We start from the raw sequence: 54,069 nt of genomic DNA, 5'->3' as shown, positions 1-54,069 counted from the left end.
ATTTTAATTATTATCCATTTTTTAAAAATTATTCATGGATAATTTAGTGGTTATTCTTTTTTTCTTTTTTTAGGGTCAATTGACCCTAAAAATTGGTTTTCAGAATAGCCTAATTTTAAAGCATAGCCTAATAAAATTATAACATAAAACAATAATTTTAAGTTAATGCAAGAATGTGAAAAAATCCAAAAAACAGTAAAGAAATAATTGTTTAATAAAACTTGAACATATTAGCTATTTCTTTTAATCATAAAATGTATTATTATAAACGTACATTTGACTTTTATTTGAAATTTAGGAAGCTATTCCATTGAGGCTAATGTCTAATATATTGGGAGGTGAGGATATATGAAGAAAACTATTAAATTTACTTTATTTACTATGTTGATTTTTGTATGTTTTATAGGCTTTGTAGGATGTAAGTCTGCAGCCAAAGTGTCAGAAAACAATTCAAATGGATTTAGTCAAGCAGAAGCAATTGATGAATCTGTTAAGAACCATCCTGAATTTCCTACTAATCCGAATGATACAATTACAAAGGAATTACCAACAGGGGGACCGTCTGGTTCAACAGCAAAGGTTAAATATACAACAAAGGTTCAATTATCTAGCAAAGGCTCATATTTAGTTACACTTACAAAAGATTGGGGCATCACTGTAAAAGGGACTTATGTAAAAAGTTTCTGGAAGTATGAAGTTACACCCAATAGCACAAAACTTATAGATTATGTTGATAATGATAAACTCCCTGGCACAATGAAATGATAAAACATTGAAGAAAATATAAATTTGATATATAGAGGGGAAGGGATTATTTTGAGAGCACCTATGCAAGTATTAGTTATACCATATAAAATAATAGACGGAAAACCAGAATACTGCATTTTTATGAGAAGTGACGTTCTTTATTGGCAATTTATTGCAGGAGGTGGAGAGGATAAAGAAACTCCATTTGAGGCTGCCAAACGAGAAGCATTTGAGGAAGCAAACCTTAAACTGACACTTCCTTACTATCAATTAACATCAACCTTTTATGTACCTGCTGACTGCATTTCTGAAAAACATAGGCAGTATTGGTCAGCAGACACATTTGTTTTACCTGAATATTGTTTTGCAGTAAATGTGGATTCAGAATCTATAAAATTGTCCTCAGAGCATACTGAATATAGTTGGGTTACATACGAGAAAGCAAGAGAGCTGTTATATTGGCAAACCAATAAAGTTGCTCTTTTTGAACTTGATAATAGAATAAAATCGAATATGTTTTAACTGAAAGGGCGGAATTCTCCTAGCTTCTATTAAGTGGGAGATGGATAGCCCTTATTATTTTAGATTCGATGCCTTTATCAACATTCTTTTAAAACATAGCCTTGATTATAAATAGAAGGTTTATTATGACATGTCTTGAATTGCTTTTTTTATAGACGTAATATAAAATGAGTAAATAATAGATGATGCGAAGGGATTTATATAAAAATGATGGATAATTTTAAAATAACTTTTGATAATGCCAGAGAAAGCAAAAAAGAGGATTTATATTTTGTATTTTTTAAGGGAAATATATTGGTAAAGAAGCAAGGAGATTCAGTACATGTACCTAACTTCAGTGATATTGAAAAATTGGGTATAAATTATGAGCATAGTTTTTTTATAGGAGAGCTTGATGGTAAGGCTTGTTTTACTTTTAGGATTGAAACTGAGTTTAATCATTCAGAGGAACTTCAGTTAATTCCAATGAGGGACTTTGCCAGACTCATGAGTGAAGAGCTTTTTTTGATTGCAGGAAGGGGCAGCCAGATAATAAACTGGGACAAGACTCACAGCTTCTGCGGAAGATGCGGAGCTAAAACTGAAAACAAAAAAGATGAGATGGCAAAGCTCTGCCCTGAATGCGGAAATGTGATGTATCCTGTGATCTGTCCAGCTATAATAGTTGCGGTTATAAAAGAAGGTAAAATATTGCTTGCCCATAATGGTAATTTTAAAAATGATATGTACGGGTTAGTGGCAGGCTTTGTGGAAGCAGGAGAAGATTTGGAAAGCGCAGTAAAGAGAGAAGTATTTGAGGAAATAGGGATAAATATAAAGAATGTAGAATATTTCAAAAGCTCACCTTGGCCATTCCCTAATTCTTTAATGTTAGGATTTTTCGCGGAATATGCTTCTGGAGAAATAAAGGTGGATGGCAGAGAGATAGTTCATGCAGACTGGTTTTCTAAGAATGAATTTCCTAATATACCTGAAAAATTCAGCCTGGCAAGAAGGTTGATTGATGAATTTGCAAAAGCATAAAAGGAGAATCTATGGAACCGTACAGCATATTAAATAATTTAGTGTTTCTGGATATAGAGACTACAGGCATAGATCCTAATAAGGATAAAATAATTGAGATCGGTGCAGTTAAAATAATAAATAATGAAGTTACCAGGTTCACTTCCTTGGTTAACCCCAATATTCAGGTGCCTTTGAATATATTTGATTTGTGCAGGGGGATCACTCAGGAGGAGCTGGAGGAGGCCCCACAGCTTGGAAAGGTCATGGAGGAGCTTTTGCTTTTCATTGAAGAGCGTCCTTTGGTATGCCATAACTCAGGTTTTGAAAAAAGCTTCCTTAAGGTGAAAAATGAATTTTTAGATTCTCTGGAGCTGGTGGCTATTCTTTATCCAGAGCTTCCGGAATTTAATCTTCAATACTTAATAAAAAGGTTTCTGCCTGCTTATAAGGAAGAGATTCACAGAGGGCTTAGTGATTCTGAAGATACAGTTAAAGTACTCAACTATGTAATAAGCAGCTTCTATGAAGAAAATGGTTATATTCTTCCTATGAGCATAACCGAGCTTTCAGGGTGGAGCTGGTATAAGTATCTTCAAGGCATAAATATGGAGGTAGTAAAGCAATTTGTAGAGGACAGACCCATTACCTTCCAAAGAAAGCTGGAGGAGCCCTATCCTGTATTTGCTCTTAAGCATTATGAAAAACTTTTTGAGCAGCAAGAAATTTGGAAAAGAAACGGCAGAAGTTATACTTTAAGACCCCAGCAGAAGGAGGCTTCCAAGTTCATAAGGCAGGGCTTGGAAAAAGGGAAGATAACCATAATGGAAGCTCCTACCGGCCTTGGCAAAAGCATGGCCTATTTGCTCCCATCAGCAATATACTCTCATTTAAAGCAAGAAAAGATAATAGTATCTACTAATACTAAAAGCCTCCAAAACCAACTGGTGGATAAGGATATACCAAACCTTTTAGAAGCCTTGGATTTAAAAAGTGATGTGAATTATACCTTGATGAAGGGCAAAAATAATTATTTGTGCTTTGACAGGTTTGAAGATATAGAGTATCCCGAAGATATGCAGACTCTAATAGGCTATATATATCTTAAAAGATTGATGACGGAAAAAGGCTTTGGTGATAGTGAGGAAATAAATTATGCTATAAGGGAAAAGCTTAAGCTTAATCCTTTAATAGAGCAGTGTCTCTGCGATGCTGAACTTTGCGATGTAGATGTGTGCAAATACAAGGATAGCTGCTACTATGCTTCTAAGGTAACGGCTTTAGCTGAAGCTCAGCTCATAGTGGTAAATCATTCTCTGCTTCTTAAATGGCCCTATCAAAATATAGTGCCTCTTGAAAATATAATAGTGGATGAAGCTCATAATCTTACCCAGGAGGCCTATGATGCTTTCCAGAGCAGCATAATTTCCTATGAGCTTGAAAAATTTGTATCAGATATATATAACAGCAAAAACCAGAAGGGATACCTGTATTATCTGGCTAAAAGAACACAAAAAGATAAATTGCCCTTAGAGGAAATGGAGGCTGCTATAGCTCAGTGCATAAACCAGGCAAGGAATATAGGAGCTGCCTTTGAAAAATATATAGTTTCTTTCGGGATAAGCAGGGACTATAATATCAAAGAGCATCTTAACAAAGGAAATGCAAAGCTTGCAGGGGTAATAAAGTATGTGGAATATTTGAAAGAAGACTTAAAGGAATTAAATAGGCATTTGGATGCAGCAGTGGCTACTTTAAAGGAGGTTTCCACTCTTGAAAAGGATAAAAGGCTGAAAATATTAATAGAAAAGGTAGAAACCATAAATGCCTATACCAGCTTAATTGAAAATATGCTGCTTCAAAGTGAAGAAGATTGCTGCTTTTATTATGAAGTAGACAAGAATTTTAATTGGTGGAAGCTTTCCATGATACCTCTAGATGTTTCAGGTGCCTTTTATGAAAAAGTTCTTAGCGGCATAAAAAGCTGCTTATTTATATCTGCAACTCTCAGTACGGATAACGGCTATAATAATCTGAAAAATACCCTGGGAATAAATATTGCTAAATCAGAAAATAAAGAAATAATAGATGTACCTCCTATAGAACCTGTTTTTGATTATAAGGGAAAAAGTGCTGTATATGCTGTAGATGGGTTTGATCCTAATGATGCGGAGGGGTTTGCAGGGAATTTAAAGCTATTTCTTTTAGAGCTTTTAAATAATGTGGATGGAAATATCATAATGCTTTTCACCAGCAGAAAAAGACTAGAAGCCTTCCGGGAAGAAGCAGAGATGGAGCTCAATTCCTTAGGCATAAGATTGGTTCAGGGTAAGAAAGATGTAGAGAAACTGAAGTCCAGGAAGGATAGGTATATCCTTTTAGGGTCTAAAGGTTATTTTGAGGGGATAGATATTCCAGGAGATGCCATGACCACAGTTATATTGGATAAAGTGCCTAATATAAATAGCAAGGAACCCTTTTATAAGTCTCTTATAGATAATAGTGTGGAAGGTGGCAAAAATTATTGGAGAGCCTACGCAGAGGTGAATTTTCCAATCGTATCTATAGATTTAAAACAGATTTATGGAAGGCTTATAAGAACCGAATATGACTATGGAGCATTATTTATAATGAGCAAGTTTGATGCTAACAATTCTACAGTAAAAAGACTTGAGAATCAGCTTCATGGAGTACCTGTCATAAGAAAAGGTCTTGAAGGCAATTTTATGGATTTGAGCTTAAGAACTATAAGGTGGAAGCAGATAAATCTATATAAGATAATGAAAGAAGTACAAAAGCCTTTAAAAAGGAATATTTCAGAGAAAAAGAAGAATAAAGAAATAAATTCTCTTAAGGAAACAGAAGAGTTTATAAATGCATATATGGAGCAGGAATATGAAAAAAGGAAGCTGAATTACGATGCTAAGATAATTTTAGGGGAAGAGGCAAGTATATACATAAGAGATAGAAAGCTTAATTTAGGAGCTAATAAAGAGAATATAAACAAGTATTTTAAGGATATAGTCTAGAATTTAAGCTTTAGGAGGACTTAAAATTATGAATAAAACCATCGGATTATTAGCCCATGTTGATGCAGGTAAAACTACCTTTGCAGAGCAGATACTTTACCATACAAACAGCATTAAAAAAAGAGGAAGAGTCGACCACAAGGATGCCTTTCTAGATAGCCACAGCATAGAGAGGGAGAGAGGAATCACGGTATTTGCGGATCAAGCTGTCTTTAACTACAAAGCTTCAAATTATTGCTTAGTGGATACCCCAGGACATATAGATTTTTCTCCAGAAATGGAGAGAGCTATAAGCATAATGGATTATGCGGTATTAATAATAAGCGGTGTAGAAGGGGCGCAGGGACACACAGAGACTGTATGGCAGCTCCTTAGAAAACATTCCATTCCAACCTTTTTTTTCATAAATAAAATGGACAGAGAGACAGCCAGCCTTCAGGCAGTAATAAAAGAAATAGAAGAGAGCCTTACAAGTGAAACTTGCTTCCTTTCAGAACCTGTTTTAGATAATATGGAAGAGGAACTTATAGAATTTATAGCTGAGAGAGATGAGGAAACCTTTCAGCATTATTTAGAAGAAGGCTACAGCAAGGAGCTTTGGATAAATACTCTAAAAAAGCTAATAAAGGAAAACAAAGTATTTCCATGCTTTTCTGGCTCAGCTCTTCAGGATATAGGAATAGAAGAGTTCTTGAATTGCTTGGACATGCTTACCTATACAGAATATTATATGGACAAGGAATTTAGCGGCAGAGTTTATAAGATAAGACACGATGAGCAAGGAAATCAAATAACCTTTATAAAGGCTCTAAGCGGAAGCCTTAAGGTGAGGGATGAAATAAAAATAAATGCTCATGAAAAAGAGAATATAGAGAAGATAAGCCAAATAAGAATTTATAATGGGGATAAGTTTACTGCTAAGGATTTAGTAACGGCTGGAGAGGTATTTGCTGTAGTGGGAGCAAATTCAGCTAGAGTAGGATATGGAATAGGAAATTTAAAAGAGACCCTTAGCTATGAAATGATACCTACATTAAAATCTAAAGTAATATTTGATTCAAAGCTTAATGCAAAAGATGTTCTTTATAAATTTAGGCTTTTGGAAGCAGAAGATCCATCTTTAAATGTAATATGGGAAGAAAAGCTTCAAGAGCTGCAGGTGCATATAATGGGAATAATTCAGCTGGAAGTATTAAAAGAAGTAGTTAAAGAAAGATTCAATCTTCCAATGGATTTTGGTCCCTGTGAAATTCTTTATAAGGAGACTATAGAGAAAGAGGCTGTTGGCTATGGTCACTTCGAGCCATTAAGGCATTATGCAGAGGTTCATTTAAAGCTGGAGCAAGCTCCAAGAAATACAGGAATAACCTTTGAGAACCAATGCCACTCGGATGATATGACAGAAGGGAATCAAAATCTGGTTCGCAGCCATATATTTGAAAGGGAGCATCACGGCATATTAACTGGTTCCTCCATAACCGATATAAAAATCACACTTTTAACAGGAAGAGCTCATAATAAGCATACTTCAGGAGGAGACTTTAGAGAAGCTACCTTTCGAGCTTTAAGGCAGGGCTTGGAAAGCACTAAAAATATTCTGCTGGAGCCTTATTATCGTTTTAAAATAGAGGCTCATATAGATTATATGGGAAGGATATTATCTGATATTCAGAAGTTTAATGGCAGTTTTGAAGCCCCCGAAATTAATGAAAATCATAAGGTTATTATAATAGGAAGAGGGCCGGCAGCCACTTTTATGAATTATGGAGTGGAATTTGTAGCTATTACTAAAGGAAAAGGAAAGCTAACCTTTATATTTGATGGATATGATTTATGCCATAATGAAGAGGAAGTAATTAAAAAAGCAGACTATAATAAAAATGCTGATATAGAATATACTTCTACTTCAATATTCTGCTCAAAAGGGCAGGCTTATTTGGTAGAGGGAAAGGATGCAAAGGCATATATGCATTGTCTAACATAATTAAATCTTTTAATAGATAAATATCGGAATATCGCAATATACAAAAACATGTTATAATGGTTTAGGATGAAAAGAAAAGAGATGAGCTTTAATGACTAAAATTATGGTTGATAGCACTTGTGATCTTCCAGAGGAACTGCTGAAGAAATATGATATCAAGATTTTTCCTCTCAGGGTTCTAATCGAGAACAAGGAATATATTGACAAGGTAGATATACAGGTTGATGAAGTTTACAAAGCTATGAGAAAAGGCATATTACCTAAGACCTCTCAGCCTAATCCAAAGGACATATATAATATGTTTAATGAATATTGCGCAAAGGGAGAAGATTTTATATTTATAGCTTTTTCTTCAGTGATGTCTGGAACTTATCAGCTAGCTGAGGCTATAATGAAAGAATTCAAGGAAAGGTATCCCCATATTAATATGACTGTGATTGATTCCCAGGGAGGATCAACAGCCACAGGACTTATTGCAAGAAATGCAGCAATTTTAGCAGAACAGCCTGGACAAACCTTTGAAAATTTGGTGAAAAACATAGAAGCAATGGTTGAGAGCATAGAGCACGTATTTACCATATCGGATTTAAACTGGATGATTAAAGGCGGGAGAATAAGCAGGGCTCAAGGAATCATAGGAAATATGATGGACATAAAGCCCATACTTGATGTTAATAATGGGTATATGGAAGTAATAAAAAAGGTGCGGGGAAGAAAAAAAGCCTTGAACACAGTGGTAGACATCTTAGAACAAAGAACAGCTGGACTAACGGATCAGATTATTGGAATAAGTCATGCAGATGATTTAGAAACAGCAGAAGAATTGATTAAGCTTATTAAAAGCAGAGTAGGATGTTCAAACTTCATTGTAAATAAGATAGGCAGTGTACTAGGAAGCCATCTGGGTATAGGCGGAGTTGGAATATTCTTTTTTAATGGTAATGTAGATAGAAGTCTTATAAGATAGAACTATGTTTTAAATAAAGATTGTCATAACTTTCCAAGGAGAGTTAAGACAATCTTATTATTTTAATTTGAAAATTTCTTTGGTATAATAGGACTCATTAAAACTTAGTCATTTGAGCATGGCTTTAGGAGATGAAAATAATGGTTAACACGGATAAGATAAAAGAAGCGGTTAAGCTTATAATAGAGGCTATTGGAGAAAATCCAGAGAGAGAAGGTCTTGTTGAAACTCCGGATAGAATTGCAAGGATGTATTCTGAAATATTTTCTGGGCTTGAGGAAAAAGCAGAGACTCATTTATCCAAGACTTTTACGGTAGAAAATGATGATTTGGTTATTGAAAAGGATATTCCTTTTTACTCCATGTGTGAGCATCACTTTCTGCCTTTCTATGGGAAGGTTCATATTGCTTACATACCCTCAGGAAAAGTAACAGGTTTAAGCAAGCTTGCCAGAACTGTAGATGTATTTGCTAAAAGACCTCAGCTTCAGGAAAAAATGACGGCGGATATAGCAGATGCTATATATGATGAATTGCAGGCCCAAGGGGCATTGGTTATCATTGAAGCGGAGCATCTGTGCATGAATATGCGTGGAATCAGAAAGCCAGGCAGCAAAACTAAAACTATAGCGGCCAGAGGAACACTTTTGCAGGATAAAGAACTTAAAAAAGAGGTATTAGCTCTTATAGCAGATTAGTGAGGAAACCAGTTATGAAAGATTCCAAAACTTTAATAAACTCAATACTTTTAAACCAGCTATACAAGGAATGTTTATATAAAAATAAAAGGCAGGAGGAATTAAGAGAATTTTGCCACCATGATTTAGAACACTTTTTAGCTGTAGCTAGAATAGCTTATATAATAAATCTTGAAAGAGGCATGAAGCTGGATAAACACATTATTTATGCAGCAGCTTTGCTCCATGATATAGGGAGATGGAAGCAGTATCAGGAGGGTACTCCTCATGAACTTGCCAGTGCAGAGCTTTCTTTAGAAATACTCAAGGAATGTGAATATGGAGCATCAGAAATTCACATTATAATTAATGCTATAACTTCTCATAGAGAGTATCATGAAGGTATTGAAAATCTTTCAGAACTTATATATTATGCTGATAAAAAATCCAGAAATTGTTTTGATTGCCAAGCATCACAAAATTGTAATTGGTCTGAGGCAAAAAAGAATCATGGTATAGAGTATTAATTTTGAACTGGAGATGTATTATGAGTAAGATTATAAATATAGGAAATAAAGCTTTTGAATTAGATACAAGAACTTATGTAATGGGAATCCTTAATGTTACGCCTGATTCCTTTTCAGATGGGGGAAAATATATTGACATAGATAAAGCAGTTTACCACGCTAAGGAAATGATAAAACAGGGAGCAGACATTATAGATGTAGGAGGAGAATCCACAAGGCCTAATCATACTCCGGTGGGAGTAGAAGAGGAACTTAGCAGGGTTATTCCTGTTGTTAAAGCGTTAAGTAAAGAAATAGATGTGCCAATTTCAGTGGATACTTACAAGGCAAAGGTTGCAGAGATGGCTATGCTTGAAGGAGCGGCTCTAATTAATGATGTATGGGGCTTCAAGAAAGAACCACGAATCGCTGAAGTTGCTGCCAAGTATGATGCTGCCTGCTGCCTGATGCACAATAGGGAAACAAGTAATTATAGCAACCTTATGCAGGATGTTTTAAGAGATCTGCAGGAAAGCATAGACATAGCCTTAAAAGCTGGTGTGAAAAAAGACAAGATAATATTAGACCCAGGTATAGGTTTTGCAAAGAGCTATGAGGAAAATCTTGCAGTGATGAATCAGCTGGAGCTTATTTATTCTTTAGGATATCCAGTACTTTTGGGAACCTCAAGAAAATCTATGATAGGAAATGCTCTTAATCTTCCGTCAGAAGAAAGAGTGGAAGGAACCATCGCAACTACAGTAATAGGAATAATGAAAAAATGTGCTTTTATAAGAGTACATGATGTTAAAGAAAACAAAAGAGCATGTATGATGACAGATGCTATAGTAAGAAGATGATACATTAAGGTAGGTGAACAATATGGATAAGATATGCATAAAGGATCTTGAGGTCTACGGCTTTCATGGAGTGAATCAAGAAGAAAAGAATTTGGGACAAAGATTTTTAATATCAGTTGAATTAGGGCTTAGCCTTAGAGAAGCTGGAATTAGTGATGATTTGAATAAAACAGTAAATTATGCAGAGCTTTGCAATAGTATAGAAAGAGAATTTATAAGAGAAAAATATGATCTTATTGAAAAGGCTGCTGAAGAGCTGGCTAATTACATATTAACAAATTATCAAAGGGTGGAAAGGGTAAAAATACTTCTTAAAAAGCCTTGGGCACCTATTGGAAAACCTGTTGCTTATGCTGCTGTAGAAATTGAAAGATATTGGCATAAAGTATATATAGGTTTAGGCTCAAACCTGGGAGATAAGGAAAAGAATTTAGATGAAGCATTAGCTAAGATCAATAATAGGTCCTGTAAAGTGGAAAAGGTTTCTCCAAAATATTGCACTAAACCTGTAGGATATACTGATCAGGATGATTTCTTAAATTGTGCTGCTGAACTAAAAACTTTGTATACTCCGGAAGAACTTATTAAATTTATGCTGGATATAGAAAAAGAATTGAAGAGGGAAAGAATCATTAGGTGGGGACCTAGAACTATAGATTTGGATGTGCTTTTGTATGATGATATCGTAAGCCATAAGCAAGAGATAATAATACCTCATCCAAGAATGCAGGAGAGGCTTTTTGTACTTAAGCCTCTAAATGATATAGCTGCAGAGGCCTTTCATCCTGTGCTTAGGAAGAGTATTAATGAAATGTATAATGAATTATCTGAATCAGAGCAATAATATACCTAAGGATACAAATATATTTGAAGATAACTGTTTATTAATATATAATAATAACTAATATTGATTAATAATAGTTACGGAGGTAATATTATGCTAAAAGAATTTAAAGAATTTGCAATGAAGGGAAATGTTCTAGATCTAGCTATAGGTGTTATAATTGGAGGAGCTTTCGGTAAGATAGTTACATCCTTGGTGCAGGATATCATAATGCCACTGATGGGTGTAATAACTGGAGGGGTTAACTTTACAAATTTAAGCTTAGTACTTAAAGGTGCTCATGGCAAAACTCCAGCGCTTACTTTAAACTACGGAAGCTTTATTCAGAATATAATAGACTTTTTAATCATTTCCTTCTCTATTTTTATGTTTATAAAGCTGATTAATAATCTTAAGAAAGAGAAAAAGATCGAAGAAGTTGAGGAAGAAAAAGTATCAGAGGAAGTTATGCTGCTGCAGGAAATAAGAGATTTATTAAAGCAGAAGCAAGAATAAATTTATAATAGCTGATTAAAAAGGTGGTTTAAATATGATAGTAAAAAATGTTACTTTTTACATAAAGGCTGAGTATGTTGATGAATTCATTGCTGCAACCATAGAAAATCAAAATAATTCCAGGAAAGAAGAAGGGATAGCTCACTTTGAATTCTTTAAGAGTGAGGAAAATCCCCAAAAGTTTTTGCTATATGAAGTTTATACCACAGAAGAAGCTGTGGAGAAGCACCTTGAAACAGAGCATTTCAAAAAATGGATAGAAACTGTGGAAGGGTATTTTGAAAAGCCTAGAGATAGACAAGTATATGTTCCCATTACAGATATTATATAAAAAAGAAATTAAGGAATATATAGACACATATACTTCAGGGTGTTATAATACTTTAAAAGCTGTGAAGAGAAGAGTAGATAAAAAAGAGATTTAAAGAGAACCCTAGCTGGTGAGAACGGGTAAGAAATTTTTTATTGAAGAAGGTCTCAGAGCTGCGCACCGAGTCTGATTTCAGAGGTAGGCTGCTGCCGGGATAACCCGTTATAGTTATAGAGTATTATTATGTACTTGAAGAGGTTTGTATGGTGACATACAGACAAACTGAGGTGGTACCACGAATTTATAACTTTCGTCCTCAAGATTTATATCTTGGGAGGTGAAGGTTTTTTTATTTGTCAAAAATGGCTGAATTTATATCAGAGTCCAAATAAAATATAGGAGTGGTAACTAACATGTATGAAGAATTTGAAAATGCAGAGAATTTACAAAATATAATGACAGATGCTAATGATTTTACGGCGGAAAGAGTTAAAAAGCTTAATAAACTATACGAATTGGGAGTAAATCCTTATCCTTATAACTACAAGCCTACAGCTCACAGCAAGGATATACAGGATAATTTTGAAAATATAGGAGAAGAAGAGCAGCTCATTTTAGCAGGAAGGGTCATGCTTATAAGAAGAATGGGAAATGCTACCTTCGCCAATATTGTGGATGAAAAAGGAAATATACAAGTGTTCTTCAGTAAAAAAATTATAGGAGCGGAAAGCTATAAAGTTTTGAAATTAGTTGACCCAGGAGATATCTTAGGAGTAGAAGGGAAGGTTTTTAAAACTCAGACGGAAGAGATAACTATAAGGGCTATGAAATTTGAATTGCTATCAAAATCCATTAGAACCCTTCCTGAAAAATATCATGGTATTCAAGATATGGATTTAAGGCAGAGACATAGATCTTTGGATATGATAATGAACGAAGAGGTTAAGGAAAGATTTATTAAACGTTCAAGAGCTATAACAGCTATAAGAGAATATTTAAACAGCATGAATTTTATAGAGGTAGATACTCCTGTACTGGATACTAAATATGGCGGCGGAGAGGCAAAACCTTTCACTACCTTCTTAAATGATTTAGACTGTACTGTCTATATGAATGTATCACCGGAGTTATATTTAAAAAGAATGGTAGTTGGCGGGATTGAAAGAGTTTATACCTTTTCCAGATCCTTTAGAAATGAAGGGATAGATAGAACTCATTACCCTGAATTTACACTTCTTGAGTGCTATGCCTCTTATGCAGACTATAAAGATATGATGCAGCTAATGGAAAATATATATGAATATTCTTTTACAAAAGTCAATGGAAGCACAAAAATTAAATATGGTAATGAAGAGATAGATTTCAAAGCACCTTGGAGAAGAGAAAAAATGTGTGATTTGGTTAAAAAGGATACTGAAATTGATGTAGATAGTCTTACCAAAGAAGAAATAGCCATTTCAATAAAAAGCAAGGGTTTGTTATCAGATATGGAGAAGGAGGGACTAGATATCGATGAATGCTCCAAAGGTGAGCTTATATTAAATTTATTCGAGACTTATTCTGAAAAAAAATTAATACAGCCAACCTTTGTAATAGATTTCCCTAAAGAGTCTTCACCTTTGTGTAAACTTCATAGAGACAATCCAGAACTTATAGAAAGGTTTGAGCCCTATGCATATGGAGTTGAGCTTGGGAATGCCTATTCAGAGCTTAATGATCCTTTAAGGCAGAGAATACTTCTTCATGACCAGGCTTCAAAGCTGAGAGCTGGCCTTGAGACAGCTAGTCCGATGGATGAAGAGTTTGCTGTAGCTATAGATAATGCTATGCCGCCAACTGGAGGACTAGGCGTGGGAATAGATAGATTAATAATGTTTATCACGGAGTCAAATTCCATAAGAGATGTCATAGCCTTTCCAATTATAAAAAGGTAGAAATATGATTTAGAACAGAGGCAAAAAAGAAAATATTGACATTATCCAACATTGGGTATATATTTTAAATATACTCAACGTTGGATATAAAGGAGAAAACTTTTATGATAAGAGCACTAATATTATATTTCTTAAGTGTAAGGCCTACTCACGGCTATAATATACAAAGATTTATTGAAATAAACGGTATGGATAAATGGGCGCGTATACAGTCTGGCTCCATATATTATGCACTGAATAAGCTAGAGAAGGATGGCTTTATCTATACACTTAAGGAAGAAAGAAATGGTGCTAGGATAAGAAAAATATATGCTATAAATGACAAAGGAAGAGAAGAATTAGTAAGAAGCCTAAAGGAAGAGCTGGCTGCACCTATAAATGCTGTGGAGTCAGATAAATTCCTCATATATATAATGTTTAATAGATTAACTAAAGTAGAGATAGTGCCTATAGTAAAAGAGCATATTAAAACCTTAGAAGAGAAAAAAGCATGGTGGGAGCAGGGAAAAAGAATAAAAGTTCTTGAAACCACACTAAAGGCTGAGTCCATGCATTTTGATGTGGTAATAGGGAATTTAGAGTATCAGATAAAGTGGCATGAAGCTCTTATAGAAGAAGTTGAGGAACTAATTAAATTTTCTGATGCTGTGGAAAAATTAATATATAACATAGACTTTGATAATTTAGATGATGTTCAATATGATATGGATAGCAAATGTAAGGCTAAAAAGATTCATAGCTTGGCAGATGATATAATTAGAGATCCAAACAGCACTAATGAAAAGATAGAACAGTTGATAAAACTATTAAAAAGTAAATAAACATACTAGTGGCTAAGGCCACTTTTATAAAATGATAATATCCAATGTTGGATATTATAAATAGAATATATAATATTGAGGAGAGTTTGAAATGAAATATATTTTACAGGTAAAAGAAATTGAAAAGAATTATGGAGAGAGAAAAGCAGTAAAAGGGATAAGCTTCAATGTGAGAGAAGGTGAGATTTTAGGCTTTCTTGGGCCTAATGGAGCAGGAAAAAGCACCAGCATAAATATGATTGCTACTGTGATTGATTATGACAAGGGAAATATGTTTTTTTATGATAGAGAGGTTAAAAAGAATGAAAAATATCTAAAGCAGAACTTAGGAGTTGTACCTCAGGATATGGCGGTTTTCAATGATTTGTCCGCTTATGAAAATGTTAAGTTTTTCTGCAGCTTGTATGGCATAAAAGGAAAGGAGTTAAAGAATAATGTGGAGGAGGCATTAAATTTTGTAGGACTATGGGATAGAAGAAAGGAGCTTCCAACTCAATTTTCAGGAGGTATGAAACGAAGACTTAATATTGCCTGCTCCATAGCTCATAAGCCAAAGCTTTTAATAATGGACGAACCAACAGTAGGAATAGATCCTCAATCTAGAAATAATATTTTGGAGACAGTAAAAGAATTAAACAAAAGGGGAGCCACTATTATCTATACCTCACATTACATGGAAGAGGTGGAGCATATATGTACAAACCTAATCATAATGGACGAAGGAACTATTATCGAAGAAGGTACCAAAGAGAAGCTTAAGAGCAAATACTCAAAGGACAATTTAGAGGATATATTCCTTCAGCTTACAGGAAAAGAATTAAGAGATTAGGGGGAAATTCAAATGAATGGTTTTTTAAATTTAATGAGTTATGGACTTAATAGAAGAAAAAAGGACTTTTTTATTATTGTTTACAATGTGGCAGCACCCATAATTCAAATACTGCTTTTAGCCTATCTTGCCACAAATTTTTTTAAGGGTGATTCCAGCATAAATTCAATGGATTACTATACTATAGTATTGCTTCCATTTTATATTCTTACCAGTATTATTACAGTAGCCTATGTGGCTAAAGATGAGAATTTTCATAAGACCTCTTACAGGTTTGTAATTGCTCCCATAGACCATAGTTCAATAGTTTTATCTAAAATTTTATCCTGTTCAATAGTTATTTTAGTATGCAATTTACTGAACTTATTAATCTTGAGAATTTTATCAGGAGTTAATTTTCAAGCAGGTACTCTGCCAATAATTCTAATGTTTTTTACAGAAGGCTTTATGGCATCAGCTATAGGCATATATTTAGGAATATGCATAAAAAACTTTAGCACCATAAAGGGTATACTCAATATACCTATAAGCATTTTAGGACTTTTAGGAGGAGTGTTTTTCCCAGTAGGCTCCTTGGGAGATACCTTTGAAAAGCTTTCTTATATTTCTCCCTTTACTTGGATAAATAAAGGTATCATATCAGGGATTTATGACAGTAATTATAACATACTTATATATTCGATAATAGTCAGTTTAATACTTGGAACTATATTTTCTGTATTATCCGTAGTTTCATTTAAAAAGGAGGCGTTCTTATAATGAGGGTTATAGGCATAATATTTCTTTCAAATTTTAAAAGGGTGCTCAGTGATAAGAAAAAGTTCTTAATAAGTTTATTGGTACCAGTGGTTACTATAATTTTAGCTATGGTAGTTAACTACTCCAGCAGTCCTTCAATAAATATAGGAGTAGTGAAAAATGTAAATTCTCAGGCTTCAGATAAGCTTGTATCGCTTTTGGAAAATACGAAAGGAGTTAAAGTTAAAATTGCAGAAGATAAATTTATAAAGACGGAAACTATTTTAGGTAAGTATGACGGAGTAATATTTATAAATAGAGATTTTGATAAAAGTGCTATAACAGACATAGGAAAATATTTTAAATTTTATAATGTTAAGGATTCTAGCACAAATGATATGCTTAAGGGTTTAGTAAGCTCTTATTTAGTAAGTGATAAGCCTATAGATATGGAGAGCACTATTGCAAAACTTCAGGGACAGACACTTTCAAAGGCAGAAAGAGTAATATCCTTTCTAGCAACAGTGTTGCTTATAAGTGCAGTAGTAAATGCTGCCATAATGATAAAGGATAGAGAAGAGAATACCTTTAATCGCTTTATGTATTCGCCTAATAAAGGCTTTAAATATATTCTTGGCAATGTTCTATATAATTATGCGTTTACCTATATGCAGCTGCTTATCGCAATTATCTTCACTTTCATACTAGGTATGGATTTTGGAATGTCCTCACTCACCTTGCTAGCCTATGCCTTACTTTTAACTCTTTTAATGACTACCTTTGGAACCTTTATAGCAAGTATATTTAAAAAAGAACTTTATGCCAATATGTTTGCAGGTGCTATAAGCTTAGTATTGTCTTTGGTGGGAGGTACTTTCATAATTTATGATAGGATGCCGAAGGGGCTTCAAGCCTTAAGTAATATAACTCCTAACAGGTGGATAATAGAGTCCGTGAAATATTTAGAAAAAGGTGCAGCAGGTACAGTAAATCCTATGATAATGCTTGCTTTATTTTGTCTCATATTTTCAATAGCAGCTGCAGTTATGAATAAGATGAGGAAGCTTGAATTTAGATAGTAAGGTTTATAGTGCAAAAAGTATTTATGAAAGCGGTTAATTTAAAATATTAGCTGCTTTATTTTTATGTAAAGAAATTAATGAAAATAAAAGAAAATACTGTTAATAATTTAGGATTGCAATTAATAATAATAGTTTTTTTATTGATTATATCCTTTTTTATAATTGATTTGTGACAAATTTACAAATTGCAAATTGATGTATGTCATATAATTGACTCTGGTAAAGTTTGGATTTAAAATAAAGTTTGACAAAACATATAGGCTTAGTTGGAATTAATTATGGCCTTTATGGATATGTTATAAAAAGGGGGAATATCAATGAAAAAGAAAATTATTAATGCAGTAGTTATAGCTTTAAGTTCCATGCTATTGCTATCTGGCTGTAGTGGCAGCACCAAGGATAAAAAGACAAGCAATCCTACAAAGGTGTCCAACATAAAGGATGAATATTATACTGCTAATGACCCAAGCAAAAATCCTGTGAAAGATAGCAACAGACAGAATACCTTTGTAGCAACCATATCAGAACCAGGGGGAGTATTTGTTCCATATTTTTATGACAATGGATGGGATGGAAATGCTATAGATCCTATTTTTGCATCTCTTGTAGCCACTGATGAAAAAGGAAATCCAGTTGCAGATTTAGCAGAGAAGTGGGAGATATCTTCTGATAATCTTACTTATACTTATCACTTAAGAAAAAATTTAAAGTTTAGTGATGGTTCACCACTTACTGCGAATGATGTGGCATTTACCTTAACTATTTTAGATGATCCAGCATACTCGGGATATGTAGATATCTCTCAAGCTGCTATAAAAGGTGCTGAGGACTATAAGAAGGGAAAAGCTGACTCTATTGAAGGAATAAAAGTTGTAGATGATAATACTATAAAGATAACTACTGAAAAGGTTAATCCATTAAGTCTTACTTTGCTTGGCGGCCAAGTACTTTCAAAAGCCTACTATGGAAAAGATTATAAGCGAGGAAAATTAGACTACTTAAAAGACCTATATTCAAAGCCATTGGGTTCAGGACCATATAAATTAGATAAGTATGTTACAGGACAAGAAGTAAGATATGTAGCTAATGAGAATTATTATGGTGGAAAGCCTAATATAGAAAATCTCATTTTTAAAGTTACAAGCAAAGATACAGCTCTCCAGCTATTTCAAACTGGTGAAACAGATATGGATGGTTTCAGCACTGATAAAGACACTATAGATGAATTAAAGGGCTTAGGTTTTGCTAATATTAGAATTCGTACCATACCTGATTATGGGTTTATATATATAAATAATAAAAAATCATACTTAAAAGATAAGGCTGTTAGACAGGCACTTATATATGGATTAGATCGTCAGAAGATCATTGATGTAAAGTATAACGGCTATGGAGAAGTAGCAAATGTACCTACAGCACCAATGATTTGGTCTTACACTGAGGATGGAGTTAACCAATATAAATTTGACCCTAATAAAGCCAAGAAATTATTGGACGATGCAGGCTGGAAGGTGGGTTCAGATGGAATAAGAGAAAAAGATGGAAAGAAACTAAAGCTTTCATATCTAACATCTAAAAACACAGATCAGACTATACCAGTTGCAAAAGAAGATTATAAGGCAATAGGAATAGATTTTGAAGCGGAAGTAATGGATTCAAATACCATGTTTTCCAAATTAAATAGCGGAGACTATGATTTAGTAGGCGTTCGTACATCTGGATTAGTGGATCCTAATGATTCAGTAGCAGAATTCTCTTCTCAAGCACCAGAAGGGCAGAATGTTTCAGGATATTCTAATGCTAAAATAGATGAACTGATAAAAGAAGGGGTAAGCACTACAGATATATCAAAGAGAAAAGAAATATATAAGAAAATTTATCAGGAATTCAGCAATGATCCTCCAGTAATATTATTAGATTATAGAAAAGGCGTATCAGCTTGGAACGGCAGAATCAAGGGGATAGAAAATGATAATTTTGCAGGGATATCTTCCACTAATCTTTCTAAGTTAAAGATTCAAAAATAAAAATTATATATTTAAAGGAAATAAAGATGTCTAGCATATTAAGTTGTGCTAGACATTTCTGGGAGGATATATATGAGAAAATATGTATTGCGTAGATTTTTACAGATGATCCCCATGCTTTTAGCTATATCCATAATCATTTTTTATCTTTTTGCATTAATGCCAGGTGATTATATTTCGTCTAATCGAAAATTGACTCCACAAAGGGCTCAGGAGTTAAGAAATCTTTATGGATTGAATAAACCTATAATAATCAGATATTTTATTTGGCTAAAAAATGTGTTTCATGGAAACTTCGGCTTCTCATTAAAATATTTGCAGTCAGTAACTTCATTAATCAATCAATATATATGGAATTCTTTCATTATTGCTATTGTTACCTTGTTTTTTACATGGACAATTGCATTAGTAATAGGAATTTTCTCTGCTACAAAGCAGTATTCTTTTTTTGATAAAATTGTTACATTTGGAGTATTTGCATCTCTATCTATTCCATCTTTTTTCATAGGACTGCTTTTAATAAAAATTTTTGGCGTAGATTTGAGAATTTTACCAATAGGCGGAATGATTGATACGGGCAGTAATGCCACGGGATTAGCTTATGTGTTAGAGGTGGTAAGGCATATGATACTACCGGTGTTCATACTTACCTTTTTGAGCGTAGGCTCTCTTACTAGGTACTTTAGGACTGGAATGTTAGATGTTCTGAAGATGGATTTCGTACGGACAGCAAGAGCTAAGGGACTTAAGGAAAGAACTGTTATTTTTAAGCATGCCCTAAGAAATGCTATAATTCCGGCTATAACGCTGCTGGCCTTTGAACTTCCAGGACTTTTTTCTGGTGCAATAATAACAGAACAGATATTTAATTGGCCGGGAATTGGAAGAATACAGCTGGAAGCTCTAAACTTTAGAGATTATCCTGTACTGATGACCTTAACCATGCTGCTTTCTTTTTTAACTATTCTTGGAAATTTTATAGCGGATATTTTATATGCGGTAGCAGATCCGAGAATAAGGCTTAGATAAAGGAGGACGGAAGCAAGTGTTTGTAAGAAAAATTAATAATTCGATTTCAGCAACTAAAAAATCAAAATCTATATGGTATGAATCTTTTCATAGATTGACCAAAAATAAAATTGCAATAGTAAGCGCTGCGTTTTTAATATTTATGATATTATTCAGCTTCATAGGTCCCATATTTTCACCATATCTTTCAGATAATGTAGATGTAAGTATGATAAAACAAGCACCTAGTATAAGCCATCTTTTAGGAACAGATGATTATGGAAGAGATGTATTAACAAGGCTGATGCTAGCAGGAAGAATATCTCTTACTGTGGGAATTGTATCCATGATACTTTCTTTGATACTTGGAACTCTTTTAGGGGCTGTATCTGGGTATTATGGCGGAATTGTTGATGGAATAATTATGAGAATTGCAGATATATTGATGTCCATACCAGGGCTTCCGCTGCTTATAATAATTGCAGCATTATTGTCAGAATTAAAGGTTCCCACGGATTATAGATTATATATAGTTATGCTAATGTTAAGCTTTGTTGGATGGCCAGGACTTGCAAGGCTTGTAAGAGGACAAATATTATCACTAAGGGAGCAGAACTACATGAAGGCAGCAGATGTTTTAGGCTTAAGCGATAAGAGAAAAATCTTGAACCATCTTCTTCCTAATGTGTTTCCTCTTTTGATAGTGGTAGCTACCCTTAGTACTGCCAGCGGCATATTAAGTGAATCTTCCTTAAGCTTTCTTGGTTTGGGCGTCATTCCGCCGACTCCATCCTGGGGAAATATGATAAGTGCTGCAAATAACCTAATGGACTTTCAAAAGAGACCTTGGCTCTGGGTTCCACCTGGAGTTGCCATACTTTTAACAGTAATTGCTATAAATATATTAGGAGATGCAGTAAGGGATGCTTTGGATCCTAAGATGAAAGGAAGATAAATATGGAAGAAAGGGTAATTAGTGTTGAAAATTTAAAAACATATTTTTATGCTGATGGAGATATGAGTAAAGCAGTGGATGATGTCAGCTTTTCAGTAAAGAGAGGAGAAATAGTATCCATAGTGGGCGAATCGGGATGTGGTAAAAGTGTCACCTCTCTTTCAATAATGAAGCTTATATCTGAGCCTGGAAGAATAGTGGATGGAAGGATAATTTTCAATGGCAAGGATATATTGAAGATGAATGTAAAAGATATACAGAATCTCAGGGGAAAAGATATAGCCATGATATTTCAGGAACCTATGACTTCTCTAAACCCTGTGTTTACCATTGGAAAGCAGATGATAGAAACTATATTAGAGCACAGCTTGTTAAGCAAAAAAGAGGCCTATGAAAAAGCTGTTAATTTGATTAAAAAGGTAGGACTTCCTAGAGCGGAAGAAATTATGGATTCTTATCCACATCAATTAAGTGGTGGAATGCTTCAAAGAATAATGATAGCTATAGCATTGAGCTGTGAACCTAAGCTTTTAATTGCGGATGAACCTACTACTGCCTTAGACGTAACTATTCAGGCTCAGATTTTAGATATACTGAGGCAGATAAAAAGTGAAGAAGGAATGTCCATATTATTTATTACTCATGATTTAGGCGTGGTAGCTGAGATGGCGGATTACGTTATAGTAATGTATGCGGGAAAGATAATAGAAGAGGCTCCTGTGGTGGAATTATTTCAGAACCCTAAACATCCATACACCAAGGGATTGTTGAAATCTAAGCCAATTATCGGAAAGCGAAAAGAAAGACTTTATTCTATAAAAGGACAGGTGCCAGATCTATCTGAGCTTACGGATTCATGTTATTTCAGCGACAGATGTGAAAGCTGTATGGAAGTATGCAGGCGAAAGCAGCCAGTATATACTTCAGTTTCAGAAAATCATAAGGTAGCTTGCTGGCTTTATGGACAAGGAGGAACAGATGAGTGAAGAACTTTTAAAAGTAACACAGTTAAAGAAATATTTTGCTAATAACAATAGCTTGTTTGGAAAATCGGGGGAATATGTTAAGGCTGTTGATGGAGTAAGCTTTAACATAAGCAGAGGAGAAGCCTTTGGATTAGTAGGGGAATCCGGCAGCGGTAAGACAACGGTAGGACAGACTATCTTAAGGATGAATGAGAAAACCTCAGGAGAAGTTTTGTTTGACAATATTGATATACATGCTTTAAGAAAAAAAGAATTGAAGAGGATTCGCACTAGGATGCAGTATATATTTCAGGATCCATACAGCTCTTTGAATCCGAGAGTAAGAATATGCGATGCCATAGGAGAGCCTCTTTTGGAGCATGGCTTGGCAACTAAAGATACTGTTTATAGGAAGGTGGAGGAGATTGTAACTTTATGTGGACTTTCTACTCGCTATATTGATAGATATCCGCATGAATTTTCAGGGGGGCAGAGACAGCGTATTGTTATAGCAAGAGCTATGGCTTTAAACCCTGAATTTGTAGTAGCTGATGAACCTGTGTCAGCTTTAGATGTATCCATACAAGCTCAAATAATTAATCTTTTTAGTGATTTACAAAAGGAGAGAGGGGCAGCATATTTATTCATTTCTCATGATTTAAGTGTGGTAGAGCACCTGTGTTCTAGAATAGCAATCATGTATTTAGGAGTAATTGTAGAAATGGCCTCTAGGGATGAACTTTTCAAAAATCCACTTCATCCATATACAAAGGCTTTGTTATCTGCAGTACCAATTCCAGACCCCACCTTAAAAAGGAATAGAATAATTCTTCAAGGAGACATTCCCAATCCAGCTAATCCTCCAACGGGATGCAGATTTCATACTAGGTGTCAATATGCTTCTGATAAATGCAGAAATGAAATTCCGGAGTTCAGAAAAATTTCGGAAGAACATCAAGTAGCTTGTCACTTTGCGTAGTATATTTAAAATTACCAATTAATTACTATTTATATGATTGGGGCAAAACTAATATTGATCAGTTTTGCCCAATTTTTATGGAAAAAATAAATATAAGCATATAAAAAACTTAAAAATATTTTTTTGCATATAATAAAGCAGTGATTTGAAATGCATAAATGGGAGGAAAATTATGAAGAACAAAGAGGTGTATTTATGTGATATAAAAAACGGCAGTGATGTTAGCATAGCCTTGATGGTTATGAAGGTATTGTTTAAGGATAATGATAAGATTGTGTGCATATTAGCAGATAGAAGCGGAGATATAAAGGCTACAATCCCAACTAAAGCCGGTGACATTAAAGAAGGAAGAGTATTAAAGATAGAAGGTACAAAAGGCGGAACTTTAGAGGTAAGACACTATAAATTTATATCTGAATATGAGCTTTCGGATTATCTTCCAGCAGTAAAAACTCCTATTTCCGAGATAATGAGGGCTTTGGAAGCATCTACAAATAAATATATTATTTCAAGAGAATGCAGAAGCTTAAACGATTATTTCTTTAAAGATGAGGAGTTTATAGAGAGGTTTCAAAAAGGAATAGGTGGTGTGTCAATGCATCATAATTATTTAGGAGGGCTGGCAGAACATACCTTGAATGTGATGGAATTGACTGCTATGCTTTGTGAAAAATATGAGTGCAGAAGAACGGAATTAGCAGTGCTTGCTGCGAAGCTTCATGATATAGGGAAAATTTATGAATATAGCTATGATGGACCTTTTAAGTACAGCATCAGGGGTGAAATGGAAGGACATATAGTTATAGGCATTGAAATGGTGGATAAAGCCATAAGAGAAAATCCAAGAATTTATACGGATGATTTTGTTCACAGAATAAAGGGATGCATTGCTCAGCATCATGGTAAATATGAGTTCGGTTCGCCAAGGGAAATGAATATGGAGGAATCCTTCATATTAAATTATGCGGATTCCATAGATGCCAATATGAATAAAATTGCTCAAATAAAAGATAAAACAGAGCCAGGCAACTGGTCAGAATATGATAGAAGAATTGAGACTAAATTGTATTTATAGAATTGGCTATGGGTTAAAACAAACCATAAAATAATATCCTCTATAAGATAATATATAATAAAGATGGTTTTTAACTGAGAAAAAACCATCTTTTGTTTGTGATAGTATATGTTAAATAATATTCATTATTAATTATTAATTCTGTATAATTAAAATACAATAGAATTTTAAGCGAAGGATGAGGATTCTATGATAAAGACTACTGATAATATGAATAGTGAATTGAGTAATCAAATAAAAGTAGCAGATACAACAATGGAATCTTTCAGAAATATAATTGGTGCTTTAAATGAAAATGGGCCAAAGATTAAGGCTATAAATAATTCTGCTATAAGCATAAATGCCGAAAAAAATAGCATTCTCCAGAAAATTGAGCAAACATCCGCTGTACCGGAGGAAATATCAGCATCTTCTCAAGAAATTGTTACTTCCTCAGAAAAACTTATGTGCTCCGCAGAAAGAGTTGCTGCTACTTCTCAGCAGCTTGATAATATGGCTAAGGTTATGATGGAGGAAGTTGATAAATTTAAAATAAGCCTATAAAAACTATTAATTAAAATTAAGTAAGTAGGCATACTAATGATGAAGAAAAGCTGCACTTAACAAGGTGATGAAAATATGGATTTAGATGCCAATGATATTAACGGGATAATCAAAAATGTGTTAAATGCAATAGAAAGCAGCAGACAGCAGGTATTTGATATAGTTGAAAATATAAATAGAGAAGTAGAGAACTTAAAGCTTCAAATGCAGAGATTAAAAAATGATATTTCAAAAATTATTGAGGAAGTTGATGAATTAGAACGCCTAGACAAATCCAAAAGGAAGCTATTAGCGGAGATCTCATCAAATTTAAAAAAGTATACAGAAAAAGATATTAAGGAAGCTTATGAGAAGGCCTCTGATATAAGAACTCGCTTTCTAACAAAGCAAAATGAGGAAAGGCTTCTTAGAAAGCAAAGAGACGGCCTTGAAATGAGTCTAAAAAAAGCTATGAATAATGTTGAACGTGGAGAAAAAATAATTAATCAGATAAGCATAGCTATGAATTATCTTCAAGATGGTATACTTTCAGCCTTGGATGAAGCAGAGAAAAATTCAAATATTACTATGGCAATGAAAATATTAGAGGCTCAGGAGAGTGAAAGAGAAAGAATTGCCAGAGATATTCATGATGGTCCTGCTCAGAATATGGCTAATGCAGTCATGAAAGTTGATATATGTAAAATAATAATCAAGAAAGATGTATCTGAAGGAATTAAGGAATTAGATGAGCTAAAAGAAAGCGTGAAGGCGGCTCTTAAGGAAGTTAGAAGAATTATTTTTAATCTTAGGCCTGTTTCATTAGAAGAATTAGGCCCTGTGGAAAGTATAAAACAAATGGTGAATTCTATCACTGAAGAATCACTTATAGCAGTTAAACTTAATTTAAACCCTGCAGAGATAGATATAGACCATATAATCCAAGTGGCATTATATAGAATAATTCAAGAAATATTGAATAATATAATTAAGCACTCTAAAGCTGATAATGCAGAAATTAAATTATACTTTGGAAATCAATATTTGATGCTTATAATAAGTGATAATGGTCAAGGCTTTGACGTGAATAAAACTTTAAGACAGGTAAAGGAAAAGGGAACATCTTATGGATTGATAGGAATCATTGACAGGGTAAAGCAGCTTCAGGGAGATATAAAAATTCGCTCCCAGGAAGGCAAAGGCACCACCTATATAATTAAGCTCCCTGTTAACAGAGAGGTGATTAAGAATGAAAAACCAAGAAGTTAGAATATTAATTGCTGATGATCATGAAATAATAAGACAGGGGCTAAAAAGCATTATCTCCTTTGAGAAGGATATGAAAATTATTTGTGAAGCTGAAAACGGTGAGAAGGCTATAAGACTTTTAAGCAAAGAAGCTGTGGATGTAGCACTGCTGGATTGCAACATGCCCATTGTAGGTGGGATTGATGTGCTTAAATATATAAAAGCAAATAAAGAAAATATCAAGGTTATAATGCTTACTGTTGAAAATGACAGAAAAACTATTATTGAAGCAATAAATTTTGGAGCTGACGGATATATTCTTAAGGATTCAGCGGGAACCGAAATTGTAAATGCCATCAGAGTAGTGAAGGAGGAAGAAAAATATATTGATAAATCACTAGTGTCACTACTATTTTCTAATGTAAAAGTTAAAAATAAAAAGGATGCAAGCAGATTTGACAATTTGTCAAGGCGGGAACTTGAAGTGCTGTTTAAAATATCTGAGGGATTTAGCAACAAGGAAATAGGAGAACAGCTTTATCTATCAGAGAAAACAGTGAAAAACTATGCCACAAATATTTTTAGAAAAATAAATGTGGAGGATAGAGTGCATGCAGCGATTTTTGCCATAGAAAATAATATTCAGGATTATTCTGTAAGAGGTTAATCAATATTTTATTTGCTGAGAATTTCTTATTATTGTGTTATCATATTCATATTATATTAAATATTGGAATGATGTATTATGAAAAAAATAAAAATTTCTATACTATTTTTTGCAATTTTCTTAACAGCTTGTTCGTTGAATAATTCCAAGAGTACAAACAGTGTAAGTGAGAGCAACAAGCAAACTCAGGTTTCTGCACAAAATCAGGACAGCAATTCGCAAGAGAAAACGGAAACTTCTAACGATAATGCAAGTGCTGATAAAACTGTATCAAATAATACTCCAAGCCAAAATTCTGCTCAAGGTTCTGAGGGCAAAGCTAAAACTGATTCAACGCAAAATATTGCTGAAAAAGTTAAGGATTATATAATTAATGGTCAAGAAGCTAAACCATCAGCAGAAAAATATAATTGGAGTAAAACATTCTTAGATCAAGTTGATGTCAATAGTTTATATAAGAAATATGCAGCCAATGGAGGCAATACTAATGATGTGGAAAGCTTTGCTAAATATATTACTTTAAATGCACCCGTTCCTAGCAACTGGCAGGATCTATTTAAAAAAGATTTAAAGGACGCATACGGGGAAGATGTTACAAAATTAGAGCCTTTACAGGATGATTTATATCAGGCATATGTTAAAAAGAATGATTCAGAAGTGCCTTTTGTAGTAGTTTCATCAAGAACTGGTTATTTCCATGGATAGTTAGGTAAGAATAATAAAATAAGGCTATGTTTTAAAAGAATGTTGATAAAGGTGTTTTTCGTCTAGCATGGTTTCTTTCAGAACCCATGTAAGTAACTCTAAGGGTCGCTTTATTATAATTGGCTACCAATTTTAATGCGCCCTCCATGGCGCTAAAATTGCTTTGCCCGTCCTGGGCAAAATTACGCCAATTATAAGTCGCAATCCCTAAGAGTTCCTAAAACTCAAACGATAATATCAACATTTTAAAACATAGCCACATCGAACTGAATGAAGTTTTAAATCAGTGTAAAAATCAACACTGATTTAAAACAGAACCTAAAATAAAAGAGCATGGAAAAAAACATGGACAGCTGACCATGTTTTTTATTTTACAGATATTTAATTTATATCTGTATCAATTTTTCGAATAACCATAGAAATATGCTCGATGGAAGCTTCATAGAATTTTTCTCCATATATCTCAAAGCCTAGTTTTTCATAGAATTTTTCAGCATGAGACTGAGCGTGTATATGTACTTCGTTAACGCCTAAGCTGAAGGCTTTTCTAATCATTTCTTTTACTAATATATTTCCTATACCTTTCCCTCTGTAGGATTTTAGTATAGATATTCTTCCTAAAAAACATAGTCCGTTTTGAAAAATAATTCTTCCAGTGCCTATGGGTTCATCATCGTAAATAACCACATGATAGCTGTCCTTATCTAGCTCGTCCATCTCCAGTGCTAAGGGTACATTCTGTTCTTCAACGAAAACTTTTTTCCTTATATAGAAAGCCTCAGATAAATCTTCATTTCCATTAAACCAATTAATTCTCATAAGACAACCTCCTCAGGATTTCTACTATGATAACTTAATTGTTCACAATAGTCAATGGCTATGAGTTAAGGCAGAAATAAAAATAAATTTGTATGTTTTAACAAATGTATGCAGAAATTATCTATAATATAATTAAGCTATGGAAGCTTGAACAAAGTTTTAATTATGGATATTTAGGGGGAATAATGATATGAAAAAACTTATTAATAATCCCGATAATGTTTTACAAGAGATGCTTTCAGGAATTGAGAAAGCTCATCCAGAATATTTAAAAAGAATTGAAAATACTAATGTATTAATCAGAAAAGATCTCAGTGAAAGAAAAGTTGCCCTTGTAAGCGGAGGAGGCAGCGGTCATGAGCCTGCCCATGCAGGCTATGTAGGTAAAGGAATGCTGGATGCAGCCGTGGCAGGAGAAGTTTTTACTTCACCAACTCCAGATCAAATTTATGAGGCAATAAAAGCTGTAGATAGAGGAAAAGGTGTTTTGCTGATAGTAAAAAATTATACTGGTGACGTAATGAATTTTGATATGGCAAAAGAGCTGGCGGAAATGGATGAAATAAAAGTTGAGCAGATAGTGGTAAATGATGATGTGGCAGTGGAGAATAGTACTTTTACTGCAGGAAGAAGAGGTATTGCAGGTACCGTATTTGTACATAAGATAACTGGAGCAGCTGCAGAAAAAGGATTAGACCTAGAAGAGGTTAAGCGAATAGGTGAAAAAGTTATAAATAATGTAAGAAGCATGGGTATGGCACTTAGCTCCTGCATTGTTCCTGCAGCAGGAAAACCTAATTTTGCATTGGAAGAGGATGAGGTAGAGATAGGCATAGGAATACATGGGGAACCAGGTACTCATAGGGAAAAAATAGGAACTGCCGATGAAGTAGCCTCACAGCTTATGGATAAGATATTAAAGGACCTGAAATTAAATTCTGGAGATGAAGTGGCGTTGATAATCAATGGACTCGCCTCTACTCCTCTTATGGAGCTTTATATAGTTAATAATAAAGTTAATAAGCTATTAAGTGAACTAGGCATTAATATTTATAAAACCTTTGTGGGTGAATACATGACTTCCCTCGAAATGGCTGGTTTTTCAATAAGTGTCTTAAAACTAGATAGTGAACTGAAGGAACTTTTGGATGCCCCTGCAGATACACCTGCCTTCAAGAAGTGACAGAGCTTTTCTAGATAAATGAAGGCTTGAAATGGAATTCAATAGTTATAAGAAGGGAGATAGAATCGATATGACATCAACTAAACAAGTTGTAGATATAATAAATGAAATTGCAGATAAAATTGAAGAAAATAAACTCTACCTGACAGAGCTGGATGCAAGCATAGGTGACGGAGATCATGGACTTAACCTAAGTAAAGGTTTTGGAGCGGTAAAAGAAGCTTTTAATAAAAGTGAAAGTAAGGATATAGGGGATGTACTAAAGAAAACTGGTATGGCCTTGGTATCAAATGTAGGAGGAGCATCAGGTCCTTTATATGGAACTGCTTTTATGAAAGCAGCAGTAACACTAAGTGGAAAGCAAGAAATGAATATCCAAGACTTCACAAATGCATTAAAAGCTGCAATAGATGGAATTAAGCTGAGAGGAAAAGCCGTTTTAGGAGAAAAAACTATGTTAGATGCATTACTTCCAGCTTATGAGAAAGCCTTAAGCCTGCTGGAAAAGGGAGAGACTCATATTAAAGTCTTAGAAGAGGCCTGGAAAGCAGCGGAGAAGGGGGCTTTAGCAACGGAAGGAATTTCTGCGACAAAGGGCAGAGCTAGCTATCTTGGAGACAGAAGCATAGGACATAGAGATCCTGGAGCTGCTTCTGCAGCAATAATTCTTAAGACTATATATGAGGCTGTGTGTTCATTCAATAAATAAAATTATGATTATTATAGAAGTTTAGAGGGAGAATATATATGGTAGGATTAGTTTTAGTATCTCATAGTGAAAAAGTTGCAGAAGGTGTGAAGGAGCTTTCTCTTCAGATGGCTGAAGATGTTAAAATCGCAGCAGCTGGAGGAACTCAGGATGGAAGACTGGGAACTGACATAAATAAAATTATTAATGCTGTCAATGAGGTTTATTCAGAAGATGGTGTCCTTATTCTTTTCGATTTGGGAAGTTCCTACATGAACGCAGAAATGGCATTAGAGCTTCTAGATTATGAGGGTAAGGTGGAAATAGTTGATGCTGGTTTTGTAGAAGGCGCTGTGGTAGCTGCAGTAGAATGCAGTTTAAATAAGAGCAAAGCAGAGATAAAAAGAACTCTTGAAAAACTGAGCTTGCACAAAATGCAATAAGCTATATCAAAATTTAAAGCAGGGTGAGCCTTATGAAAGAAAATATATTGATAGCAGAAGACGATGAAGATATAAATGGTCTATTACAGGATGTATTAGTAAAAGAAGGATATAATGTGCGGAGTTCCTATTCTGGAACTGAGGCTAGAATGTGCCTTCAGCAATATGATTATGATATTGTGCTTCTAGATTTAATGCTGCCTGGAATTACCGGGGAAGAGCTAATAAAAGAGATAAGAAAAATTAAAATCATGCCTATAGTGGTTATATCTGCTAAAACCTCTCAGGAAGATAAAATTAATGTGCTTAAGCTTGGAGCAGATGATTTTGTGAGTAAACCCTTCGATATTTATGAAGTTACTGCCAGAGTGGAAGCCCAGCTTAGAAGGTATAAGCAATTTTCAGGAGAAAATATAAAAGCCAGTAAGCTTAAATATAAAAATATAGTTTTGGATAGGCAGGCTATGGAAGTGAGGGTTGACGATAAGACTATAACGTTAACTCAAATAGAATTTCAGATTTTAGAACTTCTCATGACAAACCCTAAGAAGGTATTTACTAGAGCAAATATTTTTGAAGTAGTGTGGAATGATGAATTCATGGGAGATGATAATACTGTTAATGTTCATATGAGTAATTTGAGATCAAAACTGGCTGAGGCAGATGCGGACACAAAGTATATACAGACGGTATGGGGAATAGGATTTAAACTCCAGGAATAATCTTAATACTTTCTTAAGATTTACTTTAGTCTATCTTATATCTTGTATTGCATAATGAAGGTATAAGGTAGGGTAAGGAGGAAGTTAAATGAAGGATATAGTACTAAAAACTCATAATCTCACTAAAAGATATGGACAGCAATTAGCAGTAAATGATGTTAATATGACTATCTCTAAAGGAGATATATATGGATTTATAGGTAAGAATGGAGCAGGAAAAACAACTTTAATAAGAATGATAACAGGACTTATCCATAGGACTAACGGTGAAATTGAACTTCTTGGGCGCAGTGCTGGAAGAGAACTAGATGAGGCCAGAACTATGGTGGGGAGCTTAGTTGAAACACCAGCTTTTTATGGGAATATGACGGCGATGGAAAATCTTGAAGTCTCTAGATTAGTAAGAAATGTAGCTGGTAAGAACAGCATAGGAGAAGCCTTAGAATTAGTTGGATTAAAAGATGTAGATAAAAAGAAAGTGAAGAATTTTTCCTTAGGCATGAGGCAGAGATTAGGAGTTGCTAATGCACTTCTGGGAAATCCTAAATTTCTTATTCTAGATGAACCTATAAATGGTTTAGATCCTGTGAGCATTGTGGAAATCAGAGAACTGCTAAAGAGGGTAAATAAAGAAAAGGATGTTACTATATTGATATCAAGTCACATCCTAGGAGAACTTTCGGAGCTAGCTACCTGCTATGGAATAATAAACGATGGTAAATTGCTGGAAGAGATATCAGCTGAAGAGCTAAAGCAAAAATGCAGACAATATATAGAGCTGCAGGTGGATGATGCAGGAAAGGCTGTTGTGCTTCTGGAAAAGGATTTAAATATAAGCGATTATAAGGTGCAGGAAAATAATATAATAAAAATATTCAGCCATCTTGATAACGTAGGTAAAATAAATACTCTTTTGTCTGTTAATGGAGTGGTAGTAAATAATATATCATTGAAAGGGCAAAATCTTGAAGAGTACTTTTTAAATGCTGTAGGAGGTGGCAAAAATGTTTAGACTTATTAAAGCAGAAGCTTATGTATTATTTAAAACAAAGGCTTTTAGGGTATTATGCGTCATAGCACTGCTTATAGCTTTTATGACAATTGGAATTTCAAAACTTATGTCCTCGGAAGATTTTATAAAAAGCAGTTTAAAAGGAATGACTACTCAGCAGCAGGAGCAGTTTATGAAGAGCCTTCAAAGCAAGGATTCTGATCCTATTGTATCCTCTGGTTCTGGAATGGGGATTCATATACAGGCTAAAGATATATTTCATCCTACAGGAAAAGAAATATTTCATTCAGCCTTTGGGTCAGGCGTTATGGAAATATTATTGTCAGTTTTAGTAGGAGCTATGGTGGCTAAGGAATATTCTTCAGGTACCATAAAAAATATATTAGCTTACGGAAAGAAAAGAGAGCAATATTATATAGCCAAGCTATTAGCCTGCACTATAGGCTTCGCTGTAATGTTAGCTATAATACTATTTGTAACTGCCATAGAAGTCTGTGCTATCTTCGGATGGGGGAGCAGCTTTAATGTACAAGAAGCTTTGGGAATAGTAGAAATATTCTTGGCTGCTACGGTATTAGGTATGGCAATTATAGCGCTGCTTATGCTGGTAGCTACATTGTTTAAAAGCAACGGAGCAACTATAGGCATAGGAATAGTGGGATTTACCATACTTCCTACAGTATTTTCTTTCTTATATGGCAAATACTCTTGGTTTGATAAATTGTATGAGTCCACAACTTCATATAACTGGGCTTTAGCTACTTCTGTAAGAGCTGCTGATAATGATGTTTTAAAAGCATCTATAGTTGGAATTATAACATTAATAATAGCTTCCTCGGCAGGAATATTCATATTTAAAAAGCAGGATATAAAATAAATCAAACATTTTTTAAACTTTTTAACTTATTATAGGTTTAATAATTGTGAGGCGAAAAACATGAATGCAATAAATGTAGAAAATCTTAAAAAATCTTATGATAGTCAGGTTAATGCTTTGAATAATATAAGTCTAGAAATACCTAAAGGTGAGATATTTGGATTTCTCGGACCTAATGGCTCAGGGAAAACTACTACAGTTAGAATACTTAATGGAGTCCTTTCAGCAACAGCAGGACACGCTGAAATTTTAGGTATACCTATGGGAAAAAATAATCTTCAAATTCATAAACTATGTGGAGTTATGACAGAAAGCTCCTCTTGTTATGAAAATCTTACTGCCAAGCAAAATCTAATATTCTTTGGGAAAATGCATGGAATGGAGGGAAAATCGCTTAATGAACGTTCTGATTTTATATTGAGAAGGCTGGAGCTATTGGAGGCAAAGGATAAGAAGGTAAAATCTTTCAGTACAGGGATGAGAAAGAGACTTTCTTTAGCGATAGCATTAGTCCATAATCCTCAGATTTTATTCCTTGATGAGCCTACCTCTGGTTTAGATCCAGAAAATGCACTGAATGTTACAAGACTTATAAAAGAGCTTGCAGAGGAAAACGAGGTTACAATTTTTCTTTGCACGCATCAATTAAAATATGCTGAAGATATTTGTACATTATATGGTTTTATAAATAAGGGTAATATCCTTGGTTTAGGTACATTTGATGAACTTGCTTCAAAGAAAAATGCAACTCTTCAATTAAAAATTAGAGGTAAAAATATTTCGGAGAAACTTGGATTTATCCATGAAGCTAATGGTTTATATAGTAAATCCATTTCAGGAGACAAAGAAGCAAGTACTTTAATACAAAGCATACTGACAAGTGGAGGAGAAATTTTTGAGGCCTTACAGCAGAAATGGACTTTGGAAGAACTGTATTTTAAATATATAAAAGGTACATCTGATGATATAACATTATAGGTTTGGAGTGGTAGAATATGAATAGAAATGAAAAAGCATTGATATATAAGGATATAAATGAAATAACAAGTTCGAGACGTGTTATTATGCCTATGACTATTGTACCAATTATTCTAACTGTAATCATACCCTTGGGAATATTAATCGGTGCTAATTATATTGGAAATGATTCAAGTATGATTACAAAGATGGCCCCTCTCCTAAAAAAACTGCCATCGGAATATACAAATTATACTCCTGCTCAGCTTTTAATTAAAGTAACGATAAACTTTATGTTTCCATCATACTTTCTTTTAATTCCAATAATGTGTTCAGGAGTTATCGGAGCCAGTAGTTTTGTAGGAGAAAAGGAGCATAAAACTCTAGAATCTTTAATTTATACACCAATATCTATGGAACAACTGCTTAGGGCTAAGATTTTAGGAGTTTTTGTACCGTCTTATATCGTGACTTTGATTTCATTTATATCCATTGGTATTATATTTAATATAGGTGGGTATATTTATTTTGGAGAACTTATTTTCCCAGATATAAAATGGCTCATAATCATACTTTGGATTTCGCCTGCAATCAATTTATTATCACTAATATTCACTGTGATGGTATCGGCAAAGTCAGAGACCTTTCAGGAAGCACAGCAAGTAAGTGGACTTCTCGTTATTCCAGTGATTCTTGTATTAGTGGGCCAAATGACAGGGGTGATTTTGCTCAGCAACCTTGCAATGTTTATAGTGGGCGGTGTTCTTTTTATACTTGATTACATTTTGATAAAGAAGATTTCCTCTAGATTTATTCCTGAAAAACTGATTTAAATATTTAAAGGAGGTGAGCAAATGTACTGGTTGATCATATTTTTATTGGCAATAATAGTGCTTTTGCTTGCCATTATTTTTGGCTATAAAAAGGATATAAAATATATTTCTAAGCAGATTAAGGATAGTGAAGGAGAATATTGCAATATTCGGATCACTACATTAAATAAAGATATAGAGCAGCTTGCCTTATGCATTAACTACTTATATGAAAAAAATCAGAAAATAAATGCTAAAATCAAGCATAGTGAAGAAGAATTAAGAAGAAGTATAGCTAATTTATCTCATGATTTAAGAACTCCCTTAACATCTATAATAGGGTATATGCAGCTCATTAAATCGGAGAACTTAACTACAGAAGAAAGAGAAAAATATATAGATATAATTCAAAAAAGAGCAAGCAATCTTCAAGATCTTATAACTAGTTTTTATGAGCTCTCAAGAATAGAGTCTAGTGAATATAAATTTGATTTAAAGGCAATAAGTTTATCAAAACTTCTATCAGAAGCTATAGCTATATTCTATGATGACTTCATAAATAAGAACATAGAACCAAACATACAAATTCAAGAAGGGATTCCTAACATTATTGGAGATGAAAAAGCTGTACTTCGCATATTTTCTAATCTTATTGCTAATATGATAAAGCACGGAGAAGGCGGAGTAAGCATAAATTTAAAAAGTGAGGAAGGCTTCATAATAACAGAGTTCTCAAACAGTGCTCCTAATTTAAAAGAAGAAAATATAAATCATATCTTTGATAGATTTTTTACTGCAAATCTTTCCAGAAGTGAAAAAAATACAGGACTTGGACTTAGCATAGTTAAAGCTTTAGTAGAGAAATTAGGTCACAGAATAATGGCAGAACTTCATAATGAAACATTGGATATAAAAATTATTTGGAAGATATAAAGTTTCGTTATAGCTATATAACCTATAAAAAATATTGATATAGTAATATATATGGTATCATATAAGTATCAATATTATGAAAGAGGGGACTATAATGACTTTAGAAGAAGAGAAGATAAACAGTAAATCAGAGCTAAACAATCTTTTGATTTTAGTTATGGCTGCTGCTTGTGGAATAGTAGTAGCAAATTTATATTATATACAGCCTTTGCTTGTAGAAATAGGAAAAACCTTTAAGGTATCTGAGCTTAATATCGGATTTAGTGCTACACTTACTCAAATAGGATATGCAGTAGGAATGCTATTCTTATTGCCACTAGCGGATATAAGGGAAAAAAGAAGTTTAATAAGCATTATGCTGCTTTGTTCTGCTTTTTCGCTAACCCTAATGTTTTTTTCGCCAAGCATAGAAATACTTATGTTAGCATGCTTTGCCATAGGCTTTACTTCAGTGGTACCGCAGCTCATTGTTCCTTTGGCTGCCCAACTGGCAAATCCTAATCAGCGAGGCAAGGTAATTGGCTCAGTAATGAGTGGACTTTTAATAGGAATATTAGTATCTCGTACCTTTAGCGGTTTGGTAGGAGGATATTTAGGCTGGAGAACTGTATATGTTATTGCGGCAGTAATGATGATAATACTGGCATTATTTTTAAGAAAACTGATACCGATTTGTCCACCTGTTTCTCAGGTGAAATATAGTGAGCTATTTAAATCCATGGCTTATTATGCTAAAAATGAACCATCATTAGTGGAAGCTTCTATTAATGGGGCTATGATGTTTGGTGCCTTTAGTGCATTTTGGACATGTCTTGTATTCTTACTTGGAAGTTCACATTATAATATGGGATCACAAGCAGCTGGATTATTCGGGTTAGTTGGAATAATAGGAGCTTCCGCAGCACCCGTTGCGGGAAGATTGTCCGATAAGAAAAGCCCTAGATTCACTATAGCTATAGGTATGGCAATTGTAGGTATGGCCTATATAGTATTTTTAGTTTTAGGCTTTAAGCTATGGGGACTGATCCTAGGAGTAATATTACTAGATTTAGGAGTTCAGTCCTGCCAAATTTCTAATCAGACCAGAGTACATGCTATCAGTGAAGAGGCTCGTAATAGAGTAAATACAGTATTTATGGTTTCATATTTTGCCGGCGGGGCCTTAGGATCCTTTTTTGGTTCTTTAGCTTATTCACATTTTGGATGGTATGGAGTATGTGTATTTGGATTAATAACTCAAATAATAGCAATTGCCGTTCATGTAATAAGAGGTAATAATTAAATTCCAAATTATAAACGAAGAAAAAAATCTTCGTTTATAATTTAAATAGATTTGTTAGGTGTAAAGCTACAAGGTATTGAAAGTTAAAGATATTATGGTATACTATGATTAGAATTCTAATTATGTGGAGGATACCTATGACTAAAAAGATGCCATTAATGGCTCAAATGAGTATAATTTTTCTTACCTGGCGCCGCAGCTTACAAAAGGATCTGCTGCCTCATAAAATAACCTTGAAACAGGAATATGTATTAGAAACATTAATTAAAAATGATTTTCTAAATCCATCTCAAATAGCAGAGATGCTTTTCTGTGACAGACCTACTGCAACGGTTATAATTAAAAATATGGAGAGAGAAGGATGGATAAGAAAAGAAAAGGATTTAGAAAACGGAAAAATGATAAATATATATATTACTGAAAAGGGCAGACAAAAGCTGCTAGAGATTCAGCAGGAAGCGGCAGAGGGTAATAAGCATAAATATGATCCTACTGAATGCCTGTCCAATGAAGAAAGAGATCAGTTGGATAAGCTCTTAAGAAAAATAAGAAAAAATATAAAATAAAATTTTTTTATGTGAATGATTAGAATTCTAATTATATTAGAAGGAGAAAAATAAATGAAATGTATTGTAAAAGGAATAGCTATCAATTATGAAATAATTGGCGAAGGGAAGCCAATGCTTATGCTTCATGGGTATTCACCAGATCATAGGTTAATGACTGGCTGCATGGAAAGAGTGACAGGAATTACAGACAATTTTAAAAGAATATATTTGGACCTGCCTGGCATGGGAAAATCAGAAAGTGCAGAATGGATAAATAGTTCTGATATAATGCTGGATATAGTTTTAGAATTTATAGAAAAAATTATTCTTGATGAAAATTTTTTGATAGCTGGAGAATCCTACGGAGGATATTTGTCAAGAGGCATAGTCTATCGTATAGGTCATAGAGTTGATGGTATGGTATTAATTTGTCCTGCAATAATAGCCGATATGAAAAAACGTCAGGTTTCAAAGCATCAAGTACTAGTAAAGGATGATGAAATTTTAGCATCCTTGACAATTGAGCAGGCAGAGGACTTTAACTCTATAGCAGTTATTCAAAATAGGGAAATATATGAAAGATACAAAAAAGAAATAGTATGTGGACTAAAAATAGCTGATGATGAATTTTTAGATTATTTTAAGAAGAGTGGATATGAATTTTCTTTTAAAGTTGACGATGAAAACAGAAAATTTCATAAGCCTGTGCTTATGATCCTAGGAAGGCAGGACTGCTCTGTAGGGTACAGAGATGCTTTAAATATAATAGAAAACTTTCCAAGAGGTACTTTTGCAGTGCTTGATATGGCAGGACATAATTTGCAAATAGAACAGCCATATTTATTCAATGCTTTGGTTAATGAATGGGTGGAAAGAATAAAAATAGGATAAGCCAATTAAGCGCAGTTAGTGACATATGAACACATCTGCGCTTAATTATTTTATTTTGGATCAACAGATACATCAAAAGAACTTGTTATCTGCCAGGGATTTTTAATATTTTTGCTAAATATAATATTTTTAAAACTGCTGTTTTTTAAGTATTCTATTTTAGCTGGTTTGGTGTTTTTAAAGGTTATATCTTTAAAATTTATATTTTCATCATAGGAATTCTTTAACCCATCTATAAAAATAGCACTATTTTTAGAACCGTCAACACTGCAATTGTAGACTGAAATGTCTTTAAATACTGGTAGACTTTTAGCAGGTTGTACTTTTTCACTTTCTGTAGAATTCGTATAATTTGAGGTGAATATAAAAGGTTCACCCTCCCCATCATTGATATTTTTTAATGCAGAATCTCTAAAGATTATATCTTTAGCACCTCCGCCTATGTAAGAAGCAGTTTTGCAGCGAAGCCCCGCACCGGTACCATCTAATACATTATCTTCTGCTAAAATATTTTCTATCCAAGCTGCTGTATTACTTCCAGCAACTACTGCTCCATGACCACGGCCAAAGTAGTTATCAAATATCCAAACGCTGTCTACAGGCTTTCTTTTTCCTTCAGCATCAGCACCTTTTCCAGCAGTGAAATTTATATCGTCATCTCCTGTGTCAAAAACACTATTAAGCACAGTCAGTCCTTGGGAATTAAAATCTATCCCATCACCATTGCTACAGTCAAAGGTTTTTATTAGAGCACCGTTTAGTACAACATTATTACAATCACTTATTCCTATGGTTTGTTGAGAAGGATTTTCAAAGGATAAGCCATCTCCAAAATAAACATTGTCAACATGACTTACAGAAACTAAATCAGATCTTGTGGAGTAAGCTTTAATTTTTGAGAGTCCCTTATCTTTGGATAATTTAAATTGATTAGCAGCTAAAATCCCGTTTTCCTCAACAGTAGCTAAGCTGCTATTTAAAGAATTAGGAAAATTTGTTCCGATTTCTGAATTGCCTTGTTTCCATCCGTTACCGTCTATGGTGCCGCTTCCTATAATTTTTAAATCTTTGATTTTTTTATCTCCTATACAGTTTATGAGAGCATTGTCTTTTTCATCTTTTTTGGTTGGATGTTTCGAGTTTATGTAATCCTTGGGATTATCAGAGCCTAAAAGGGTACCATCAACTTTGAAAATAACACCTGGCTTTAGCCAGATAGCACCAGATTTGAAAGTCTTTCCTGATGGTAAAAGTACTTCACCTCCGGCATAGGAGGCATCAATTGTTTTTTGTATTGCTTTAGTATCAATAGTTTTTCCATCGCCTATGGCACCATATTTTGTAACATCAAATATTTTAGGAGAATTTGATGTTCTTTGAACCACAGAAAGACCTATACTTTTTTCTAATCCGCCTGTATCAACAGCTTTTACAGTGAAGGTATAGGGAGTATTAGGTTTTAAATTAGTTACGGTATAATTGTGCTGACTTATTTTCACAGCGGAAGAATTATCAGCAGCATTATAAAAATTATTTATGAGGGATGCGCTAGGGGAAGCGGAGTAATTTTTAGTATCACCTATAAGCTTTCCATCCTTATAAATATTGTAATAAGAAATATCCGCATAGTTATTTGGTTTATACCAAGCTAAAGTTATACTGCTTTCACTATAAGCTAAGGTGGGTACTATCAATCCTTGTGCTGCAGCAACATTTGTAGATTCTTTCACTGCTTCATCTTGCGTCTTTGGATGTGAATTAAAAAAATAAAGACAAGTGCCTAGGGATATAATTAATAAAAGTATTATGGAAAGTTTACTTTTAAGGCTTAGTTTCATAAGTTTCCTCCAATTCGTAATATAATCTCTATAAGAAATACGATAAAAGTGAGAAATACAGTTTTTATTTTTTTAAAAGCGTGCTATAATAAATTTGTAATTTACAAAATGTTTTTAACATTTAAAAAGGAGAAAAATTTTATGAGTAGGGTCGTTCTTAACTAAGTAATTTAATAATTGAGTCTTTAAAATTGGCTATGCTTTGAATCAATGTAAAAATCAACACTGATTTAAAACAGAACTTAAAATTAAAAACTTACGGTTATGTAGGTTTGTTTCTTGCGGAATTTTATTGACTTATAACTTAGGTAGGAACACGGATAGGCTTTACTTTTCATTGATGATATAATCCCGTGCAGCTGCGCGGGATTTTTTTATCTAAAATTGTTTATGATGCTTTAATAAATTCAATTGGCTGAGTTTGATTGGATTCTATAAGCTTTATTCTCAATTTTAATAATATTAATGAGTTTGAAGACCATAGGTGAGTTTTACTTATCTATGGTCTTTTTTTTCTAAAAATGGCCATGTTTTAAATCAGTGTAGAAATCAACACGGATTTAAAACAGAACCTAAAAAATAAATTATACATTTTAAAGCAAAATCTAAAAGAATTTTAAGGAGGAACAGAAATTGAACAATAAGACTATTGAACTATTGGAATATGATAGGATAAAGGAAATATTAAAAGGATACTCCATATCGGAGCTTGGCAAGGCTATGATAGATAAGCTTCAGCCCCAGGTGGATATAAAGGTAATAGAAAATTGCATGAATGAAACCAGCGAAGCCAGAGCCATAGTGAATATAAGCTCCAGTGTGCCAATACACAGTCTTAAGGGAGTAAGCAATATAACTCATAAATTAGGCAAGGGCTCAGTATTGACACCAGAAGAATTAGATATCATAGCGAGGCTGTTATGGGAAAGCAAAAAGCTAAAAATATTTATGCAAGATAAAGAAGAGGAAGCTCCAACTATAAGCCAATATGCTAAATCCATGTATGAGCTGGAAGAAGTGAGGGATGAAATTGAAAGATGCATAGCTTATGGAAGAGTGGAAGATAAGGCTAGTTCAAAGCTTTCTAAGATAAGAAAAAAGATAGCCATTCTGGAGGAAAGAATTAAAAGTAAACTTGAGAGTGTGCTAAAGAATGAAAAGTACAAAGCATATATTCAAGATGCCTTAGTAAGCCAAAGAGATGGAAGATACGTTATCCCTATAAAAAGCGAATATAGAAAAAATATTGAAGGCGATGTTCATGATAAATCTAGCAGCGGCTCTACTGTATTTGTAGAACCAGCAGAAGTAAAAAAGGCTCAGGATGAATTGAATATATGCAAAATAGAAGAGGAAAAAGAGGTTTATGTTATTTTATCTACACTTACCAATATGGTGGAAAGCAGTGAGAGAGAATTAAATATAAACATTCAGGCTATGGTTTATTATGATTTTTTATTTGCAAAGGGAAGATTTAGCAAAAGTATTGATGGAAGAGAGGTTAAATTAAATACTAAAAATTATATTAACATTATAAAAGGCAGGCACCCGCTAATAGGGGGGAAGGCAGTACCTTTAGATTTTCAGGTGGGGGAAGCTTATAATTCTGTAGTTATAACTGGTCCTAATACTGGAGGAAAAACAGTAGCTCTCAAAACAGTGGGGCTCTTAACCATGATGGCTCAATCAGGACTTCATGTGCCAGTAGAAAAGGGAAGCGAATTTGCGATATTTGCGGATGTTTTGGTAGATATAGGAGATGGGCAAAGCATAGAGCAGAATCTAAGCACTTTTTCTTCTCATATTAAAAATATAATAAATATTTTGAACTCAGCCGACGAAAATACCTTGGTGATTGTAGACGAAATTGGTTCAGGTACTGATCCAGGAGAAGGTATGGGGCTTGCAGTATCCATACTCAAAGAGCTTTATAATAAAGGAGCTATAATACTTGCTACCACTCATTACAGTGAAATAAAGGAATTTGCCAATAATGAAGCTGGATTTATAAATGGATCCATGGAATTTGATATTAATACCCTGAAGCCTCTATATAGATTGAATATAGGCAAGGCTGGAGAAAGCAATGCTTTTTTAATAGCTTTAAGGCTTGGAATGGATAGCAAAATCATTGAAAAGGCTCATGAAATAACCTATAAACAGAAAAAAGATTATTCTAAGTATAAGTGGGAAGAAAAGCCTCAGCCTGCTGCTTCAAATCAGGAATTTCATCAGCAGCAGGTAGAAAAATTCAAGAAAGCTGAAAAGAAGAATATCTTAATGGAAAAGCAGAACAAAAAAGATAAGTTTAAGCTAGGGGATTCCGTTTATATAAGCTTCATGAAAAGAACAGGCATAATCTGCGAAATGGAGAATTCTAAAGGAGAATATGGGGTAATGGTGATGAAAAAGAAGCTAAAGATAAATAAAAAGAGACTTTCGCTTTATATATCAAATGATGAGCTATATCCCGAAGATTACGATTTTGATATTGTGTTTGAATCAAAGGAAAATAGAAAGAATAAGCATATTTTAGAGAAGAGGCATGAGGAAGGAGTAGAAGTGGTAATCAAGAAAGGAATTTAGAACAGAGGGATAAACATAAATTCAGGCTGAGTTGATAGTTCAGCTTGCATTTTTTATTGACATTAGCAAAAAAATAGCCTAAAATCTCTATTGTAAACCTAAAAATAAAATTGGTTTACAATAGAGGCTAGGGGGATATATTATGAAAATAAAAACCAGGGACATGATATTAGCAGCACTATTTACTGCTCTTACAATAGTGGGAGCCTTCATTAAAATTCCTATAGGTCCTGCTCCAATTAGTTTACAGTACTTATTCATAGCTCTTTCCGGAATTTTGTTAGGACCTGCTTTAGGAAGTGCTTCTCAATTGGTATATGTCATTCTAGGACTTATTGGCATACCAGTATTTACATCAGGAGGAGGGCTTTCTTATATATTTACACCGACCTTCGGTTATCTTATAAGCTTTATTATAGCACCGCTCATAATAGGAAGCCTTATTAAGAATAAGAAGCCTTCTTTTTTAAGAATATTCATAGCCTGCTTTGCAGCGCTAATAGTTACCTACATAATAGGAAGCACCTACATGTATGTGATTCTGAATTATGTTTCAAAAATTCACATGAACATTTTGCAGGTGCTTAAGCTTGCAGTTATAGTATTTATACCAGGAGATATATCAAAATGCATTATTGCAGCATTAATTGGCAAAAAAGCTATACCTATTTTAAGAAAAATGGAATATTAAAAAAAGCTTATTATATATTTGTAGGTATACTTCCATCTGGAAGATCTCCATCAATGCCTAAGTAATAATGCTTTATTGGTTTAAGGTCATCATCCAACTCATAAACCAAAGGAATTCCAGTAGGTATATTTAAATTTACAATTCCGTCGCTTGGAATATTGTCTAGATATTTCACTAACGCTCTGATTGTATTGCCGTGAGCTGAAATAATAACTTTTTTATCTGAACTGATTAAGGGTACTATGGATTCTTTCCAATATTTAAGTACCCTTTTTTCTGTATCTTCAAGGTTTTCTGTTAGAGGGTATTCATCTTCAGTAAGATCTCTGTATTTTGGATTTGTAATCTCATATCTAGGATCATTTTTTTCCAAAGCTGGTGGATTTACATTTACTGATCTTCTCCACAGTTTAACTTGATCTTCTCCATATTTGGCAGCTGTCTCTGCCTTATTCAATCCCTGCAAGGCTCCATAATGTCTTTCGTTAAGCCTCCAAGATTTATTTACAGGTATCCACATTAAATCCATCTCGTCCAGTATAATCCATAGAGTTCTTATGGCTCTTCTTAAAACAGATGTAAAGGCAGCATCAAAGGTATAACCATTCTTTTTTAAAATCATGCCCGCCTGCCTAGCTTCATTAAGACCATTTTCGGATAGGTCAACATCTGTCCATCCTGTAAATCTATTTTCTAAGTTCCATATACTTTGGCCATGTCTAACCAATACCAATTTTACCATTTATAATCACCTCGTTAGATATTATTTTTTTACTTTTTACTTAATAAATAAATTATAGTCTATACAATTAAGCATGTATATATTTCTTAATATAATTTAAAAAAGTATGTTTCAATTTTGTAACATAAGTGTTACTTTTTTCTGTATATAAAAAAATTAGAATGCTATAGAATCTAAATATACTTAAGGATAGGGGGATAACTCATGAAGAAGCTAATGAACTTTACTATGAAAAATACTTTGGTAGTTTTTTTAGTAGTTATAATGCTGATAGGAGGAGGCATATATTCCGCAAAAAATATTAAGATGGAAACTATGCCGGATATAACTATACCAGTGATGACTACAACTATCATTTATCCAGGAGCATCTCCGGAGGACGTATCGGATAAAATTACGGAGCCTATGCAGAAGGCTATATCTGGTATTCAGGGAGTAAGCAGTGTTAAAACTATCAACAATGAGAATGTTGGTATAATAGTAACTCAATTTGATTATGATACGGATATGGATAAAGCTGAAAAAAATGTGGCAGAGGCTGTAGGTAAGGTTACACTTCCGGATAATGCACAAAATCCGGTAACCAGCAGAATAGGCTTTAATAGCAAACCTATAATGACCTATGCTATAGACGGAAGTACAGACAAGGAGAAATTAACAAAATTTATAAACGACAAGGTTAATCCTAAATTAAGCGGAATAACAGGAGTATCTAGCATAAGTGTTCAAGGAACCTTCGATAATAGCACATATATTAAGGTGAATTCAGATAAGCTAAAGGAAAACGGATTAACCTTAGATAATGTGAAATCCGCGCTTACAGGAAATAATATATCTATGCCTGTGGGGCAGATAGATATGAATAATCAAACCTTACCTATAAGGACAGAGAAAAAAATAAACAGCATAGATGAGATTAAAGCAATACCTATAGTTATTCCAATAAATCAGCAGGCTATTGTTGGAGACAGCCTAAATAAGCTAGGTGAAGGTATGAATCAGCTTGGTGAGGGCATGAACCAGCTTGGAAGTGCGGTAGGCCAACTTGGAGATGGCATGGGACAGATGTCTCAAGGCATGTCACAGCTGGCAGAAGGTGAAGGAGCTATAGGAAGCTTGGTTTCCAGCAACACCCAAGCTATTGCATATTTAAATGCAGCTCAGCAAATACAAATGGGTATACTTTCTCAGCAAGCTATTTTAAGCAATCCTTCTTCTACAAAACAGCAGCAGGCACAGGCTAAAGCAACACTTACAGAGCTTCAGCAAAAATTAACTGAGACTCAGGACGCTCTCAACAAGAGTCTTAATGATCAGATAGAAAAAGGTAAGAGCCTTCAACAACTTCAATCCAGTGCCCAGAGTTCTCAAAGCACCTCAACACCTAAAAGTAACACAAATAGCACTACAAAAAGCAGTAGTACTAAAACCAGTACCGATTCATCAGGGGCTTCTGCTAGCACAAGCAGTGAACAGATCCAGGTGAAGGTGATTTTCTTAAGCGACATAGCAGAGATAACTAATTCAACTACAGAAAATCAGATAAAGACAAGATCTAATCTTAAAGATGGAGTCATACTAAATGTTTATAAATCAGATGATGCTAATACTGTACAAGTGTCTAATGATATTAAGGATGCTATAAAAGAGCTTAGTAAGGATGATTCCTCTGTTAAGTTCAGTCTTGTAAGTGATAGCGCTGTAAGCATAAAAGCTTCAGTAGATGGAATGGTACGAGAAGGAATTCTTGGAGCTTTATTTGCAATAATTGTTATAGCAATCTTCTTAAGAGATATAAGAGCTACAATCATAGCAGTGGTATCCATACCTATCTCTATAATGATAGCCATGATACTTCTACCTAAATTTGGCATAAGCCTAAATACTATGTCTTTGGGTGGAATTGCAGTAGCTGTAGGGCGTATAGTGGATGATTCCATAGTGGTAATAGAAAACATATATCGAAGGTTCTCTAAGGCGGAGCAGGGAGATGAAGAACTTATAAAAGAAGCATCCGCGGAAGTGGGTTCGGCTATAATGTCTTCAACTATAACAACAGTAGGTGTATTTCTTCCTTTAGCTTTCATATCAGGTATAGTAGGAAAGGTGTTTGCTTCCTTTGCCTTGACTGTAGTAATATGTATTCTTGCTTCTCTAGCTGTAGCCATAGTTGTGGTTCCAGTATTAAGCAAAAAGATGCTTTTAGGAAAGAAAATAAAGCATGTAGAGCATGAAGGAAAAATGGTTCACGCATATAGAAAAATTCTTTCAGCTGCTTTAAATCATAGAGCTATAGTGCTTGGATTATCTATAGTTATATTAGGAGGAACAGTTTTTCTTGCAAGAAAGCTTCCAGTGCAATTTTTACCTAGTGAAGCAACCAATACATTAACTGGTAAGCTAACTATGTCTCCAGGAACCGCTGTAGATGCTACTAATGATTATGCTATGAAATTTGAAAAATATTTAATGGCAAGAGGGGACATAGAAACTGTGGCAACCTCTGTAGGAGATACAAGCAGTTCATCAAAAGGAGCTTTATCACTTCAAGGAAGCAATGGTGCAAGCTTCACTATTGTAATAAAGGATGGGAAAAATTATGATAAGGTGGCAGATGAAATAACCATAGAAGCTGATAAACTTTCAGACAAAAATGGAAAATTTCAAGTAAGCGCTCAATCTTTTTCAGGTCAGACTGATAATGTAGAAGTGGATTTATACGGTGATAATTCAGAGGATTTGTCTAAAGCTGCAGGTATCGTGGCAGGCAAGCTTAACACCCTTAGCGAGCTTACTAATGTTACAAACAGTGCCAGTGAGAAAAAGCCTGAAATAGAGGTTAAGGTAGATGCCAATAAGGCGGCAGATAATGGATTAACTTCTGTAGCTGTAGCGGCAACTGTAAGAAGCGATTTAAATTCAAGTATAGTTACTACAATTAACAATAATGGTGCAGACTCAGATGTATATCTAGGATATGCGGATAAGAAATTTGACAATATAGACAGTGTTAAGAACTTGGAAATCACAGGAATGAAAGGAACAATAAAGCTTTCAGATGTAGCAGAGGTTTCTCAGGGCTACGGACCTGTAAGCGTATCTGAACTAGATGGTAAACAATACGTTTCTGTAACAGCTAATATAAATTCCAAGGACACCAGTAAAGCAAATTCAAATGCTAAGAAGGCTGTAGAAGAAATAGAAAATCAATTTCCTAAAGGAGTGACTTATACTTCTGGAGGAAGTAACCAGCAGATAAAAGATGCATTTTCTCAGATGGGAATGGCTATGCTTATAGCTATTGGGCTTGTATATATGGTAATGGTAGTAACCTTTGGAGAAGGAAGAACTCCTTTTGCCATATTATTCTCACTTCCATTTGCAGCTATAGGAGCGTTATTAGCACTTTTAATCACGGGTCAGTCGCTATCTGTATCTGGGCTTATAGGAATGCTGATGCTTATAGGAATTGTTGTTACCAATGCCATCGTGCTTTTGGATAGAGTAAATCATAACAGAGAAAAGATGACTATAAAAGAAGCATTGATGGAAGCTGGAGGCGTAAGATTAAGACCTATACTTATGACAGCCATAGCAACAGTAACTGCTCTTATACCTTTAGCATTAGGATTTTCAGAAGGCGCTCTTATATCTCAAAGCCTTGGCATTGTAGTTATAGGCGGGCTCGTTGTTTCAACCATGCTTACACTTATAGTAGTACCTGTTATATATAGCATTATACAGAAAGAAAAGCTATAATTTAATTAGGCTATGTTTTTTAACATAGCCTAATTAAAAATAGAGGTATAAGGATATGAACAAGATACTTGTGGTAGAAGATGATATAAAGCTTGGAAACTTCATAAAAGAGTTTATTGAAAAGTACGGGTATAAAGTATTTCTTATAAAAGATTTTAAAAATATAGAGATAGAGTTTGCTGAAAGCTTGCCAGACTTGATACTTCTTGACATAAATCTTCCTTACTCAGATGGCTTTCAGCTCTGCAGAGCTTTTAGAAGGGAGACAGATGCACCCATAATATTCATATCTGCCAGAAGTGACGAGCTTGAGCAGATAAGAGGATTGGAAATGGGAGCAGACGATTATATAGTAAAGCCTTTTAGCTTTGAACTTCTGCTGGCAAAGATTCAGGCTGCCTTTAGAAGAAGCTATGGAGAATACAATCAAGAGAAAAGCACCATATCCGCAGCTAATGGCTTGATATTAAACAAGAATACCTTTGAAATAAGCTATAGGAGCAGTTTGCAGGAGCTGTCAAAAAAGGAATTTCAATTGCTCAGTAAGCTTGTTCAAAAAGAGAATTCAATAGTTTCCAGAGAAGAGCTTTTGGAAGAACTGTGGGATGATACATTTTTCGTAGATGATCACACCCTTACAGTTAATGTTACAAGAGTTAAAAATAAATTATCTATGCTTGGACTAAATGATGTTATAAAAACTAAGAGAGCCGCAGGGTATATCTATCAAAGTAAGGAGCAATCCTGATGAAGAAAAAGTTATTTTTTCAATTTTTAAGTGACAACTTTAGATATACTCTGGTTTTCTATGGAAGCATAGCAATGATAATTTTTTACTATAAAGCTACGGCAAATATTAGTGAGATAGCTTATCCTTTAATTCTTGCATCTACTGTGTTTATTATACATTTAGCCATTGAATGGACTAAATATTATAATTTTAATATTAATATAAATGAAGATATGAATTCGGAAAATAATAAGTCTACAGGGATCACAAATCAGCAGAAAAATTTTAATGAAACCCTTAAAGTTATTCAAAAAAAATATCTTAAGGAGATAAGTAAAATAAATGCAGAAAGCAATTCCTATAGATATTTTTTCTCTCAATGGCTTCATAATATGAAGACTCCAGTTTCGATAATAAGCTTGGTTATTCAAAAAATAGAAAATGAAGGATTGAATTTGTTTGAGACAAGAAAGCTTGTTAATGAAATAAAAGAAGAGAATTCAAAGCTCCATAACGGGTTAGAGCAGCTGTTGAACATTCTTAGGATGGAGGAGTTTGTTAGGGATTATGAACCTGAAGCTGTTAATATAGTGGAGTCCTTAAAAGATATTATCAACTCAAAAAAGAGCTTGTTTATATACAACAATGTATTCCCAAAGCTGGAATATGAGGATGGCAGCATAAGTGTTTTGACTGATGAAAAATGGAATAAATTTATGATAGAGCAGCTTATAAATAATGCGGTTAAGTATTCCGCTGAAGAGGGAAAGAAAAAGCATGTGACTTTTACTGTATGTGAAGCAGAAAATTGTATTCAGCTGAAAATTGCAGATGAAGGAATAGGAATTCCTAAAAGTGATATAAATAGAGTATTTGAACCCTTTTTTACAGGAGAAAATGGGCGTAAATATAGAGAAGCCTCTGGAATAGGCTTGTATATATGCTCGCTTCTAGCTAAAAATTTAAAGCATAAAATTGATATTCAATCCGAAATAGGAAAAGGAACCAGCGCAACTATAACATATGTTTTAAACAATTGAGTAGGTGATTTTTTGGAAATATTAAAGGCTGTAAATATAGTAAGAAGCTATGATAATGAATATAAAGAAAGCTCATATAATGTGCTAAATGGTCTGGACATAAGCATTCATGAAGGGGAATTCACAGCTATAATGGGTTCTTCAGGAAGCGGCAAAACTACCCTCTTAAATATATTCAGCGGCATAGATAAGCCAACTTTAGGGGAAGTAGAGATAATGGGGGTCAACATAACAGCTTTGAATGAGGATGATAGGGCTAAATTCAGAAGAAAGAACTTAGGGCTCATATTTCAGAATTTTAACCTTTTGGAGGATCTTACCCTGAAGGAAAATGCTGCTTGGCCTCTTGTAATTCAAGGGCAGAAACAAAATTATATTGAACACATTGTAGATGAATTATTTAAGCTTATGAACATATATGAGATAAAAGATAAGTACCCTAAAAGTGTCTCTCAGGGACAAAAGCAGAGAGCGGCCTGCTGCAGAGCCTTGGCTACTAATCCGAGAGTAATCTTTGCGGATGAGCCTACAGGAAATTTAGATTCTAAAGCAGCTAAAAAGTTTATGAATTATATGAAAAGAGTAAATAAAGAGAAAAAGGTTACCATGCTTTTAGCTACTCATGATTCTATAGCAGCCAGTTACTGTTCCAGAGTTATTTTTTTAAAGGATGGAAATATTTTTGCTGACGTATATAAAAAAGATGATGATAAAAAATTTTTAAATAAAATACTGGATTGCCTAGCCATAATGGGCGGTGATGATTGATGAACTATTTTGCTATGACAAAGGATTCTTTAAGAAAAAATTCTAAAAAATATATAACCTTTGTAATCATATGTATAATATCGATAACTTTAGAATTTTTATATACCACTCTTATCTATAACAGTGAGATCGAATTAGTGGAAAGAAACAGCGTATTAAGCATCATATTGAAATCATCGATTTCCATTATAATATTAACGCTTAGCTCTTTTACTATTTTTTCTTATACTTCATATATAAAGCTTAGAATTAACGATTTTAAAATAATGCTTCTTTTGGGAGTGACTAAAAAAGAGATAGCCCTATGGGTGTTTTACGAAAATTTATTTTTAACTTTATTCTGCTTATTGGCAGGACTAATATTAGGGACTATATTCTCAAAAATTTTTTTCCTTATGGTGATAAGTTATCTTGGATTTTATAGTATTAGCTTTTCATTAGGAATGATGAACTATGTTTCAACATTGGAGTTATTTATCCTGCTTTATATAATAATAACAATCCGTACAAATAAAATGCTTAGAAATTTAGCTGGCGGCAGTGATGAAAATATTATGAAGCAGAAGCTGGAGAAGTTTAGAGAGATAATTAAATTAATTGTTCTTGTAATATTTATCTTCTTTGCAGTCTGGGCAAGAGTGAATAAGAATGAAAATGGGTATATTTTTGTATGGATATGCTGTATGATAGGACTTTATGTCACAGTATTTTATTTAAGCAAATTATGGTCATATATCATGAAGAAAAGAAACAGTTATTATAGCAGGAATTTCTTGTCAGTAAAACAGCTGGTGAAAAATATAGAGAATGATAAAAATTTTATCTTTTGGGTGGCATACATAAGTTTTTTGTTTGTTACTTACAGCTGGATATGTGAATTGAGCGTATTTAATGAGTATTCAAAGGCAATAACTATGGGCGGAATCAAAATGCTTAGATTTATAGCTCTAATAGGCAATGTGATATTCTTTGGTATATCTGCTGCGGCAATTTATTTTAAAGCTCAAATAGAAATGGAGAATACAGGAGCTTACATTAAAAAGCTTTATTTAGTGGGACTGACCAAAAAAGAATTAGATTTATTGATTAAGTACAGATTGGTTAGCATGTTTTTTACTCCTTGCACACTTTGCATTATTATGAGTCTGATATTTATGCTGTTTATAGGGATTCATTCTCAGCTTGTATTCTTTACTAGACTGGTTATAGTGATATGCTATTCTTTTCATGTGTATGGCTACAAGAAAGCAAGAAAGCTTTATGAAGTGAATTTATTAGAGAATAGAGCATAAAAGCGGTTCTATTTAAAAAAATGGAGCTGCTTTTATTTATGGAGGAAATTATGTGGTTTTTAAATTGCTCTGCTAAAGAAGGCATAGAAGAATTTTTTAACCAGCCCATATAAATAGTTTTAAAACCTATGTCTTCTTTTTTTATTTCAATAACTTCTATATCCTTATCGCTGATTATACTTTGGCTGCTGTGAAAAAAGCCTAAGTCTATTGATCTATCCTTTAAATTATTGAAGATTTCTGGTATGGATTCACTTTTAAATTCAAATTTTGATATGGATTTGCTAAGAGCTGGCCGGGTTACGGATAGATTTGAGGCTGCCAGGGTAAAATTTTGGGTTTCAGCGGTTTCTTCCAAAGAGCAGCCCAAGAAAAGCAGCAGAAGTATCCTGGAAATAAGAAAAGAGCTTTAGCTTTTGGCTAAGGCTCTTTTTAACAGCTAACTTCTTATTATAGAAGATATGACAGAGACAGCTATGAGTATAAGGGCCAAGGTTATTACAGCGAAACCACCTAATTTATTATCGTTTTTCCAAGACCATAGACCATAGCTCAGGGTGTAGATAATCACCCAACACATTATCAGTATACTAATTATCCTCTGAAGACTCATTTTTTGAGCTTTCACCGCCTTCTGCTATTGGAGTTGGAGAGGTTCGTATTATGAGGCCAGTCCTTCTAAGCTTTAAATCCACATTAACTGTAAAAGAAGAAGCTTTATACTTATCAAGCCACTTAAACTCTTCCCATTTTTTATTTGTTAAAAATATTTTCTTTACAGATTTGCCAAAGCCAAAGATATCGCAATTATAGTCTTTGGCTGTTTTGTTAAGTGTTTCATTTATTCGCTTAGATATAAGCTCCGAAGCTGCATTTTCTATGATTGAAAAGTTTTTTGAATTTTCATAATTATATCCGCTTTGTATGGATACAAAATCACCCTCTAGCTTTATATCTATAGATATTTCTGATTTTCCATTTATAAATTTTGTTTTATATTTAGGCTTTTTTCTTTTTTCTATTCTAAGCAAAACGGATTCCTGAGGAAATTTAGGATCTGGAACAGAGACGTATGATTGATGAAATTCTCCAGTTACCATTAGATAGCTTTCGGTTTCATCGCCATCCAATTCTCCTATCATTTTGTCACCATTAAACATAGCAAGCCCCATTATTTCTCCTTTTTCGGCATTATTCTCAGGAATATCTCCAGCCTTGAAATCTCCTTCAGAGGGATGAATCTTATTCTTTTTCTTATAGGTTGAATATTTAGATTTAAATTCATCAGAATTTTGATATCTTGAAACTCCAGCTAATACAGCTACGGCTTGCATATCTAGTGCTGTCATATGAGTATAGAAGTTAAAAAATTGAGTATTAGCTGTATAACCTGTAAATTTGTAAGCGTTAAAAAGTAATTGATAATATTTTGAAGGATCAACCTCTTGAAGGGGATTAATGGAATTTAAATAACCCTCAGCAGATCCCCTAGCTACAGCTACAAACATGGATGGTCTATAATGTCTTTCTCTAGATAGACCATAGATGTATTTGCTTATTCCCTCCTTGGCTAATTCTTTTGATATCACTAGGACTATGGCATGGGACATATTTATTCTCTTCCCTATAAAGCCATTGGCAGCGGTTATTCCAGAATTAAAGGTTTCGGTGTCTATAGTAACTGAAGATAAAACCTTATTTCCACCTCCGCTAGAACTTCCACCTCCACTGCTTCCGCCGCCTACTGATTGAGTCATAGCATATTGGAGAGTTAGTTTTAGAGGCTGAACAGTGCCTTTATCCATGCCTATGGCTATGACATAGGTTTGATCATCTATTTCTCTTTTGTCATAGCAGCCGCTAAAAAGACCACAAGAGACAGTGAAAATTAAAAGCACACTAATGATTTTTCTCATTATTATTGTTAACCTTCTTTCTTTGCCTAATATTACCTATAA

General features: G+C 33.9%; 52 protein-coding genes and 1 other annotated feature (1 of these 53 running past the window's edge). Of the genes, 47 read left to right on the top strand and 5 right to left on the bottom strand.

The features are described 5' to 3' along the window. Positions 1 to 348 precede the first annotated feature (348 nt). From IAI10_RS09815 to IAI10_RS09685, 27 genes are all read left to right on the top strand, one after another. Positions 349 to 765, top strand: coding sequence for a hypothetical protein (locus tag IAI10_RS09815; protein WP_315673133.1), 417 nt, complete (start codon positions 349 to 351; stop codon positions 763 to 765). A 51-nt stretch (positions 766 to 816) separates the two neighbouring features. Beyond that, positions 817 to 1,269 carry an NUDIX pyrophosphatase gene (locus IAI10_RS09810; RefSeq protein WP_315673132.1) on the top strand — a complete coding sequence of 151 codons (453 nt, stop codon included), beginning with the start codon at positions 817 to 819 and terminating at the stop codon, positions 1,267 to 1,269. Positions 1,270 to 1,476: 207 nt separating this feature from the next. Beyond that, positions 1,477 to 2,292: an NAD(+) diphosphatase gene (gene nudC / locus IAI10_RS09805; RefSeq protein WP_315673131.1), complete on the top strand. Its 816-nt coding sequence runs from the start codon at positions 1,477 to 1,479 to the stop codon at positions 2,290 to 2,292. A gap of 11 nt (positions 2,293 to 2,303) precedes the next feature. Continuing rightward, positions 2,304 to 5,300 carry an exonuclease domain-containing protein gene (locus IAI10_RS09800; protein ID WP_315673130.1) on the top strand — a complete coding sequence of 999 codons (2,997 nt, stop codon included), beginning with the start codon at positions 2,304 to 2,306 and terminating at the stop codon, positions 5,298 to 5,300. Between the two features lie 28 nt (positions 5,301 to 5,328). Then, complete coding sequence (locus IAI10_RS09795) at positions 5,329 to 7,284, top strand: TetM/TetW/TetO/TetS family tetracycline resistance ribosomal protection protein (RefSeq protein ID WP_315673129.1); 1,956 nt, start codon at positions 5,329 to 5,331, stop codon at positions 7,282 to 7,284. A gap of 91 nt (positions 7,285 to 7,375) precedes the next feature. Beyond that, a complete protein-coding gene (locus IAI10_RS09790) occupies positions 7,376 to 8,251 on the top strand; it encodes a DegV family protein (protein WP_315673128.1) in 876 nt (291 codons plus the stop codon). Positions 8,252 to 8,391: 140 nt separating this feature from the next. Beyond that, on the top strand, positions 8,392 to 8,949 hold the full coding sequence (gene folE / locus IAI10_RS09785; protein ID WP_315673127.1) for a GTP cyclohydrolase I FolE: 558 nt from the start codon (positions 8,392 to 8,394) through the stop codon (positions 8,947 to 8,949). A 14-nt stretch (positions 8,950 to 8,963) separates the two neighbouring features. After that, positions 8,964 to 9,455, top strand: coding sequence for an HD domain-containing protein (locus tag IAI10_RS09780; RefSeq protein WP_315673126.1), 492 nt, complete (start codon positions 8,964 to 8,966; stop codon positions 9,453 to 9,455). A gap of 20 nt (positions 9,456 to 9,475) precedes the next feature. Then, complete coding sequence (gene folP / locus IAI10_RS09775) at positions 9,476 to 10,294, top strand: dihydropteroate synthase (protein ID WP_315673125.1); 819 nt, start codon at positions 9,476 to 9,478, stop codon at positions 10,292 to 10,294. Positions 10,295 to 10,316: 22 nt separating this feature from the next. Continuing rightward, a complete protein-coding gene (folK, locus tag IAI10_RS09770) occupies positions 10,317 to 11,138 on the top strand; it encodes a 2-amino-4-hydroxy-6-hydroxymethyldihydropteridine diphosphokinase (protein ID WP_315673124.1) in 822 nt (273 codons plus the stop codon). A 93-nt stretch (positions 11,139 to 11,231) separates the two neighbouring features. After that, on the top strand, positions 11,232 to 11,633 hold the full coding sequence (gene mscL, locus IAI10_RS09765) for a large-conductance mechanosensitive channel protein MscL (protein WP_315673123.1): 402 nt from the start codon (positions 11,232 to 11,234) through the stop codon (positions 11,631 to 11,633). 34 nt (positions 11,634 to 11,667) lie between these two features. Next, positions 11,668 to 11,964, top strand: a complete 297-nt coding sequence (locus tag IAI10_RS09760) for a putative quinol monooxygenase (RefSeq protein ID WP_315673122.1) — start codon at positions 11,668 to 11,670, stop codon at positions 11,962 to 11,964. A gap of 52 nt (positions 11,965 to 12,016) precedes the next feature. Beyond that, positions 12,017 to 12,264 (top strand) — a binding site (T-box leader). A gap of 92 nt (positions 12,265 to 12,356) precedes the next feature. Continuing rightward, positions 12,357 to 13,877: a lysine--tRNA ligase gene (gene lysS, locus IAI10_RS09755; RefSeq protein ID WP_315673121.1), complete on the top strand. Its 1,521-nt coding sequence runs from the start codon at positions 12,357 to 12,359 to the stop codon at positions 13,875 to 13,877. Between the two features lie 104 nt (positions 13,878 to 13,981). Beyond that, positions 13,982 to 14,698, top strand: a complete 717-nt coding sequence (locus tag IAI10_RS09750; protein ID WP_315673120.1) for a PadR family transcriptional regulator — start codon at positions 13,982 to 13,984, stop codon at positions 14,696 to 14,698. Between the two features lie 91 nt (positions 14,699 to 14,789). Beyond that, positions 14,790 to 15,527, top strand: a complete 738-nt coding sequence (locus IAI10_RS09745) for an ABC transporter ATP-binding protein (protein WP_315673119.1) — start codon at positions 14,790 to 14,792, stop codon at positions 15,525 to 15,527. 12 nt (positions 15,528 to 15,539) lie between these two features. Further along, a complete protein-coding gene (locus tag IAI10_RS09740) occupies positions 15,540 to 16,286 on the top strand; it encodes an ABC transporter permease (protein WP_315673118.1) in 747 nt (248 codons plus the stop codon). Further along, entirely contained in the window at positions 16,286 to 17,344 is a 1,059-nt protein-coding gene (locus tag IAI10_RS09735) for an ABC transporter permease (protein WP_315673117.1), read from the top strand. Before IAI10_RS09740 ends, IAI10_RS09735 begins: the two co-directional genes overlap by 1 nt. Before the next feature lie 320 nt (positions 17,345 to 17,664). Then, entirely contained in the window at positions 17,665 to 19,374 is a 1,710-nt protein-coding gene (locus IAI10_RS09730; RefSeq protein ID WP_315673116.1) for an ABC transporter substrate-binding protein, read from the top strand. A gap of 72 nt (positions 19,375 to 19,446) precedes the next feature. After that, positions 19,447 to 20,403: an ABC transporter permease gene (locus tag IAI10_RS09725; RefSeq protein WP_315673115.1), complete on the top strand. Its 957-nt coding sequence runs from the start codon at positions 19,447 to 19,449 to the stop codon at positions 20,401 to 20,403. A gap of 16 nt (positions 20,404 to 20,419) precedes the next feature. After that, positions 20,420 to 21,337 (top strand): oligopeptide ABC transporter permease, encoded by a 918-nt coding sequence (gene opp4C, locus IAI10_RS09720; RefSeq protein ID WP_315673114.1) that lies wholly within the window; start codon positions 20,420 to 20,422, stop codon positions 21,335 to 21,337. Positions 21,338 to 21,339: 2 nt separating this feature from the next. Beyond that, complete coding sequence (locus tag IAI10_RS09715; RefSeq protein ID WP_315673113.1) at positions 21,340 to 22,323, top strand: ABC transporter ATP-binding protein; 984 nt, start codon at positions 21,340 to 21,342, stop codon at positions 22,321 to 22,323. After that, on the top strand, positions 22,316 to 23,281 hold the full coding sequence (locus tag IAI10_RS09710; RefSeq protein WP_315673112.1) for an ABC transporter ATP-binding protein: 966 nt from the start codon (positions 22,316 to 22,318) through the stop codon (positions 23,279 to 23,281). Before IAI10_RS09715 ends, IAI10_RS09710 begins: the two co-directional genes overlap by 8 nt. 172 nt (positions 23,282 to 23,453) lie before the next feature. Then, a complete protein-coding gene (locus IAI10_RS09705) occupies positions 23,454 to 24,356 on the top strand; it encodes a 3'-5' exoribonuclease YhaM family protein (RefSeq protein WP_315673111.1) in 903 nt (300 codons plus the stop codon). A gap of 189 nt (positions 24,357 to 24,545) precedes the next feature. Further along, on the top strand, positions 24,546 to 24,899 hold the full coding sequence (locus IAI10_RS09700) for a hypothetical protein (RefSeq protein WP_315673110.1): 354 nt from the start codon (positions 24,546 to 24,548) through the stop codon (positions 24,897 to 24,899). A 75-nt stretch (positions 24,900 to 24,974) separates the two neighbouring features. Continuing rightward, the gene (locus tag IAI10_RS09695; RefSeq protein WP_315673109.1) at positions 24,975 to 26,147 is read left to right on the top strand and encodes a sensor histidine kinase; all 1,173 of its coding nucleotides are present in this window, start codon (positions 24,975 to 24,977) and stop codon (positions 26,145 to 26,147) included. Next, positions 26,128 to 26,793 carry a response regulator transcription factor gene (locus IAI10_RS09690; RefSeq protein WP_315673108.1) on the top strand — a complete coding sequence of 222 codons (666 nt, stop codon included), beginning with the start codon at positions 26,128 to 26,130 and terminating at the stop codon, positions 26,791 to 26,793. The genes IAI10_RS09695 and IAI10_RS09690 overlap by 20 nt, the downstream gene beginning before the upstream one ends. Positions 26,794 to 26,871: 78 nt before the next feature. After that, positions 26,872 to 27,498: a hypothetical protein gene (locus IAI10_RS09685; protein WP_315673107.1), complete on the top strand. Its 627-nt coding sequence runs from the start codon at positions 26,872 to 26,874 to the stop codon at positions 27,496 to 27,498. A gap of 381 nt (positions 27,499 to 27,879) precedes the next feature. Here IAI10_RS09685 and IAI10_RS09680 read toward each other — a convergent pair whose 3' ends face one another. After that, positions 27,880 to 28,317 carry a GNAT family N-acetyltransferase gene (locus tag IAI10_RS09680; RefSeq protein WP_315673106.1) on the bottom strand — a complete coding sequence of 146 codons (438 nt, stop codon included), beginning with the start codon at positions 28,315 to 28,317 and terminating at the stop codon, positions 27,880 to 27,882. A 190-nt stretch (positions 28,318 to 28,507) separates the two neighbouring features. Between IAI10_RS09680 and dhaK the strand changes: the two genes are divergently transcribed. From dhaK to IAI10_RS09620, 12 genes are all read left to right on the top strand, one after another. Then, entirely contained in the window at positions 28,508 to 29,500 is a 993-nt protein-coding gene (dhaK, locus tag IAI10_RS09675; RefSeq protein WP_315673105.1) for a dihydroxyacetone kinase subunit DhaK, read from the top strand. A gap of 70 nt (positions 29,501 to 29,570) precedes the next feature. Beyond that, positions 29,571 to 30,209 (top strand): dihydroxyacetone kinase subunit DhaL, encoded by a 639-nt coding sequence (dhaL, locus tag IAI10_RS09670; protein ID WP_315673138.1) that lies wholly within the window; start codon positions 29,571 to 29,573, stop codon positions 30,207 to 30,209. Between the two features lie 38 nt (positions 30,210 to 30,247). Next, on the top strand, positions 30,248 to 30,631 hold the full coding sequence (gene dhaM / locus IAI10_RS09665; RefSeq protein WP_315673104.1) for a dihydroxyacetone kinase phosphoryl donor subunit DhaM: 384 nt from the start codon (positions 30,248 to 30,250) through the stop codon (positions 30,629 to 30,631). Between the two features lie 32 nt (positions 30,632 to 30,663). Continuing rightward, positions 30,664 to 31,353, top strand: coding sequence for a response regulator transcription factor (locus tag IAI10_RS09660; RefSeq protein ID WP_315673103.1), 690 nt, complete (start codon positions 30,664 to 30,666; stop codon positions 31,351 to 31,353). Positions 31,354 to 31,441: 88 nt separating this feature from the next. Further along, positions 31,442 to 32,365 (top strand): ATP-binding cassette domain-containing protein, encoded by a 924-nt coding sequence (locus IAI10_RS09655; protein ID WP_315673102.1) that lies wholly within the window; start codon positions 31,442 to 31,444, stop codon positions 32,363 to 32,365. After that, positions 32,358 to 33,242, top strand: a complete 885-nt coding sequence (locus IAI10_RS09650) for an ABC transporter permease subunit (protein ID WP_315673101.1) — start codon at positions 32,358 to 32,360, stop codon at positions 33,240 to 33,242. The genes IAI10_RS09655 and IAI10_RS09650 overlap by 8 nt, the downstream gene beginning before the upstream one ends. Before the next feature lie 60 nt (positions 33,243 to 33,302). Beyond that, the gene (locus tag IAI10_RS09645; RefSeq protein WP_315673100.1) at positions 33,303 to 34,220 is read left to right on the top strand and encodes an ABC transporter ATP-binding protein; all 918 of its coding nucleotides are present in this window, start codon (positions 33,303 to 33,305) and stop codon (positions 34,218 to 34,220) included. A gap of 17 nt (positions 34,221 to 34,237) precedes the next feature. Beyond that, positions 34,238 to 35,032 (top strand): ABC transporter permease subunit, encoded by a 795-nt coding sequence (locus IAI10_RS09640; RefSeq protein ID WP_315673099.1) that lies wholly within the window; start codon positions 34,238 to 34,240, stop codon positions 35,030 to 35,032. A gap of 21 nt (positions 35,033 to 35,053) precedes the next feature. Continuing rightward, positions 35,054 to 35,944, top strand: coding sequence for a HAMP domain-containing sensor histidine kinase (locus IAI10_RS09635; protein WP_315673098.1), 891 nt, complete (start codon positions 35,054 to 35,056; stop codon positions 35,942 to 35,944). 94 nt (positions 35,945 to 36,038) lie between these two features. Beyond that, complete coding sequence (locus IAI10_RS09630; RefSeq protein WP_315673097.1) at positions 36,039 to 37,226, top strand: MFS transporter; 1,188 nt, start codon at positions 36,039 to 36,041, stop codon at positions 37,224 to 37,226. A 137-nt stretch (positions 37,227 to 37,363) separates the two neighbouring features. After that, complete coding sequence (locus tag IAI10_RS09625) at positions 37,364 to 37,792, top strand: MarR family transcriptional regulator (RefSeq protein WP_315673096.1); 429 nt, start codon at positions 37,364 to 37,366, stop codon at positions 37,790 to 37,792. A 54-nt stretch (positions 37,793 to 37,846) separates the two neighbouring features. Then, entirely contained in the window at positions 37,847 to 38,665 is an 819-nt protein-coding gene (locus IAI10_RS09620; protein ID WP_315673095.1) for an alpha/beta hydrolase, read from the top strand. Positions 38,666 to 38,715: 50 nt separating this feature from the next. On the opposite strand, the gene IAI10_RS09615 is transcribed toward IAI10_RS09620, so the two are convergent. Continuing rightward, positions 38,716 to 40,503 (bottom strand): glycosyl hydrolase family 28 protein, encoded by a 1,788-nt coding sequence (locus tag IAI10_RS09615; protein ID WP_315673094.1) that lies wholly within the window; start codon positions 40,501 to 40,503, stop codon positions 38,716 to 38,718. Positions 40,504 to 41,136: 633 nt separating this feature from the next. On the opposite strand from IAI10_RS09615, the gene IAI10_RS09610 reads away from it, so the two are divergent. Continuing rightward, positions 41,137 to 43,089: an endonuclease MutS2 gene (locus tag IAI10_RS09610; protein WP_315673093.1), complete on the top strand. Its 1,953-nt coding sequence runs from the start codon at positions 41,137 to 41,139 to the stop codon at positions 43,087 to 43,089. 142 nt (positions 43,090 to 43,231) lie between these two features. Then, positions 43,232 to 43,780: a biotin transporter BioY gene (locus tag IAI10_RS09605; protein ID WP_315673092.1), complete on the top strand. Its 549-nt coding sequence runs from the start codon at positions 43,232 to 43,234 to the stop codon at positions 43,778 to 43,780. Between the two features lie 10 nt (positions 43,781 to 43,790). On the opposite strand, the gene gpmA is transcribed toward IAI10_RS09605, so the two are convergent. Beyond that, on the bottom strand, positions 43,791 to 44,522 hold the full coding sequence (gene gpmA / locus IAI10_RS09600) for a 2,3-diphosphoglycerate-dependent phosphoglycerate mutase (protein ID WP_315673091.1): 732 nt from the start codon (positions 44,520 to 44,522) through the stop codon (positions 43,791 to 43,793). Between the two features lie 204 nt (positions 44,523 to 44,726). Between gpmA and IAI10_RS09595 the strand changes: the two genes are divergently transcribed. The 6 genes from IAI10_RS09595 to IAI10_RS09570 all read left to right on the top strand — a co-directional run bounded on the left by IAI10_RS09595 (position 44,727) and on the right by IAI10_RS09570 (position 52,524). Continuing rightward, the gene (locus IAI10_RS09595) at positions 44,727 to 48,281 is read left to right on the top strand and encodes an efflux RND transporter permease subunit (RefSeq protein ID WP_315673090.1); all 3,555 of its coding nucleotides are present in this window, start codon (positions 44,727 to 44,729) and stop codon (positions 48,279 to 48,281) included. Positions 48,282 to 48,336: 55 nt separating this feature from the next. Beyond that, entirely contained in the window at positions 48,337 to 49,029 is a 693-nt protein-coding gene (locus IAI10_RS09590) for a response regulator transcription factor (protein WP_315673089.1), read from the top strand. Next, positions 49,029 to 50,051: a sensor histidine kinase gene (locus tag IAI10_RS09585; RefSeq protein WP_315673088.1), complete on the top strand. Its 1,023-nt coding sequence runs from the start codon at positions 49,029 to 49,031 to the stop codon at positions 50,049 to 50,051. The genes IAI10_RS09590 and IAI10_RS09585 overlap by 1 nt, the downstream gene beginning before the upstream one ends. Positions 50,052 to 50,063: 12 nt before the next feature. Then, positions 50,064 to 50,819, top strand: coding sequence for an ABC transporter ATP-binding protein (locus IAI10_RS09580; RefSeq protein ID WP_315673087.1), 756 nt, complete (start codon positions 50,064 to 50,066; stop codon positions 50,817 to 50,819). Continuing rightward, a complete protein-coding gene (locus IAI10_RS09575) occupies positions 50,819 to 52,111 on the top strand; it encodes an ABC transporter permease (RefSeq protein ID WP_315673086.1) in 1,293 nt (430 codons plus the stop codon). Before IAI10_RS09580 ends, IAI10_RS09575 begins: the two co-directional genes overlap by 1 nt. A 245-nt stretch (positions 52,112 to 52,356) precedes the next feature. Next, the gene (locus IAI10_RS09570) at positions 52,357 to 52,524 is read left to right on the top strand and encodes a hypothetical protein (RefSeq protein WP_315673085.1); all 168 of its coding nucleotides are present in this window, start codon (positions 52,357 to 52,359) and stop codon (positions 52,522 to 52,524) included. A gap of 177 nt (positions 52,525 to 52,701) precedes the next feature. Here IAI10_RS09570 and IAI10_RS09565 read toward each other — a convergent pair whose 3' ends face one another. Beyond that, positions 52,702 to 54,027: a Ger(x)C family spore germination protein gene (locus tag IAI10_RS09565; protein ID WP_315673084.1), complete on the bottom strand. Its 1,326-nt coding sequence runs from the start codon at positions 54,025 to 54,027 to the stop codon at positions 52,702 to 52,704. Beyond that, positions 54,011 to 54,069, bottom strand: partial view of an endospore germination permease gene (locus IAI10_RS09560; RefSeq protein WP_315673083.1) — the end only. Its footprint extends 1,054 nt past the window's final position; 59 of the gene's 1,113 nt are visible here — the last part of the coding sequence; the start codon falls outside the window, past its right edge — the gene reads right to left on this strand; the stop codon is at positions 54,011 to 54,013. Before IAI10_RS09560 ends, IAI10_RS09565 begins: the two co-directional genes overlap by 17 nt.

Origin of the sequence: Clostridium sp. 19966 (assembly GCF_032335695.1) — a bacterium.
Lineage (GTDB): Bacteria > Bacillota > Clostridia > Clostridiales > Clostridiaceae > JACTOJ01.
This window is presented reverse-complemented; position numbering and strand designations above follow the sequence as displayed.

Bases quoted from the DNA above. Each gene is read 5' to 3' on its own strand.
- lysS (WP_315673121.1), top strand. From the start codon at position 12,357: ATGTATGAAGAATTTGAAAATGCAGAGAATTTACAAAATATAATGACA.
- IAI10_RS09625 (WP_315673096.1), top strand. From the start codon at position 37,364: ATGACTAAAAAGATGCCATTAATGGCTCAAATGAGTATAATTTTTCTT.
- folK (WP_315673124.1), top strand. From the start codon at position 10,317: ATGGATAAGATATGCATAAAGGATCTTGAGGTCTACGGCTTTCATGGA.
- IAI10_RS09660 (WP_315673103.1), top strand. From the start codon at position 30,664: ATGAAAGAAAATATATTGATAGCAGAAGACGATGAAGATATAAATGGT.
- IAI10_RS09630 (WP_315673097.1), top strand. From the start codon at position 36,039: ATGACTTTAGAAGAAGAGAAGATAAACAGTAAATCAGAGCTAAACAAT.
- IAI10_RS09740 (WP_315673118.1), top strand. From the start codon at position 15,540: ATGAATGGTTTTTTAAATTTAATGAGTTATGGACTTAATAGAAGAAAA.
- IAI10_RS09650 (WP_315673101.1), top strand. From the start codon at position 32,358: ATGTTTAGACTTATTAAAGCAGAAGCTTATGTATTATTTAAAACAAAG.
- IAI10_RS09565 (WP_315673084.1), bottom strand. From the start codon at position 54,027: ATGAGAAAAATCATTAGTGTGCTTTTAATTTTCACTGTCTCTTGTGGT.
- IAI10_RS09710 (WP_315673112.1), top strand. From the start codon at position 22,316: ATGAGTGAAGAACTTTTAAAAGTAACACAGTTAAAGAAATATTTTGCT.
- IAI10_RS09570 (WP_315673085.1), top strand. From the start codon at position 52,357: ATGGATTCACTTTTAAATTCAAATTTTGATATGGATTTGCTAAGAGCT.
- IAI10_RS09590 (WP_315673089.1), top strand. From the start codon at position 48,337: ATGAACAAGATACTTGTGGTAGAAGATGATATAAAGCTTGGAAACTTC.
- IAI10_RS09685 (WP_315673107.1), top strand. From the start codon at position 26,872: ATGAAAAAAATAAAAATTTCTATACTATTTTTTGCAATTTTCTTAACA.
- folP (WP_315673125.1), top strand. From the start codon at position 9,476: ATGAGTAAGATTATAAATATAGGAAATAAAGCTTTTGAATTAGATACA.
- folE (WP_315673127.1), top strand. From the start codon at position 8,392: ATGGTTAACACGGATAAGATAAAAGAAGCGGTTAAGCTTATAATAGAG.
- IAI10_RS09700 (WP_315673110.1), top strand. From the start codon at position 24,546: ATGATAAAGACTACTGATAATATGAATAGTGAATTGAGTAATCAAATA.
- IAI10_RS09790 (WP_315673128.1), top strand. From the start codon at position 7,376: ATGACTAAAATTATGGTTGATAGCACTTGTGATCTTCCAGAGGAACTG.
- IAI10_RS09680 (WP_315673106.1), bottom strand. From the start codon at position 28,317: ATGAGAATTAATTGGTTTAATGGAAATGAAGATTTATCTGAGGCTTTC.
- IAI10_RS09795 (WP_315673129.1), top strand. From the start codon at position 5,329: ATGAATAAAACCATCGGATTATTAGCCCATGTTGATGCAGGTAAAACT.
- dhaM (WP_315673104.1), top strand. From the start codon at position 30,248: ATGGTAGGATTAGTTTTAGTATCTCATAGTGAAAAAGTTGCAGAAGGT.
- IAI10_RS09635 (WP_315673098.1), top strand. From the start codon at position 35,054: ATGTACTGGTTGATCATATTTTTATTGGCAATAATAGTGCTTTTGCTT.
- mscL (WP_315673123.1), top strand. From the start codon at position 11,232: ATGCTAAAAGAATTTAAAGAATTTGCAATGAAGGGAAATGTTCTAGAT.
- IAI10_RS09645 (WP_315673100.1), top strand. From the start codon at position 33,303: ATGAATGCAATAAATGTAGAAAATCTTAAAAAATCTTATGATAGTCAG.
- gpmA (WP_315673091.1), bottom strand. From the start codon at position 44,522: ATGGTAAAATTGGTATTGGTTAGACATGGCCAAAGTATATGGAACTTA.
- IAI10_RS09745 (WP_315673119.1), top strand. From the start codon at position 14,790: ATGAAATATATTTTACAGGTAAAAGAAATTGAAAAGAATTATGGAGAG.
- IAI10_RS09730 (WP_315673116.1), top strand. From the start codon at position 17,665: ATGAAAAAGAAAATTATTAATGCAGTAGTTATAGCTTTAAGTTCCATG.
- dhaK (WP_315673105.1), top strand. From the start codon at position 28,508: ATGAAAAAACTTATTAATAATCCCGATAATGTTTTACAAGAGATGCTT.
- IAI10_RS09615 (WP_315673094.1), bottom strand. From the start codon at position 40,503: ATGAAACTAAGCCTTAAAAGTAAACTTTCCATAATACTTTTATTAATT.
- IAI10_RS09585 (WP_315673088.1), top strand. From the start codon at position 49,029: ATGAAGAAAAAGTTATTTTTTCAATTTTTAAGTGACAACTTTAGATAT.
- IAI10_RS09640 (WP_315673099.1), top strand. From the start codon at position 34,238: ATGAATAGAAATGAAAAAGCATTGATATATAAGGATATAAATGAAATA.
- IAI10_RS09655 (WP_315673102.1), top strand. From the start codon at position 31,442: ATGAAGGATATAGTACTAAAAACTCATAATCTCACTAAAAGATATGGA.
- IAI10_RS09715 (WP_315673113.1), top strand. From the start codon at position 21,340: ATGGAAGAAAGGGTAATTAGTGTTGAAAATTTAAAAACATATTTTTAT.
- IAI10_RS09690 (WP_315673108.1), top strand. From the start codon at position 26,128: ATGAAAAACCAAGAAGTTAGAATATTAATTGCTGATGATCATGAAATA.
- IAI10_RS09735 (WP_315673117.1), top strand. From the start codon at position 16,286: ATGAGGGTTATAGGCATAATATTTCTTTCAAATTTTAAAAGGGTGCTC.
- IAI10_RS09725 (WP_315673115.1), top strand. From the start codon at position 19,447: ATGAGAAAATATGTATTGCGTAGATTTTTACAGATGATCCCCATGCTT.
- IAI10_RS09815 (WP_315673133.1), top strand. From the start codon at position 349: ATGAAGAAAACTATTAAATTTACTTTATTTACTATGTTGATTTTTGTA.
- IAI10_RS09705 (WP_315673111.1), top strand. From the start codon at position 23,454: ATGAAGAACAAAGAGGTGTATTTATGTGATATAAAAAACGGCAGTGAT.
- IAI10_RS09750 (WP_315673120.1), top strand. From the start codon at position 13,982: ATGATAAGAGCACTAATATTATATTTCTTAAGTGTAAGGCCTACTCAC.
- dhaL (WP_315673138.1), top strand. From the start codon at position 29,571: ATGACATCAACTAAACAAGTTGTAGATATAATAAATGAAATTGCAGAT.
- IAI10_RS09800 (WP_315673130.1), top strand. From the start codon at position 2,304: ATGGAACCGTACAGCATATTAAATAATTTAGTGTTTCTGGATATAGAG.
- IAI10_RS09780 (WP_315673126.1), top strand. From the start codon at position 8,964: ATGAAAGATTCCAAAACTTTAATAAACTCAATACTTTTAAACCAGCTA.
- nudC (WP_315673131.1), top strand. From the start codon at position 1,477: ATGATGGATAATTTTAAAATAACTTTTGATAATGCCAGAGAAAGCAAA.
- IAI10_RS09695 (WP_315673109.1), top strand. From the start codon at position 24,975: ATGGATTTAGATGCCAATGATATTAACGGGATAATCAAAAATGTGTTA.
- IAI10_RS09620 (WP_315673095.1), top strand. From the start codon at position 37,847: ATGAAATGTATTGTAAAAGGAATAGCTATCAATTATGAAATAATTGGC.
- IAI10_RS09595 (WP_315673090.1), top strand. From the start codon at position 44,727: ATGAAGAAGCTAATGAACTTTACTATGAAAAATACTTTGGTAGTTTTT.
- IAI10_RS09575 (WP_315673086.1), top strand. From the start codon at position 50,819: ATGAACTATTTTGCTATGACAAAGGATTCTTTAAGAAAAAATTCTAAA.
- IAI10_RS09760 (WP_315673122.1), top strand. From the start codon at position 11,668: ATGATAGTAAAAAATGTTACTTTTTACATAAAGGCTGAGTATGTTGAT.
- IAI10_RS09605 (WP_315673092.1), top strand. From the start codon at position 43,232: ATGAAAATAAAAACCAGGGACATGATATTAGCAGCACTATTTACTGCT.